The following is a 46,964-nucleotide window of genomic DNA, read 5'->3' on the forward strand; positions in this document are numbered from 1 at the left end:
GTGCTGTCGTAGAAGTAATAGCAGCGGGTGCGCTGCAGCAGGTTGCCGCCGGTGGTAGCCATGTTGCGCAGCTGCGGCGAGGCGCCGGCAAGTATCGCCTGGGACAGCAGCGGATAGCGCTGTTCCACCAGCGGATGCCAAGCCAGATCGGCATTGCTCACCAGCGCACCGATGCGCAGGCCGCCGTCGGCGGTTTCCTCGATGTCGGCCAATGGCAGGCGGGTAATGTCGATCAGCTGGGTCGGACGGGTGACGTTTTCCTTCATCAGGTCGAGCAGATTGGTGCCGCCGGCGATGTAGCGGCTGTCCGGGCGGAACTGGCCGATGGCTTCATCGACGCTGGCCGGGCGGGCATAGCTGAAGGGATTCATGGCGTCACCTCCTGCGCGCCGGCGAGGCGTTCGCGCGTCTCGGGCGTCGCCTCTTCGATGGCCGCGAGAATGTTCGGGTAGGCACCGCAGCGGCAGATATTGCCGCTCATTTGTTCGCGCACCTCGTCGCGGGTCTGCGCACGGCCTTCAGCGACCAGCGCCACCGCGGAGCAGATCTGCCCCGGCGTGCAGTAGCCGCACTGGAAGGCATCGTGTTTGACGAAAGCGGCTTGCATGGGATGCAACGCCTCGCCCTGCGCCAGCCCTTCGATGGTGGTCAGCTCAGCGCCGTCGTGCATCACCGCCAGAGTCAGGCAACTGTTGATCCGCTTGCCATCGAGCAGCACCGTACAGGCGCCACATTGACCATGGTCACAGCCCTTTTTGGTGCCGGTCAGGGCCAGCTGTTCACGCAGCAGATCGAGCAGCGTGGTCCACGGGTAGACCTCGACCTGTCGACTCTGCCCATTGAGTTGAAGGGTGATCGAGCAGGCGGCGATGCCCCCTGCGTTGGAAGCGTTTTCGCTCATGACAGCCTCACGGTTTGAAGGGCATCCGGCACCTGTTCTAAGCAGATTCGCCGGAGACCTCAGGCATTTGGTGCGCTGTCCCTGCGTCTAGGGGTACGACTGCCAAGGGGAAAAAATCGTTCAGCCGGGTAGCGTGCGAAGCGCCGTATGGGAAGTGGGAATTAGCAGGCGTGGCGAGCGCAATATTCGATCGCTGATCCGCGTGACGGCGCTGATGGGTTACGTGCGTTCGGCCAAGGCGTTCTTTTTGTAGCAGCGCCGCTTCATTCATCCTACGAGACGGTGTACAGCCTGTTCGCTGGCTAGGGCGAAGTAAGTACTGACGCGACGATGAATCTGCCGCGCAATTCAACCCGCCGCGGCGCCAGTGTAAGATGCGCGGCTTTTGCGGGCAGCACCCGGATAGGCTTTGCTGTAGCGAACAAGCTGCTCACAGAAGCGGCAAACCCAACCGCCAGATCAACGACCGGCAACAAGAGGATTGACCATGCTGGAGAAGCTGTTTCAACTCAAGGCGCATAACACCAACGTGCGCACCGAGATGCTGGCCGGTCTCACCACCTTTCTGACCATGGCTTACATTCTGTTCGTCAATCCGAGCATCCTCGCTGAAACGGGCATGGACCATGGTGCGGTGTTCGTCGCTACCTGTCTGGCGGCCGCCATCGGTTCGGCCATCATGGGCCTGCTGGCCAACTATCCGATCGCGCTGGCGCCGGGCATGGGTCTGAATGCGTTCTTTACCTACACCGTGGTGCTGACCATGGGTTACACCTGGCAGACTGCGCTGGGCGCGGTATTTCTCTCCGGCGCGATTTTCTTCCTGCTGTCGATTTTCAAGATTCGCGAGTGGATCATTCACAGCATTCCGCTGGCACTGCGCTCAGGCATCGCCGCCGGTATCGGCTTATTTCTGGCAATCATTGCGCTGAAGAATGCGGGCATCGTTGTCGATAATCCTGCGACGCTCGTAGGCCTCGGCGACCTAACTGCGGGCGGACCGCTGCTGGCCTGCCTGGGCTTTTTCCTGATCGCCGCGCTGGCCTACCGTCAGGTCACCGGCGCGGTGATGATTGGCATTCTGGTCGTTACCGGCCTGTCGATATTGCTCGGTCTGTCCGAGCTGAGCGGCGTGGTCTCGATGCCGCCGTCGCTTATGCCGACGCTGCTTCAACTCGACATTGCCGGCGCGCTGGACATCGGCCTGCTCAGCGTCATCTTCGCCTTCCTTTTCGTCGATCTGTTCGACACTTCCGGTACCTTGATCGGCGTGGCGCAGAAGGCCAATCTACTGGACAAAGACGGTAAGATGCCGCGCCTGGGCCGCGCGCTACTGGCCGACAGCACCGCGACCATGGCTGGCGCTGCGCTGGGTACCTCAACCACCACCAGCTATATTGAATCCGCAGCTGGCATCAGTGCCGGCGGGCGCACCGGCCTGACCGCCTGCGTGGTCGCCCTGCTGTTCCTGCTCAGCCTGTTCTTCGCGCCGCTGGCCGGCGCAGTACCGGCCTATGCGACCGCGCCGGCGCTGTTGTTCGTCGCGGTGCTGATGATGAGCAGCCTGGCCAATATCGACTGGGATGACCTCACCGTCGCCGCGCCGGTGGTCATCGCCGCGCTGGCTATGCCGCTGACCTTCTCCATCGCCAACGGTATCGCTTTCGGCTTCATCGCCTGGACCGCGATCAAGCTGCTCGCAGGCCGCTGGCGTGACCTGAGTCCGGCGATGTGGATTCTGTCGATCCTGTTCGTGATCAAGCTGGGCTTCTTTAACGGCTGAGGTCTTTTCTTAGCGGTGGGCTGAAGCCCACCCTACAGCGGTTCGGTGGGTTGAAGCGGAACGCCGCCCAGCCCAGGGTACTGAGTGCGGAAAATCGTAGGGTGGGCTTCAGCCCACCAGACCGGGCGAAAACACGAAGGCGCGGCCCCTGACAACTAGTGTTGGCGACCGTACAATCCGCGCCCACCATTTGCGTAGGGTAGACGACCCCTTCTTCATTCACTTTCCATGGGTAACGGTGGATGGATGAAGCGTCAGCCACCCTCCGATTTACCTATCACTCCAAGAGTTTCCATGAGCCGTCCGCAATTCGTCCCCGCCACCTACGACGCCCAACTCGCCGAGAAAGCCGCCCGGCTGGTCGAACTGCTGGCGCCCTTCGACGCGCCGGCTCCAGAGGTGTTCGACTCGCCGCGTGAGCACTACCGGCTGCGCACCGAATTTCGCCTGTGGCGCGAGGACGGCCAGCGCCATTACGCGATGTTCGAGCAGGGCGACAAGCACACGCCGATCCTGATCGACGAGTTCCCCATCGCCAGCCGCCGCATCAATGAGCTAATGCCGCAACTGAAAGCCGCCTGGCAGGCCAGCGAAACACTGAGCTTTAAGCTGTTCCAGGTCGAGTTCCTGACCACCTTGTCCGGCGATGCGCTGATCACCCTCGCCTACCATCGCCCGCTGAACGACGCGTGGCAGGCCGAAGCCGAGCAGCTCGCTGCCAACCTGGGAGTTAGCATCGTCGGACGCTCGAAGGGCAAACGCATCGTCATTGGTCGCGATTATGTCGAAGAAGAGCTGGTCGTAGCCGGTCGCAGCTTCCGCTATCGCCAGCCGGAAGGCGCCTTTACCCAGCCCAACGGCGAGGTTTGCCAGAAGATGCTCAACTGGGCACACGAGGTGCTCGGCGAGCGCGACGACGACCTGTTGGAACTCTACTGCGGCAACGGCAACTTCACCCTGCCGCTGGCGACCCGCGTATCCAAGGTGCTGGCAACCGAGATCAGCAAATCCTCGGTGAACGCAGCGCTGGCCAACCTCGACGACAACGGCATCGACAACGTGAGCCTGGTGCGGCTGTCTGCAGAAGAACTGACCCAGGCGTTGAACGAGGTGCGCCCGTTCCGCCGTCTGGCCGGCATCGACCTGAAAAGCTATGCCTTCGGCAGCGTTTTCGTTGACCCGCCGCGCGCCGGCATGGACCCGGACACTTGCGAGCTGACCCGCCGCTTCGAGCGCATCCTTTACATTTCCTGCAATCCGGAAACTCTGGCGGCGAATATCGCCCAGCTGCACGACACTCATCGCATCGAGCGCTGTGCAATGTTCGACCAGTTTCCCTATACCCACCACATGGAGTCGGGCGTATTGCTGACTCGCAGATAAAAAGTGATTCAGATTGCAGCTCGTCGCATGTTTCGAGCGGTTGCAGGAGCTGCTCAGGGACATGCGTTGTCCCACCAATAGGTAGTTGTGGTTAAGCCTAATTGCGGGTGTTGCCTATGCAAATTGATGTACCGCCCTCGCCAGATAGCCGCGAGGAGCTGATCGCTGATCGGCAAGCCCTGGAAATTCTCAACCGCATCGGCGGTCGTCTGGCCGCCGAGCTCAACCTCGAAACAATGGTGCAAATGGTGACTGACGCCGGGGTCGAGCTGACCGGCGCCCAGTTCGGCGCTTTCTTCTACAACATACAGAACGAAGAAGGCGTCACCCATACCCTCTATGCGCTAGCCGGTGTACCTCGCGAAGCGTTCTCACGTTTTCCCCAGCCACGTGCGACGGCAGTCTTTGCGCCGAGCTTCGCCGGCACGGAAATCATCCGGTCCGATGACATCACCCAGGACCCGCGCTACGGCAAGAGCGGGCCGCACTTTGGCATGCCACACGGCCATCTGCCGGTCACCAGCTACCTTGCGATCCCGGTGGTGTCGCGCACGGGTGAGGTGCTCGGGGCATTGTTGTTCGGGCACGAAAAGTCTGCTGTTTTCACCGCCCGCCATGAATGGCTGATGGCCGGTGTGGCCGGGCATGCAGCGGTGGCCTTCGATAACGCACGACTGCTCGAATCGGCGCAGCGCGAAATCACCGAACGTCGGCGGGCCGAAGAGGCCCTGCGCCAGTTCAACGAAACCCTGGAAGCGCGTGTTAAAGCACGCACCGCAGAGCTCGAACACATTCACGAAGTATTGCGCCAGGCACAGAAGATGGAGGCTATCGGCCAGCTGACAGGCGGCATCGCCCATGACTTCAATAACCTGCTGCAAGGCATCGTGGGTTCGCTGGAAATGGCCAGGCGACGACTTGACCAGGGCCGCGCGGCCGAGCTGCCGCGCCATGTCGATGCCGCTATCGACTCGGCTCAACGCGCGGCCGGCCTGACGCATCGGCTTTTAGCCTATTCGCGTCGACAACCGCTCGCCCCGAAAACCATCGACCTCAATCGACTGGTGGCTTCGCTGGACGACCTGCTGCAGCGCACACTCGGCGAGACCATCCGTATCCGTAAGTTGCTTGCTGATGACCTCTGGCTGACCCAATGCGATCTGCACCAGATCGAAAGCTCGATCCTCAATCTGGCGATCAATGCCCGCGACGCCATGCCCGACGGCGGAACCTTGACCATCGAGACCCGCAACGTGCATCTCGCCGCCCAGGAAGCGGCCGACGAGCTACAGGTCGCTGGCGGTGACTACGTCTGCCTGACCGTCACCGATACCGGCTGCGGAATGCCGCCGGAGGTGATCGCGCGCGCGTTCGACCCCTTCTTCACGACCAAACCCATCGGCCAGGGCACCGGCCTCGGGCTGTCCATGGTTTACGGTTTCGCCCGCCAATCCGAAGGGCACACACAAATCAAGAGTGCGCCCGACGTTGGCACCTCGGTGTCGGTATTCCTCCCGCGCCAGCATGCGGTGCAACTGCCTGAGGGCGTCGTCGAGCTGACGCAGCAAACGCCCCAACCGCTACGTGGCGGCAGCGTATTGCTGGTGGAGGACGAGCCGACTGTACGTTCAGTCGTGGCGAACGTGCTGCAGGACATGGGCTACAACGTTCTGCAGGCCCACGATGGCCCGACCGGGCTGGCGGTTCTGGAAACCGACGTGCAGCTGGATCTACTGGTCACCGACGTCGGCCTGCCTGGCCTGAATGGCAGGCAGTTGGCGGATCTCGCCCGGACCCGTCAGCCCGAGCTGAAGGTGTTGTTCATGACCGGCTACGCCGAGCATGCGCTGATGAAGGGCAACTTCATCGGTGAAGGCCTGGAGCTGATCACCAAGCCATTCTCCATCGAAGCCTTTGCCCGGCAAGTCGCCGCGCTGGTCAGTGGCGGCCGTATCCGCGCCGCCAAGTGACACAGCATCGAGCACATCGGACGTATCAGCGTGCATCCGCTACCGCACCGTCGGTCAAGCCCTTGCGCGGCCGGCTGCTTGTTCATGCAAAAGGTCCTTGTCGGCCGGGCGGGCTACAGCAGGATTACCGCCCAGATCAGGCCAATCAGGCACAGCGTTAGCAGTTGCGCCGCGCTGCCCATGTCCTTGGCCTGTTTGGATAGCGGGTGCAGTTCCAGGGAGATGCGATCGACAGTGGCCTCGATGGCCGAATTGACCAGTTCGATGATCGGCGCCAGCAACGCAACGGCAATCAGGATTGCCCGCTCGGCCCGGCTGACATCGACGACGAAAGCCAACGGGATCAGCAGCACTGCGAGCAGCACCAGTTGGCGGAAAGCCGCTTCGCCTACGTAGGCTGCCTTCAGGCCGGCCAGCGAATAGCCGCCAGCAAGCATGATTCGCCGCATGCCCCGACGGCCTTTCAGGGCCACGGCATCGGTGACCACCGGCACCAAACCTTCAGTGCTCATCGGGCCCTCCACCATTGGCGAAGGCAGCGTCATAGGCTTCTCTGAATAGGTGCAGATCCGTAAGCGGTATCTCGTCGCGGTGGCGGTAAAGCTGGCGCAGGTCGTGCCGGGAGGCCGCGCTGCGGCGCAAGCGACGACGGCTCTTTTCCAGATCCAGCAATGCGATCTCGACGCTTGTGCCGCCATCGCTCGGCCGAATGAAGATGTGTTTGGGGTAGCAGCAACCGTGCTGCCAGCGGCCACGGTGCACACGACTAAGCGTAACGCCGAGCTGCTGCAACATCTGCCGGTGCACGACATCGCCGTATCGCCGCTGCGCGCCGTCGCGGTACCAGGCATCGAGACTGACGAAGCCCTGCAATGCTTCGGTAACCAGTAGCGCCTGCCAGCGGCCGCCCTCTCGGCTAGCGCCGCAGTAGACCCGTTCCGGCACGCGCACCCCGAGTCGCTCGAATGCGCTCAGCGCAACCTGCTCGCGCAACACGGTCGGCCGGCCGAAAGGATGACGCAGCGAGCGGTACAGATGCCCAACCTGACGTTTGCAGTAGAGCGCTGGCCTCGAACGGTCGCGAGGCTGGAGGAGCTGCACGCCACTTTCGCCGTCGCGACGCACATTGGGTGGCTCGACCCATTCACCCTGAGCATTCCACCAGCGCTGAAACACGCTACTGACTGGGCTGGGGCTCGATAGAACAATCTGTCCGACCATGCTCAGCCCCTTTTGCGTAACACGTAGACCCGCCACATGGCGTAACCGGGCAGGAAGTCGTTGTGTCCGACAATGTCGAAGCCGGCCTGGCGGAACTCGGCCTCGACCACCGAACGTTGCACCACGAAGCGATTCTGGTTGGCCTTGGCCGGGCGACGGCGCTCCAGGCGCTTGCGTTTCCAGGCTTTGTAGTTGCCATCTACCCATAGCGACAGAATCACCGTGTCGCGGCTGACCCGATGAAATTCACGCAGCATCGCCAGTCGATGAGCCGGATCGGCAATGTGGTGCAGCAGGCGCATACAGAAGATGCTGTCGACAGCGTTATTGCCCATGTCGATGGCGAACGCCGAGGTTTGGAAGGTTTCCACCCGCTTGACCACTTCCAGCGGCTGCGCGGCCTGGGCGATCGCCAGCATGTCGGCGGAATTGTCCGCGGCAAGGATCATCCGGCTTGGGTGCTCGGCCAGCAGCGGCCAGAAACGCCCGGCGCCGCAGGGCAGGTCGAGTACCAGATCGGGGTCGCCGGCAAGTTTCAGCGCGCGCCGCGCTAGTTGCTCGTCACGCCAGTGCGACAGGCGTCGAGCCAGGCCGTCCTGGTGTTTTTGCAGGTACTGATGGGCGTGCTCGCGGTCGTATTTGCGCGAGAAGTCCAGTTCGATGGGGCTCGGTCTCGTCATGGCGGGCGTTCCGGTTAGAAGCAGAACGCCAAATTAGCGAGGCCGGGATCAAGGCTCTGTCAAAAGGATGTGAAAAAAATGTCAAGCGTCGCCGTCCAGCCGTACCCGGAAGCAGCTGCCTTGGGGTTGACGCTGCTGTACGCCGACTTGCCAGCCCTGATGCGCGCAGATCCGCTTGACCAGTGACAGGCCCAGCCCGAGCCCCTCACCGCGCGCCTCGGCGCCGCGCACGAATGGTTGGAACATGAGTTGTTGCTGATCCAGTGGAATGCCGACGCCGGTGTCTTCGACGCGAAACCCGGTGCGCTCGAGAATCAGGCATACCGTGCCGGTTTCGGTGTAGTGCAGGGCATTGCGCAACAGGTTGGACATCACCGTGCTCAACAGCGTGTGGTTGTATTCGCCCGCACTGTGGCTTTCGGCGATCACCTCGAAACTCAGCCCCTTGTCGCGCATCAGCGGCCCCCAGCGTTCGGCCTGTTCCTCGGTGACGCTGGTCAAGCTGGCGCTGCCGCCCAGCGCTGTCTGCTCCGGCCGCGCGCGCGCCAGCATCAGAAAGGTCTGCACCAATTCGTGCATCTCCTTTGCTGCGCGTTCAATGCGCTGCGCCTGGGTACCGGCCTTGCCCGGCAACTCGGCCTGATCGAGCAACTCACAAGCGCCGAGAATGACCATCAGCGGCGTGCGCAGCTCGTGGCTGACATCGGCAGTGAACAGCCGCTCGCGCTCCAGAGTCTGACGCAGCTGGCCGAGGGTACTGTCGAAGGCCGCAGCCAGATGGCCCACTTCGTCGTCGGGATATTGCAGCGCCAGCGGTGGCGCCAGCGGATGCAATTGATCGCGATGGCGCACCTGCTGAGCCAGGCGCGTCACGGGTGCCATTACCGTGCGCGCCATTAGTAGGCCAAGTAACCACGCGCCGGCAACGCTGAGCAGAAACCCCCCGAGCACCACATTGAACAGCACATTTTCACGGGCCTCGAATTCATGTTGCTCCTGGACCAGGAGATAGCGCTCGCCCGCGCTTTCACGGACATAGACGTAATACGCCTCATCGCCCCTGACCAACTCGGTGAAACCCTCAGCCAACCCTGCCAACTCATCAGGCACAGCGTACTGGGGCATGTTCGAGGCATAGAACGAGGTACTTGAATCCAGACGCGGCGCAACGCCCTGGCGCAGATCCTCGTTAAGCACGATATCCAGCTCGCGGCCCAACTCCTCGGTTACCAGATGCTCCTCGATGGAATGCACCACCGCGACGATACCGAGCGAGAAGATGCCGCTGACCGCCAGGGTCGTCAACGTAAAGGCAATGACGATGCGACGCGCGAATGGCTGTTTAGCCAGCATGGGGCATCTCCGCCAGGCGGAAGCCGACTCCATGCACGGTGTGCAGCAGCGGCGCGGCGAAGGGTTTGTCGAGTACTTGGCGCAACTGGTGAATATGGCTGCGCAGGCTGTCACTGTCGGGGATATCGTCGCCCCATAGCGCTTCTTCCAGCTGCTCGCGGCGCACCACCGCCGGGCTCTTCTTCATCAGGATCGTCAGCAGCTTGTGGCCGATGGGGTTCAGCCGCAACGGCTGGCCGCCACGAGTGGCCTGCAACGTATCGAGGTTGTAATGCAGATCGCCGACCTGTAGCTCATTTTTACGCGAGCCCTGGCTGCGCCGCAGCACAGCTTCGATGCGCGCGACCAGCTCCGACAGCGCGAACGGCTTGATCAAATAATCGTCGGCGCCGACGCCGAGCCCCTGCAGGCGATCATCGAGCGCATCGCGCGCCGTCAGCATGATGATCGGTGTATCGCGCCGGGCGTCTTCGCGAAGGCGTTTGCACACCTGCAAGCCGTCGATACCCGGCAGCATGATGTCCAGCACGATCAAATCGTAGTGGCTGGTCGCCGCCAGGTGCAGCCCGCTCAGCCCATCCTGCGCGCAGTCGACCACGTAGCCCTTGAGTTCGAGGAAATCCAGCACGTTGGCAAGAATGTCTCGGTTGTCTTCGATGACCAGAATGCGCATGGCGGCTCGCTCGCAGGAATACATGACGTTTTTTTCACAGCTTCTTGACGAAGGGCTCACGGGTACGTCGACAGACTTCGGCACGTTTTCCCATTTCGGAATCATACGATGCCAACTCTCCGCCATGCTCAGCTCCGTTACCTCTCATTGCTGCTCGGCCTTTGGCTGGTGGCCTTTGTGCTCACCCGCACGGCATTGCTGGCCAGTCACTGGCAAGAAGCCGGAACCGGCGCCAGCGGGCTGTTGACCGTTTATGGCGTGGGGCTGCTCTACGACCTCGCCTACCTCGCGTTTGCCGCCGTGCCACTTGGCGTGTATCTCCTGCTCTGTCCCGAGCGCATCTGGACTAGCCGTTGGCATCGCGCCTGGCTGCAGCTGTTATTGGCTGTCAGCCTCTACGCCATGCTGTTCACGGCGGTGGCCGAGTGGTTGTTCTGGGACGAGTTCGGGGTGCGCTTCAACTTCATCGCCGTGGATTACCTGGTCTATTCCGACGAGGTCGTGAACAACATTCTGGAGTCCTACCCGGTCTACCCATTGCTGGCGTTGTTGGCGCTTCTGGCGCTGGTCGTCGCCGCGGCGTTGCAGCGACCACTGCGACAAGCCCTCGACGCGCCCCTGCTGCCATGGCGCGGGCGCTTGGCCGCAATTGCCAGCCTGACGGGCCTGGCGCTTGGCATAGCGCTGACCGTAGGCCAGGACTTTCCGCGCAGCTCCGGCGGCAATGCCTATCAGCGTGAACTAGCGAGCAATGGCCCGTTTCAATTCTTCGCGGCCTTTCGCAACAATGAACTCGACTACCAACAGTTCTACGCGACGCTGCCGGAGGCCGAAGTCGCCGTCCAGTTGCGTCGTGAGATCAGCGAACCCAACGCACGCTTCATCGTCGGCAGCGATCCTTTGGACATTCGCCGTGTGATCGACAATCCGGGGCAGCCGAAGGCGCTCAACGTCGTGCTCGTCACCATCGAAAGCCTTAGCGCCAAATATTTGGGCAGCTTTGGCGACACGCGCGGTCTGACGCCGAACCTCGACGAATTGCGCCGCCAGAGCCTGTTCTTCAACAACTTCTACGCCACCGGGACACGCACCGACCGTGGTCTGGAAGCCATCACTTTGTCCGTCCCACCCACTCCAGGGCGCTCGATCGTCAAGCGAATCGGCCGTGAAAGCGGCTTCGCCAGTCTCGGCCAACAGCTCTCAGCACAGGGGTACGACAGCGCGTTCCTGTACGGCGGACGGGGCTACTTCGACAACATGAGCGCTTTTTTCAGTGGCAACGGCTACCGCGTCGTCGACCAGAGCAGCGCTAACGAGGCGGACATTCATTTCAAAAATGCCTGGGGCATGGCCGATGAGGACCTTTACCGCCTGGCGATCAAGGAGGCGGACACTGACTATGCAGCCGGCAAGCCGTTCTTCCTGCAACTGATGACCACGTCCAACCATCGGCCGTATACCTATCCCGAGGGCCGCATCGATATTCCATCGGGCGATGGCCGGGAAGGCGCGGTGAAGTACACCGATCATGCGATCGGCGAGTTCCTGCGCGACGCTCGCGGCAAGCCCTGGTTCGACAACACCCTGTTCGTCTTCGTCGCCGACCATACGGCCGGCAGCGCAGGCTCGCAGGACCTGCCGGTGGCCAACTATCACATACCGTTGTTCGTCTATGCGCCGACGCTTATCGCGCCGCGCGAAGTGTCGATGGTCGCCAGTCAGATCGACATAGCACCGACGCTACTCGGCTTGCTCAACCTGGACTACGTCTCGACCTTCTTCGGTCGCAACCTCCTGCGCGACGATGCCAAGCCAGGCCGTGCGCTGATTGGCAACTACCAGCATCTGGGACTTTTCGACGGTAAAGACCTGGCGATTCTCAGCCCCCGCCGGGTGGTGCGTCGCCACGACGATGCGCTTCAGATCAGCCGAGAATCCCGGGCGACGCCGGACGATAGCTTGGTGGCGCGCGACATCGCTTATTACCAGGGCGCCAGCCATGACTACACCCACACGCTGCTGGGCTGGCTGCCCAAGCCGCCTGCAGGCACTCGCCTCAGCCAGCGCTGAGCCCTTTCCGCCCCGTGTAAGCGGGGCCATCGATTGAGCCGAACATGACCACAACACGGTATGCAATGCCCTCCCGCCCCTTCAGCTTCCGCCTATGGTTCGGCCTTCCATTGCTGATCATGGGGCTGTTGCTCGCCACTGACCCGAGCCGCCTCGATTTCGCCATTTCCAACTGGTTCTACAGCACGCAGGACGGCTTCGCGGGCAAACACAGCTGGCTGCTCGAAGACCTGTTGCACGATCGTGCGAAACAGGTGGTGATCGCCATTGGCCTGGCGGCGATTGGCGGCTTCGTGCTCAGCCTGTTGCCGACCCGTCTTGCCGCCTGGCGACGACGGCTAGGCTATCTGGTGCTGGCGCTCGGGTTGTCGACCGCCATCGTGACGCCACTCAAGGCGCTGACCGGTGTGCACTGTCCCTGGAGCCTTACCGAATTCGGCGGCAGCGAAACCTATACGCCGCTGCTGAGCCCGCGCGCACCGACGCTCAAGCCAGGGCGCTGCTGGCCTGGCGGCCATGCCTCGGCAGGTTTTTCGCTGTTCGCGTTGTTCTTCTTTCTACGGGACCGGCATCCCCGTGCGGCGCGGTGTGGACTGGGTTTTGCGCTGGGATTGGGCCTGCTGTTTTCGGTCAGCCGAGTGATGCAAGGGGCGCACTTCCTGTCGCACAACGTTTGGACGATGCTTTTCGACTGGGTGATCTGCCTGCTCTGCTACCGCCTTGTACTGTATCGCGCACCCAGCGAAGCCGTTGCAAAGAATCTGGACGTGGTCAACGCCGCGTCATAACAGCCGGCCTCAAGGCTTCCGGCGGAACGCCTGGGCCTTGGCCTGATCGACGTGATGCCGCCACTCACGGTCGCGCTGGCGCTCCAGCGCACTGTCCTGCCAGGCAGAGAGCCCGCCACTGGCTTCTTGCGTCGCCTGGCATTGGCGATAGCCGTCGCTCCAGCCTTCGGCATACAGCGGCTGGCTCAGATAGCGCGGCACATCCTTGCTGAACTCCGCCGGCGCACCTGCAGCCTGACGTCCACTGCCACAGCCAGCGTCGAAGCCATCGACGTACTCCGGCGGGTAGCCTTCGGCGAGCAACCGTTGGCTGGCATTCTGACAGCCGGCCAGGGACAGACCGGCAAGCAGCACCGCCAGCAATACCGGGCGACGATGCGGCAGTTTATTGCATCGACTGGAGGCTTGGGCAGGAAGCGGGAAATTTGCAATCATCGGTTCACCTGAGCATAGAGACGGCCCCGCAGCGACGCGCTGTCGCCGGAGCGGTGCCATCAAGTCTGCGCGGCGTACTGTCGGGGTTTCGTCAAACCGATGTGAATGGAACGTGAAACGCCAATCTTGCTGGGACAAGAAGCTCTCTACGGACACGGGTTTGCGGATGGAGAACTGCCCGCAATCATTTCTATCGCAGAATCACGTCCGGCGCCCCTCGTTGGCCGTATTAAGCGGATCACCGCGACGGAAGGGCTCCGGCCCCTGCTCCGCTTCGGGCGTCGACAACGTCGCAGCGCCATCGCCCACGCGAAATGGCTTGGGTGGGCCATCGTCCATACGGGTCCGTTTGGGCTGAAGCTCAGTTCCTGGCTCAGCCGCTGGACGCTCACGAATCATCACCAGCGCAGCCGCCGCCAGCAACGCGGCGAGTACCCGGTAAATCAATGAAGCAAGATCGAAACCGATCAGTTCGCCGCCGTCGAGCCACAACGACCCGAGCCGTCCAGCAACCAGTGCAAGCATGGTGATCACCAACATCACCAGGGCCGTTTTGGCACGCTCAGGGACTTGCATCGCCCAGAGCAGAAACAGTGCCAGGCCCAGCTGCAACCCACCGTAATAGACGCGCATATGGCTGACCGAGGCGGTCTCCATCAGCAGCATCCCGTTCAGATTGGCCATCTCATAAGGGCGCAGCCAGTAGGCAAGGCTGAACCCGATCATGATCACGGCTTGGACAATCAGAACGAAACGGGCAAAACGCATCGAAAGCTCTCCTGATAGCGGCTCCGCACCACGATGGTTATCCGACCGAAACAGCTCGTTTTGGTTCGCTACCAAGCCGCAGCCGCACGCGCTTTGGACTGAGACATTCGCTCACACCTGATGCTTGGGCAGCGCCAGGGCCTGGCGGTACTCTGCGCACTATTTCGTCGGAGGGAATTCTCATGCGCCATCTGCTGCTCGCTACTACTCTTTTCGCCAGCCTCGCCCACGCCGCCGAACCCATCGCCATTGATGTCCACCGCGATGCCAATTGCGGCTGCTGCACCTCGTGGATCAAGCATCTGGAAGAGAACGGCTTCGCCGTAACCGATCACGTCGAAACCGACATGGCGGCGGTCAAGAACCGTCTTGGCGTACCGCATCGGCTGGGCTCCTGCCACACCGGCGTGATCGACGGAAAGTTCGTCGAAGGTCACGTTCCGGCCGCCGACATCCTCAAGCTGCGTGCACAACCGGATCTGATCGGCGCGGCCGTGCCGGGCATGCCCATGGGCTCGCCGGGCATGGAGATGGGCGATCGGAAAGACGCCTACAAGGTGATCGGCCTGAGCAAACAGGGCGAGGAATCGGTACTGGCCAATTACCCCGCGAACTGAAATCAAGTAGACGAAGCGTCGTCTTCTGGCTGAATTAGCTGGCGGCATGGCGGGTCTTAGCCACTGAGCAATGACTGGCAGAAGGCCCCGAACATGCGGTGGAAAAAGGCGCGTCGCAGTGACAACGTAGTGGATGCCCGCGGCCGTAGCGGCGGCATAGGCGGTGGACGTTTGAGCCTGGCCGGGGTCGCCATCGTGGTGGTGATCGGACTGCTCTCGGGCCAGGACCCGATGCAAATTCTCGGTCAGTTGGCCAATCAGACCGGCTCGACACCCACGTCACAAAGCAATACGCCAGCGAGCGGCGACGATCCGCAGGTCGCCTTCGTTCAGGCGATCCTGGGCGATACGGAAGACACTTGGCGCGCGCTGTTTCAACAGTCCGGCGAGCAGTATCGCGACCCTACGCTGGTGCTCTTTCGCGGTGGTGTCAGCTCGGCCTGCGGTTTCGCCAATTCGGCGGTCGGGCCGTTCTACTGCCCTGGCGACCGGCAGGTGTATCTCGATCTGCAGTTCTTCGATGAGATGGCCTCACGCTTTTCGGTCGCTGGCGATTTCGCCCAGGCCTATGTGATTGCCCATGAGGTTGGCCACCATGTCCAGACTCTGCTTGGCGTATCGCAGCAGATGCAGGCCGCACGTCAGCGCGGAGCCCAAATGGAGGGCGACAATGGCTTGCTGGTCCGGCAGGAATTACAGGCGGACTGCTTCGCTGGTGTCTGGGCCTACCACGCCCAGCAGCGTCATGACTGGCTTGAGGAAGGTGATCTGGAGGAGGCACTGAACGCCGCCAACGCCATCGGTGATGATCGTCTTCAGCAGCAGAGCCAGGGCCGCGTGGTACCGGACGCCTTCACCCACGGCACCTCGGCGCAGCGGGTGAAGTGGTTCCGCACCGGCTTCGACAGCGGTGAGCCCGCGCGCTGCAACACCTTCCAGGCGCAGCGCCTGTAACGTTTCTCAGAGTGTCTCGTTGATCCAGCTGTAGATCGGCGAGTCGGCGCCGCTCTGCACGCTAACCTGAGCACTGTGGCGCAGACGCACCAGCAAGCGCTTGCCGGCCTGTGCGCTACCGCTCAGGGCTTGCAGCTCAGCCAGCAGCTGTGGCCCCTCCATCCGCCCCGCTTCCCGCAGCAACTGCTGGGCGCCGAGCCAGAGACGATCGGAACCCGCCTCAGTCGATGCCTGCGCCGCTTGTGAGTTGGCGCTTAGCGGCAGCTGACGCGCCAGCTGTGCCCAATCCTGATCGTCCAGCTCCACGCTGAGATCCACCGGTAGCTCGCCGATGTGGCCACGAATTCGGATCATCTTTGTTCTCCAGAAAAACTCTCACCATGCTCCCACGGCTCGCGTCGGGCTGGCCAGCGCAGCCACTCTTTTGTTATAACGTAACTATTACTTAATCAGGAGATCGTCATGCGTCATCTGTTGCTCGCCCTGCCCTTTGTTCTTCTGCCCGGCCTCGCTCAGGCTGCCCAGCATCACGAGCATGACCATCATGATCAGCACGCCAGTCTCGGCGCCCATGAGCACGGCGCCGCCGAACTGGACGTCGCGCTGGATGGTTCGACATTGGAAATCGAACTTCGCAGTCCGGCGATGAATCTGGTGGGCTTCGAACACGCGCCGGGCAGCGATGCGGACAAACGCAAGATCGCCGACGCACGCAAGCGGCTAGAGCAGCCCGATACCCTGTTCGGCCTGCCAGCGACAGCAGGCTGCACCCTGGCTGAAACCGAGCTGGAAAGCCCACTGTTCGAAGACGCCGCTCATGACGGCGAGCACGAGCACGATCATGAAGGCCAGCACAGCGAGATCCACGCCCACTATCACTACGATTGCGCCACCCCTCAGGCGCTGCACGCCCTCGATCTGCAGGCGTTGTTCAAGGCATTCCCCGGCACCGAGAAAATCCAGGCACAACTGATCGGCCCGAACGGCCAACGTGGCGCACAACTCGACGCCGACCAGTCACGCGCTGAGTTCTGAACACCCGTTGTCTGCCGCTGCCCGGCCCGACGCAGTAAACTCACCGGCTCGCCTGACACGGATCATCGCGAATGACCGCACCGTTGCTCGAACTCCACCAACTGGGTTTTGCCTGGCCCGGCCAGGCAGAACTGCTCGACATCCCCAACTTCAAGCTGGAGCGCAACCAGAGCCTGTTTCTAAAGGGGCCGTCAGGTAGCGGCAAGACCACCTTGCTGGGCCTGATCGGCGGCGTACAAAAAGCGCAGCGCGGAACGGTTCGACTGCTCGGCAGCGACCTCGCGGCGCTTTCCGCAGGCGCGCGGGATCGTTTTCGCGTCGATCACACCGGCTATATCTTCCAGCAGTTCAACCTGTTGCCCTTTCTCTCGGTAGCCGAAAACGTCGGCTTGCCCTGTCATTTCTCGAAAGCTCGGGCCGAACGCGCCCGTCAGCGGCACGGCAGCGTTGCGCAGGCAACGGCAAGCCTGCTTTCGCACCTCGGCCTATCCAAGGAGCTCTTCGGGCGACGTGCCGAAGCGCTATCGATCGGCCAACAACAGCGCGTTGCCGCTGCGCGCGCGTTGATCGGTCAGCCGGAACTGGTGATTGCCGACGAGCCCACCTCGGCGCTCGACGCCGACAGCCGGGAAGCTTTTCTGCAATTGTTGTTCGCCGAGTGCAGGGAGGCTGGCTCGAGCTTGCTGTTCGTCAGCCACGACCAGAGTCTGGCTCCGCTATTCGACCGTAGCCTGTCACTGGCGGAGCTCAACCACGCCGCCTACGTACCGGAGATATAGGCCATGTACCTGTTGCGCCTGGCCTTGGCGAGCCTGAACAACCGCCGCTTCACCGCCTTGCTTACGGTCTTCGCCATCGCCCTGTCGGTGTGTCTGTTGCTAGCTGTCGAGCGTGTACGCACCGAAGCCCGCGCCAGCTTCGCCAGCACCATCAGCGGCACCGACCTGATCGTTGGCGCCCGCTCCGGCTCTGTGAATCTGCTTCTGTATTCGGTGTTCCGTATCGGCAACGCCACCAACAACATCCGCTGGGAAAGCTTCGAGCACTTCGCGCAGCATCCACGGGTTAGCTGGGCGATCCCCATCTCATTGGGTGACTCCCACCGCGGCTATAGAGTGATGGGCACCAGCACTGCCTATTTCGAACATTACCGCTACGGCCGCAAGCAGCCCTTGCAACTCGCTGAAGGCCGCCCTTTCGCCGAGGATCCGTTCGAAGTGGTGCTCGGCGCCGAGGTGGCACGGGCGTTGAACTACAGACTGGACGACCAGTTGGTGCTGGCCCACGGGGTCGCCACGGTCAGCCTGGTCAAACATGACGACAAGCCGTTCCGCGTGGTCGGCATCCTGCAGCGCACCGGCACGCCGGTCGACCGTACGCTGCATATCAATCTTGCCGGAATGGAAGCGCTACATATCGACTGGCAGAACGGCATGCCTGCTCGCGGAGCGGCGCGCATCGATGCGGAACAGGCGCGCCAGATGGATCTGCAGCCGAAGCAGATTACTGCCGTCATGCTTGGTCTCAACAGCAAGATCGCTACCTTCACCCTGCAGCGCGAAATAAACCAGTATCGCGGCGAACCGCTATTGGCGATCCTGCCCGGCGTTGCGTTGCAAGAGCTCTGGAGCCTGATGGGGACGGCGGAACAGGCACTGTTCGTCGTCTCGCTGTTCGTCGTGATCACCGGGTTGATTGGCATGCTCACGGCGATTCTGACCAGCCTCAACGAACGTCGCCGGGAAATGGCCATCCTGCGCTCGGTGGGCGCCAGGCCCTGGCATATCGCCGGTCTGCTGATCGTCGAGGCGTTCAGTCTGGCACTGGCTGGCGTGATGCTCGGATCGCTGTTGTTATACATAGCAATTGCCGCCGCCCAGGCACCGCTGCAAAGCCATTATGGGCTTTACTTGCCGCTGGCCTGGCCGAGTGCTTATGAGTGGTCGCTGCTTGCCGGCATACTATTGGCCGGCCTACTGATGGGCAGCGTGCCTGCCTGGCGCGCTTACCGGCAGTCCCTGGCCGATGGCCTGTCGATCAAATTATGAGGACTGTCATGCCACGCCTGCTGCTCGCCACGCTGCTCGCCCTTGCGGTTCCGTTCGCCGCCGCCGAGGTGCGTGAACTGCAATGGTCAGATCTGATTCCCGCGGACGCGCCGCCACCACCGCCACCCATGGCGATCCATGACATGTCGCAGCTGGCCGATGCGCTCGCCGCCGAAACGGGCCCCGCTGCTGCTCAGCAATCTCCTGCCGCACCGGTAGTCGAGTCGCTGGACGGCGCCCAGGTAAAGCTGCCTGGCTATATCGTGCCGCTGGACATGGGCGAGGATGGGCGTGTCACTGAATTTCTGCTGGTGCCCTACTTCGGCGCCTGCATTCACGTTCCGCCACCTCCGTCGAACCAGATCGTGCATGCCACCAGCGAACTGGGGGTAAAGGTCGACGAGTTGTACCAGCCCTTCTGGATCGAGGGTCCGCTGCGGGTTGAGCACGCCAGCAGCGAGTTGGCCGAGGCCGGCTATCGCATGGATGCGCAGAAGATTTACTTCTACGAATTGGAGTGAGGAACGGCAAGGTTCCCTATGCCAGAGCGTTGGGAATCAGATCGCTCAACTACTTAATCGGCGAGGGCTGGGTCAGTGGGCACTCGCGACCTGGCGTTCACGCTCGAAACTCAGCTCACCTTCAGCCCATTCCCGCCAGGCGCGTACCTTGCGCCGCTCGGCACCGGCCCGCTCGGCCTGTTTCAGCGCATCGAGTCCCGCTTGCCAGCGGGCCTGCTCTAACTCCAGCTGAGCGACATTCAGCCAGAACTTGGCGCTGCCGGACTGCACGGCCAGCTCGCGGTAGATCTTCGCGGCTGCGGAGCGCTCCCGCGCCTGCCACCAGAGCATGCCCAGCCGTTCACGGCGCTTGGCGTCGCTGGGTAGTAGGCGCGACTCGAGCATGCCTTGTAGCAGCTTCGCCCCTTGCCATGGTTGACCGGCTGCGCCCGCCAACAGCACCAGATTGTCCAGCTCCGACTCGCTGAAACGCAGTCCCTTGGCATGTGCTGCGCGCAGCGTTGCGAGCGCCTTGTCTTCAGCGCCAGCCATCTGCTGCAAACCTGCCAACTGACGCCAGCTCTTGGCTTGATTCGGATGGCGGGCAAGCAAACGCCGCTGCCAGCGCTCGGCAGTCTCGTAACGCTTCAGTTCGGCATTGCCGGCCACCAGAAACTGCAGCCAGGTATCGGCCGCATCGGGGTTGGCCTGGACGTAACGTTCTGCCAGCGGTAGCGCCTTGGCGTGTTGGCCGAGCCCCTGATAGGCCTGCACCAACATCTGCAGTACCTCTTCGCTCGCCTGAGCGGGCGGGCCCAACAGGCTGATCACCTTGGCATAGCGGCGCTCGATCAGATTGAGTTTGGCCAGGTTGAGTTGCTCGTTCGGCAGCAGCGTCTCGTCCAGCTTGCCACTGGCGACCGCCTTTTCGAGCAACTCCAGCGCTTGTCGGTTGTTGCCTTCGGCCCAGGCCAGGTACGCCTGACTGCGCCATAAAAGCGCTTCTTCAGCACTGCCTGACTTGGCCTCGGCCTGAATGAGGGCCTTGCGCGCAGCGCTGTAGTCGCCCTTCTGCTGAGCGCTTTGCGCACGCTCCAGCGCCTTGAACACGACCGGGTCGATGCCTTGAGCGGCGTGAGTCGAAGCTGCGAACAACAACGAGATCAACAGCAGCAAACGTGGCATGTCAGCGTTCTCCTTGCAGGCGGAAGTGCAGAGTCTTGACGGCTTCGCGCGATACCGCGGCGCCATTCTGGGTACGTGGTGCAAAGCGCCAGCGAGCGGCAGCACGGCGCGCTTCGCGATCGAACACATTGCGCGGCGAGGCTTCCAGCACCCGGATGTTTTCGACCTTGCCGGCAGCCGTAATGGTGAAGGCGAGCTTGATATGCCCTTCGATGCGACGGTCAATTGCTCGTTGCGGATACTCGGGACGGACGTCGTTCAGCGGCATGACTTCCTGCTCGGGGCCACCGGACTGCGCCGCAGTGTCAGCCGCCGACGGGGCCGGCGCCGGAGCTGCGGGCGGCGCAGCGGCAGTTAAGCCGGACAGGCTGGGCGCCGGCGCGCTGGCAACCGACATTCCACTGTCGATATTCGGCAGTTGCAAATCCAGTTTCGGCAGGCTGGCATCTGGCGTGGCCATGCTCGGCGTGGGTGGCGTCGGCGGTTGCGGTGTCTTTGGCTGAGGCGGCTGAGGCGCTTGCTGCCGCGAACGCGTCGCGGTGCTTTCGTTGCGGTTGTCCATGCGCACGAAGTTGGCAATGGCCACCGGCTCGTCCGTCACTTCGCTACGCGGCGGGTTGACCATGCTCAGCATCAAAACGAACAGCAGCAACGCCACCACGCAGGCGGCGATAAAGGACAACCCGACACGGGTCAGCCCGCGAGCCATTACTGCGCTCCCGAAATGGCAGCGAGCGCCACATCCCGGACCCCAGCCTGGCGCGCCTGATCCATTACCTGAACCACCAGCCCGGTGCGCGCGTCCTGATCCGCCTGGACCACCACAGCGCCTTCAGGCTGGTCGACGCGCATGCGCTCGACATGGGCGCGTACGCTGCGCACGTCGACCGGCTGCTTGTCGATCCAGACCTGGCCGTCGGCAGTGACTGCAATCAGGATGTTGCCTTTGTCCTGCGCACTGGCAGTATCGGCCTGCGGGCGCTGGACTTCGACGCCGGACTCCTTGATGAAGGAGCTGGTGACGATGAAAAAGATCAGCATGATGAAGACCACGTCGAGCATCGGCGTCAGATCGATGCCGGTGTCCTCTTCCTGCTGGTAATGATGGCGACGCATACGCATCCGGTAATCCTCAATCGTGACGCAGCTGGTCGGCCAGCCGGTCGAGAGCCTGTCGCGAAATACGTTCGAGACGCGCCAGGCTGAACAGTCCAGTAATAGCCAGCACCATGCCGGCCATGGTCGGCAGGGTCGCCTGCCAGACGCCCGCGGCCATGCCACGGGGATTGCCGGTGCCGTTGAGTGCCAGCACATCGAATACGGCAATCATGCCGCTGACGGTGCCGAGCAGGCCCAGCAGCGGATACATCGCGACCAAGGTCTTGCTCATCCGCAGCGGGCCGGCGAGTTGCTGCTGCGCCTGGGCCAGCCAGGCGCTACGCACCGCGCGCTGCCAGTTGCCAGGCTCACGATCCAACTGCGCCCAGGCCTCGCGGCGGGCTTCGACCCAGCGCGGAAACACTCGGCGCATAAACCACAGGCGCTCGAACACCAGCGTCCAATAGAGCACGCACAAGGCAGCCAGCGCCCACATCACCGCGCCGCCGGCCGCCATGAAATCGAGCAGCGAGTAAGCGCTATCGATCAGGCGCAGCCAGTGCCCGTGCAGATCAGTCACGACGTGGCGCCCCCGACAGATGCAGTGCAATCAGGCCAGCGCTCTGTTGCTCGAGCAACTGAATCAGCGCCTTGCTACGACTGGCGAGCAGGCTGTGCAGAAACAGCAGCGGAATCGCTACCACCAGTCCCAGCACGGTGGTTACCAGCGCCTGAGAGATACCGTCGGCCATCAGTCGCGAATCACCACCACCGCTCTGGGTAATCGCCTGGAAGGTCACGATCATGCCAGTCACTGTGCCCAGCAGGCCGAGCAATGGCGCCACCGCACTAAGCAATTTGAGCAACGGCTGACCGCGCTCCAGTGGCGGCGTTTCCTGGAGAATCGCCTCGTCAAGCTTCAATTCCAGGGTTTCCAGATCCGACAGTTGTGGCTTGGGACCAAGCACACCAATGATTCGACCCAGCGGGTTATCGTCACGCGGCTGGCTGAGTGCACGCATCTGCCGGCCAACGGCGCGGCCGACACCGGTCAGATAGACCATGCGCCAAATTGCAAGCAACAGGCCGACAACGCCCAGCACGATAATCACCCAACCGACCAGACCGCCCTGTTGAACACGATCCCACAGCTGTGGCTGGCGCTGCAGCTGCGCCAGCAAAGAGCCGCGGCTCGGGTCGATCGGCAAGGTGGCCAACGCATCATTGCTGCTCAGATAGTCGTCGACCATATTAATGCCGGCTGGCTGGCGGCTCGGCATCAGCAACTCGCCCGCATCGCTGTCATAACGCAGGAAGTTCTCATTGGTGAACGCAGAGAAATTGCCAACACGCAGCACCGACTGCTCGCTTCGCTGGCCATCGGCGCCCACCACGGGGAGTTCAACGCGCTCGACCTGACCGCTGGCGGTGAGGTCTTCGAGCAGCGTCATCCAGAAACTGTCGAGGTCGTCCGCTGAGGGCAGCGTGCGGCTTTCAGCCAGCGCGTTGAGACGATCGAGCCGATCGGGGTATTGCGCGTTGAGCAGACTGTCCTGCCATTGGCCAGCAACGTCGCCTGCGCTCTGACGGACCACGCCGAACAGCTCACCGAGATGGCCGACCCGCTGTGCCAGGAGCTTTTCCTGCTCGGCCAGTTCAGTTTCCTGACGGTCGAATTCAGCTTTCAGACGCTCGGCTTCGGCCTTCTGCTTTTCAAGCGCGGCATTAGCGCTAGCCAGTAGCTGCGCCTGTTCGCTGCGATTCTGAATGAAGGATTGTTCGCGCGCCTGCATGGCATCGACTTCCGCGGCGCGCTCGCTGCGAATGCGTTGCAGCAACTGGTCCGGACTTAGAGGCTCGGCCGCCTGCGCCAGAGCGGGTAACAGGCCGATGAAAAATAGCGTGAACATACGGCTCATTGCGCAGCCTCCTTGGCCAAGGTCTTGATAGGCAATTCGAGCCAAGTAGGCGCCTGTTGCTGACGGGCAATGGCGATGGCCTTGGTGAGCGGCCGGCGCGCGCTGCCGTCGAGCACTTCCCAGGCGTGGGTTTGCGAATTCCACCACCCACTCTCATGGGCATCGAGCGTCTGGTAATAAAGCATCGTCCGCCCCAATCGCAAGAATTCGACGCTGCGAGTTCCGCCCTCTACGGGCAGCTCGCCGCGCCAGGCTTCCAGGGTTCGGCCGTAGTCACTCTCGATCTGATAGGCCTCGAGGATGCGGCGATATTTCTCGGCCAGGCTGACGTCGGCACGCACTTGCATGTCCTGCAGACTGGCCAAGCGATCGGCGCGCTCGTCGGGAAGAAACGGCAGATCAGCCTCAATGAACTCACCAAGCACATCGATCATCCGCCCCATCTGCGGCGCGACGGCTTCCTGGGTACGTTCGATGCTATCCAGTTGACGTTGGAACCCTTCGAGTTCCTTGCGCTGCGCCACGGTGAGCTCGGTCAGTTGCGCGTTGTAGGCCTTCAGGGCCTCGGCCTGCTGCACAGCATTGCGGTACTCGTTGAGCATTTGCCGCGTGGCATCGTCGAGCTGCTCGATGCGCGCTTGCGACGCTTTGGCCTCAGCGGCCAGGCGCTGACTTTCCTCCAACGCTGCATCCAACGGAGCGGCCTGTAGCGGCAGGCATAACAACAACAGCACGCCTGCGAACAAGCGAGTCGGGTACTGATTCATGCGGGGTGGATCCTCGGTTCACGGCAATCTCAGAGCGTTACTTTATAACACTTCCGGCATGCGCCGCAGCCAATTCATCATGGCGACGCCCGATCTGATATTACGGCGGATTCAGAAAGAGAAACATTATCATCCGCAACCAGAGGACAAAGCAACCTGATCAATGTTGCCAAGGGCTGGCTGTGGGATTATGTGCAGAAGAAGAACGAACTAGAGGCACGGCAGCGCCAGCGCCCAAAAATTTTACGAATCCGTCAATTGCTGACTTGCAAAAACAATAAAGGCGCCCTCGGCGCCTTTATTGTTTCTACCGCTCCACTAGCGACCTAGCAGCTTTGCCAAACCGCTGCGCATGTCAGTTATCGGCTCCGGCAGCTGGAAGTGTTGTAGCAGTCGCGCATTGTTCGCACGCGAATGACGAATGTCGCCGCTCCGCGCGTCTTTGTAACTGACCGACGGCAACTCGCCCAAAACATCGCCGATCGCTGCCAGTAACTGGCTCAGGCTAGTGGCGCGATTCAACCCAACGTTGACCGCACCAGCTTCAACACTTGGTTTTTCCAGTGCCTGCACCAGTAACTCGACCAGATCGCCGACATAGACGAAATCGCGAGTCTGCTCACCATCACCAAACACAGTGATCGGCAGTCCCTGCTGCGCGCGCTCGGTGAAGATGCTGATCACGCCCGAGTATGGCGAGGACGGATCCTGACGCGGCCCGTAGATGTTGAAGAAGCGAAACACCACCGGCTCCAGACCATGCTGGCGGCGATAAAAATCGAGATAGTGCTCACTGGCGAGCTTGTCCGCCGCGTATGGGGTCAGCGGTGCTTTTGGCGTTTGTTCGTCAATCGGCTGCCCTTCACCATTGTTGCCGTAGACAGCTGCACTCGAGGCGAAGACAACTCGCCTTACGCCCTCCTCGCGCATCGCTTCGCACAGGTTCAGGGTGCCGACCAGATTGCTCTGATGCGTCCCGACCGGGTCATCGACCGATGCTTGTACCGATGCAACAGCAGCCAGATGCACCACGGCTTGGCATCCCTGAATCGTACGGCGAACAAGCTGCGCATCGGCCACGTCGCCCTCGATGAGCTCGACGCGGGCGTCGTCCGGCAAATTGCTGCGCTTGCCAGTGGAAAGATTGTCCAGCACTCGGACCGAGTAGCCGCGAGCGACAAGCGCATCAATCAGATTCGAACCGATGAAGCCGGCTCCGCCTGTAACCAGAATAGGTGATTCAGCCATGACGGTAGTAACGCTCCAGCAGGCTCGGCAGTCCGGCGCGCCAGGCACGCGGCTTGATGCCGAAGGTATTGAAGATTTTCTTGCAGGCCAGTACGCCATGCTGCGGCTCGTCCGCAGCATCGGGACAAGCGGCGTGAGCGACGGGGGTCAGGCTGCTGATTTTCAGCTGGCGATGCTGAGCGGCCTCAGCGAGCAGCGCCTGGCCGACAACCAGCGGGGTCGATGCCTCGTGCCCACCATAGTGATAGGTTCCCCAGAGCGGCACCTGACAATCCAGCTGCTTCAATACGGCCAGGATGACCCTCGCCGCATCTTCAACAGGCGTAGGGTTGCCACGGCGGTCATCGGCCAGACACAGCTCATCGCCCTGCTCGAGACGTTGGAGAAAGCGCCCTAGCAAGCCGTCCTGACTGTCATCCAGCAACCAGCCGAACCGCAGCAGAACGTGTCGCGGGCAGAGCGCACGAACACTCTGTTCGATACGCCAAAGTGCGTGGCTGCGCGCATCCAGAGGCGCGACTTCATCCTTTTCGCTGTAAGCGGTGGTGCGAGCCCCGTCGAATACGCGGTAGCTGGACGGCTGCATCAGCACGAACTGATGGTGCTGGCCTAGCTCCGCCAGCCGCTCTACTGCTCGTTCCTGATTAACAAGTACGGCCTCATCGACATGGCCACTCTGAAACCAGTCGAAGTAGTAGGCAAGGTTGATTACGACATCCGGACGGTTGTCGTCGAGCAGTTCGGTCAGACTAGGCGCGTCCCATCCCTGATCGGGTGGGCGCGGTGCGAGGAAGCCGATGTCTTCCTCGGCACCGAGGCGGATAAGCGCCTGACCCAGGGCATTGCCGCCGCCCAACAGCATCAGGCGCATTCGCATTGAGTGGACTCTAGAACGGGATATCGTCGTCGAAACTGTCGTAGTCCGGTGCTGGCTGCTGAGCCGGCTGCGGCTGGGACTGCGGACGCGATTGCTGCTGCGGTTGCGAGTCACGCTGCGGACGCGGCTGGGATTGGCGAGGGGCATCGTCGGAGTTGCCACCGCGGCCGCCGAGCAGCTGCATGGTGCCGCCCATGTCGACTACCACTTCCGTGGTGTAGCGCTTGACACCGTCTTTTTCCCACTCGCGAGTCTGCAGGCGTCCCTCGATGTAGCACTGAGAGCCCTTGCGCAGATACTCACCGGCGATTTCGGCAACCTTGCCGAACAGTACGACACGGTGCCATTCGGTGCGTTCCTGCTGCTGACCGGTCTGCTTGTCTTTCCAGCTGTCGGTGGTGGCCAGCGTGATGTTGGTCACCGCATTGCCATTGGGCATGTAGCGGGTTTCCGGGTCGCCGCCGACATTGCCGATCAAGATGACTTTATTCACCCCTCTGGCCATGGGTAACTCCTTTGCTCAAACATGAATTAGGTTGGCTCACTGGAGAGAATCCCTGCAAACAGGAAAAAGCCAATGACCGCGAATCTTACCTCACCGCCCCATGCCGGCCAACCGGCGCGACTTCACGATATGGGAATCTGGACAGCTTGATGGTGGCTGATGCTCACAATGCAGCCAGACTAATCAGGCAACCAGACGATCAAGCGCAGCCCGATCCAGCGCCCGCATGTCGACCTTGACATAGGCAGCCGCTTCCTCGGTAATCACCACGGCATCCGACACGCCCGGAACCGCCAACATTTGCTCAGCGAGAGCAGGATTAATCGCGGCGTCAGCCGACAATGGCAGGCGCAGGCCGGTAACGTACGGTGGCTCGCGCATGCCCCAGGCAACCATCAACCACAGCGCGCAAAGCGCCGCGCAACCGATAAAAACCAGCCCTAGACCACCCTGCTGATAGAACCAACCACCAAAAATGCCGCCAATGCCAGCACCAAGAAACTGACTGGTGGAGTAAACCCCCATCGCCGTGCCCTTGCCACCAGCTGGCGCGACCTTGCTGATCAGCGAGGGCAGCGATGCCTCCAGCAGATTGAAAGCGATGAAGAACACGATCATGCCACCGACTAGCGACCAGAGACGATCACCGAACCACCAGAAGAACACCTCGGCCAACAGCAGCACGCTAACGGCTCCTAACAGGACGCGCTTCATCTGACGCTTCTTCTCGCCATAAATGATGAAGGGCACCATGCCGAAGAAACCAACCACCAGGGCCGTGAGGTAGACCCACCAGTGTTCGTCCTTGGGTAACGCCGCTTCCTCTACCAGCGCCAACGGCAGTGCAACGAAACTGGCCATGAGGATGGCATGCAGGATAAAAATGCTGAAGTCCAGTCGCAACAGATCTGAATGGCGCAGCGTTGCACCAAGAGCCTGCTTGGCGACACCTGATTCCCGATGGCGCAGATGCTGGTGAGCGCGCGGCAATGTGGCGACAACCAGCGCCCCCATCAGAGCCATCCCGGCAGTCGTCCAGAATAATCCGGACAGACCGAAAGCGCGGGTCAGCAGAGGACCGACGACCATCGCCACCGCGAACGAAATGCCGATGCTCATGCCAATCATCGCCATCGCCTTGGTGCGATGCTGCTCGCGTGTGAGATCCGACAACAGCGCCATCACCGCGGCCGAGATCGCCCCGGCACCCTGCAGGATGCGGCCAGCAATTACGCCCCAGATAGAATCGGCCGTCGCCGCCAATACTGCCCCCGCGGCGAAGATCAGCAAGCCGAAATAGATCACCGGCAGGCGGCCGATCCGATCAGAGAGCATGCCGAACGGAATTTGCAGCATCGCCTGGGTCAAACCATAAGCACCAATAGCGAGACCAATCAGCGCCGGTGTAGCACCCTGCAGATCCATGCCGTAGGTCGCCAGCACTGGCAGCACCATGAACATGCCGAGCATGCGAAACGCGAAAACCAGGGCCAGCCCGGATGCTGCGCGGGTTTCGCTGGAGCTCATTCGCTCGCTGTAAGGATCCTGCATGGAGGGTCTCGCTTCAATGAACCGGCGGCGATTCTAACAGTCATCCCCTGCGCGGCACAGGCGCGCTATTTTGCCGCGACGTCGCCTTCGGCCGTATAATTTCGGGTTTTCGCCCGCCAAGCGAGGCTGCTTTGGACAAGATTCTGATTCGTGGGGCTCGTACCCATAACCTGAAGAACATCGACCTGACCCTGCCGCGCGACAAGCTGATCGTGATTACCGGCCTGTCCGGTTCCGGTAAGTCCTCTCTGGCGTTCGATACGCTTTATGCCGAAGGACAGCGGCGCTACGTCGAGTCGCTTTCGGCATATGCCCGGCAATTCCTCTCGATGATGGAAAAGCCCGACGTAGATACCATCGAAGGGCTGTCCCCTGCGATCTCCATCGAGCAGAAGTCCACCTCACACAATCCGCGTTCCACGGTCGGCACCATCACCGAGATCTACGATTACCTGAGACTGCTCTATGCCCGAGTAGGCACCCCGCGCTGTCCCGACCACGACGCCCCGCTGGAGGCGCAGACCGTCAGCCAGATGGTCGATCAAGTATTGGCACTACCGGAGGGCCGCAAGCTGATGCTGCTGGCGCCGGTGATTCGCGAGCGCAAAGGCGAACACCTGGCGGTATTCGACGAACTGCGCGCTCAGGGTTTCGTCCGCGCGCGGGTCAATGGCCGGCTATACGAGCTCGATGAGCTGCCAAAACTGGATAAGCAGAAGAAGCATTCCATCGACGTGGTGGTAGATCGCTTCAAGGTACGCAGCGATTTGCAACAGCGTCTCGCCGAATCCTTCGAAACAGCACTCAAGCTGGCCGACGGCATCGCGTTGGTCGCCTCGATGGAAGAGGAAGACGACAGCGAGGAAATGATCTTTTCCGCACGCTTCGCCTGCCCGATCTGCGGTCATTCGATCAGCGAACTCGAGCCCAAGCTGTTCTCGTTCAACAATCCGGCCGGGGCCTGTCCGACCTGTGACGGCCTCGGGGTCAAACAGTTCTTCGACGCCAAGCGCCTGGTCAATGGCGAACTGACGCTGGCCGAGGGCGCGATTCGCGGCTGGGATCGGCGCAACGTCTATTACTTCCAGATGCTGGGCTCACTCGCCACGCATTACGGTTTCAGTCTCGAGGAGCCTTTTGATTCTCTCCCGGCGGAGCAGCAGAAAGCCGTTTTGCGCGGCAGCGGGAAGGAGAACGTGGACTTCCGCTACTTGAATGATCGCGGCGACATCGTCAAACGTTCACACCCCTTCGAGGGAATCATCCCCAACCTCGAGCGCCGCTATCGGGAAACCGAGTCCAACTCGGTGCGCGAAGAGTTGGCCAAATACCTCAGCACCCAGCCCTGCCCAGAATGCCGAGGCACCCGCCTACGCCGCGAAGCGCGCCATGTATGGGTAGGCGACAAGACTCTGCCGGCAGTGACCGGACTGCCGATAGGCGATGCTACCGAATACTTTGGCGGTCTCTCTCTGTCGGGCCGTCGCGGCGAAATTGCCGACAAGATTCTCAAGGAAATCCGCGAGCGTCTGCAGTTTCTGGTCAACGTCGGTCTCGACTACCTAACCCTGGACCGCAGCGCCGATACCTTATCTGGTGGCGAGGCGCAGCGTATCCGTTTGGCCAGCCAGATCGGAGCGGGTCTGGTCGGAGTGATGTACATCCTTGACGAACCCTCGATCGGCCTGCACCAACGCGACAACGAACGCCTGCTCGGCACCCTGCGCCACCTGCGGGACATCGGCAATACCGTGATCGTCGTCGAGCACGACGAAGACGCCATAAGGCTTGCCGATTATGTAGTCGACATCGGCCCCGGTGCCGGCGTGCACGGCGGGCAAATTGTCGCCGAGGGCACACCCGACGAGGTGATGAACAATCCTGCCTCGCTTACTGGCGGCTATCTGTCCGGACGGGTGAAGATTCTCTATCCTGCCGAGCGCACCCCACGCGACGCCAGCAAACTACTCAAACTCAAAGGCGCGCGTGGCAACAATCTACGCAACGTCGATCTGGAAATTCCAGTCGGGCTGCTCACCTGTATCACCGGTGTCTCCGGCTCGGGCAAGTCGACGCTGATCAACAACACGCTGTTCCCCATAACCGCCACAGCCTTGAACGGCGCAACGACACTTGAAGTCGCGCCCCATGACTCGTTTGACGGCCTGCAACATCTGGATAAGGTGGTGGATATCGATCAGAGCCCGATCGGCCGCACACCACGTTCCAATCCTGCAACCTATACCGGCTTGTTTACGCCTATTCGCGAGCTGTTCGCCGGCGTACCCGAAGCACGCTCGCGCGGTTACGGACCCGGCCGTTTCTCGTTCAACGTTAAGGGCGGCCGCTGCGAAGCCTGCCAGGGCGATGGCGTGATCAAGGTGGAGATGCACTTCCTGCCGGACATTTATGTTCCTTGCGATGTGTGTAAGGGCAAGCGCTACAACCGCGAAACCTTGGAAGTGAAGTACAAGGGCAAGAGCATTACCGAAGTGCTGGACATGACGATCGAGGAGGCTCGGGAGTTTTTCGATCCGGTACCGGCCGTCGCGCGGAAGCTACAAACACTAATGGATGTGGGCTTGTCGTACATCAAGCTGGGGCAAAGCGCGACCACGCTTTCCGGCGGCGAGGCGCAGCGGGTCAAGCTCTCTCGAGAGCTGTCCAAGCGCGATACAGGCAAGACGCTTTACATCCTTGATGAACCCACCACCGGCTTACACTTCGCCGATATCCAGCAACTGCTCGACGTGCTGCACCGGCTGCGCGACCACGGCAACACAGTCGTGGTGATCGAGCACAACCTGGACGTGATCAAGACCGCTGACTGGCTCGTCGATCTAGGCCCCGAAGGCGGATCGAAAGGCGGGCAGATTATAGCTACCGGCACGCCCGAGGAAGTTGCGCGAATGCCGCAATCACATACCGGTCACTTCCTCAAGCCGCTGCTGGAGCGAGATAAGGTCTAGGATTTGTAGCCGTTCACTGCGCACCGTGATGAAACGGCTACAGCTCTTAACACGGCCGCAAAGCCCCCGGATGAGCATCAGCGCTCACGTCCTGTATCGATAGATTAGCTCGCTCGAGCGTGTTCAACCCGCCCTTACCGCGCCCCGAAAACGAAGAAGCCCTTAGCAGTTGCCACGGGCTTCTTTATGCGGCGTGCTGATCAGGCCAGCGCTTCCTCGACCGGGAGATCAAGAGCGCTGGCGATGCCAGCACCATAGCCTGGGTCAGCCAGGTAGCAATGCTTGATGTGCCGCAGCTTGATATGGCGCGCCGCATCACCCATGGCCCGCGCCGTGTTCTCGAATAGACGTTGTTGCTCATCCGCATTCATCAGCCGGAACAGATCGCCCGGCTGGGTGAAATAGTCAGCATCATCTGCGCGATAATCGTAACGGGCAGCGGCACCTTCGAGCGCCAGCGGCGGCTCGCTAAAGTCAGGCTGTTCCCGCCATTCGCCGTAAGTGTTCGGCTCGTAGTGCAAGCGACCACCGTGATTGCCATCGACCCGCATCGCACCATCGCGATGATAGCTATGCACTGGACAACGCGGCGCATTGACCGGGATCTGGTGATGATTGACACCTAGCCGGTAGCGCTGTGCATCGCCGTAGGAGAACAGACGCCCCTGCAGCATGCGATCCGGCGAGAAGCTGATGCCCGGCACTACGTTCGCGGGCGTGAATGCTGCCTGCTCGACATCCTGGAAGTAGTTGTCGGCATTGCGGTTGAGCTCGTAGTAACCCACTTCGATCAGCGGGTAATCCTTCTTCGACCAGACCTTGGTCAGATCGAACGGATGGAAGCGATAGCTTGCCGCCTCGGCTTCGGGCATCACCTGCACATACATGGTCCAGCGTGGAAAATCGCCACGCTCAATAGCCTCGAACAGGTCGCGCTGAGAGCTTTCACGATCGCCCGCAACAATCGCGGCGGCTTCAGCATCGGTAAGGTTCTTGATGCCCTGCTGGGTCTTGAAATGGAACTTGACCCAGTAGCGCTGGTTATCGGCACTGATGAAGCTGTAGGTGTGCGAGCCGAAACCGTGCATGTGTCGGTAGGAAGCTGGGATCCCTCGATCACCCATCACATAGGTAATCTGGTGCAGCGCTTCGGGCAGGCTGGTCCAGAAGTCCCAATTATTGTTGGCGCTGCGCATGTTAGTGCGCGGGTCGCGCTTGACCGCGTGGTTCAGGTCGGGAAATTTCAGCGGATCGCGAAAAAAGAAGACCGGCGTGTTGTTGCCGACCATGTCCCAATTGCCCTGCTCGGTATAAAACTTCAGGGCATAACCACGGATATCCCGCTCGGCATCGGCGGCGCCACGCTCGCCTGCCACAGTAGAGAAACGCGCGAACATCGACGTCTTTTTTCCAATTTTGGAGAATATTGTCGCCTTGGTGTAGCGGGTGATGTCGTGGGTAACCACGAACTCGCCAAAGGCGCCAGAGCCCTTGGCATGCATGCGCCGCTCGGGAATCACTTCACGATCAAAGTGTGCAAGCTTCTCCAGAAACCAAACATCTTGCAGCAGCATCGGGCCACGTGAGCCGGCGGTCATGGAATTCTGGTTTTCAGCCACCGGCGCGCCGGCGACGGTCGTCAATCTGGGCTTGTCAGTCATGTTGGCTCCTTGAACGGCAGTCCATAAATACAGCGAAACCGGTGATACCGGCGGTACGGGGAGCATCATAGGAAGCCAGGCGAACCGGGGCCAATGCGTTGAATCAAAACCCTCGATAGAAAAAATCCAGATATAAAAAAACCGAGCCTGGAGGCTCGGTTTTTTGTTCCGAAAAGCTGGAGCTTATTCGGATGCTTCCACTTCACCGGTAACCGGACGGTCGACCAGTTCGACGTAAGCCATCGGTGCATTGTCCCCGGCACGGAAGCCGCACTTGAGGATGCGCAGATAACCACCCTGACGGGTGGCATAACGCGGGCCTAGATCACTGAACAATTTACCGACGATAGCCTTCGAACGGGTACGGTCGAAAGCCAGACGACGATTGGCAACGCTGTCTTCCTTGGCCAAGGTGATCAGCGGCTCTGCAACACGACGCAGCTCCTTGGCCTTGGGCAGAGTAGTCTTGATCAGTTCGTGCTCGAACAGCGACACCGCCATGTTCTGAAACATAGCCTTGCGATGTGCGCTTGTGCGGCTGAGATGACGGCCACTTTTACGATGACGCATGATTGAAATTCCTTACCAAACGATCAGTTCGGTGACTAGGGACGATCAGGCCGTAGCCTTATCGTCCTTCTTGAGACTTGCCGGCGGCCAATTGTCGAGGCGCATACCGAGGGACAGACCACGGGAAGCCAGAACGTCTTTGATTTCGGTCAGAGACTTCTTGCCCAAATTCGGCGTTTTTAACAGCTCTACTTCAGTGCGCTGAATCAGGTCACCGATGTAGTAGATGTTTTCTGCCTTGAGGCAGTTTGCCGACCGCACGGTCAGTTCCAAGTCATCAACTGGACGCAACAGGATCGGATCGATCTCGTCTTCCTGTTCGACCACGACCGGCTCGCTGTCACCCTTGAGGTCGACGAACGCGGCCAACTGCTGCTGCAGAATGGTCGCGGCACGACGGATCGCTTCTTCAGGATCCAGGGTTCCGTTGGTTTCCAGATCGATGACCAGCTTGTCCAAGTTAGTACGCTGCTCAACACGAGCGTTTTCGACAACATAAGCTACGCGACGAACCGGGCTGAAAGTTGCGTCGAGCTGAAGACGGCCAATACTGCGGCTTTCATCTTCATCGCTCTGGCGCGCGTCTGCTGGCTCGTAACCACGGCCGCGAGCGACCTTGAGCTTCATGTTGATCGACCCATTAGCCGCCAGGTTGGCGATCAGGTGATCACCATTGACGATTTCGACATCGTGATCCAGCTGGATATCGGCAGCGGTAACAGCGCCCGCGCCCTTCTTCACCAGGCTCAAGGTCACTTCATCACGGCCATGCAGCTTGATGGCGATACCTTTGAGATTCAGCAGGATTTCGATTACATCTTCCTGCACGCCCTCGATGGCGCTGTACTCGTGGAGCACACCGTCGATCTCAGCCTCGACCACAGCGCAGCCGGGCATGGAGGACAACAGAATGCGACGCAGCGCGTTGCCCAGAGTATGGCCGAAACCACGCTCGAGAGGCTCGAGCGTAATCTTGGCACGGGTCGGACTGACCACCTGCACATCGATATGGCGGGGGGTCAGGAACTCATTTACCGAAATCTGCATGGATACACCTATTTTCTAGCCCTTACTTGGAGTAGAGCTCGACAATCAGGTTTTCGTTGATGTCGGCGGACAGATCACTGCGAGCCGGAACATTCTTGAAAACACCGGATTTCTTGTCGGTATCTACTTCGACCCACTCAACGCGACCGCGCTGTACGCACAGTTCCAGGGCTTGGGCGATACGCAGCTGGTTACGGCACTTCTCACGGACGGCGACAACATCACCCGCCTTCACTTGGAAGGACGGAACATTAACGGTCTTGCCGTTAACACTGATTGCCTTGTGGGAAACTAGCTGACGCGATTCGGCACGAGTAGAGCCGAAGCCCATGCGGTAAACCACGTTGTCCAGACGGCATTCCAACAGTTGCAGCAGGTTTTCACCGGTAGCGCCCTTACGACTGGCCGCTTCCTTGTAATAACCGCTGAACTGGCGCTCAAGCACGCCATAGATACGGCGGACTTTCTGCTTTTCACGCAGCTGAGTACCGTAGTCAGACAGGCGACCACGACGCTGACCATGAACACCCGGCGGGGTTTCGATGTTGCACTTTGATTCGAGCGCGCGCGCACCACTCTTCAGAAAGAGATCGGTGCCTTCACGACGAGACAGTTTGCACTTGGGACCAATATAACGAGCCATTTCTCACTGTCTCCTGATTACACGCGGCGCTTCTTCGGCGGACGGCACCCGTTGTGCGGGATCGGCGTCACGTCGGTGATGCTGGCGATTTTATAACCACAGCCGTTCAATGCACGAACAGCAGATTCACGACCCGGACCTGGCCCCTTGACGTTGACGTCGAGGTTCTTCAGACCATATTCCAGTGCAGCCTGACCGGCACGCTCTGCGGCTACCTGAGCAGCGAACGGGGTGCTTTTACGCGAACCGCGGAAGCCCGAGCCACCGGACGTCGCCCAGGACAACGCGTTACCCTGGCGATCGGTGATCGTGATGATGGTGTTATTGAAAGACGCATGGATGTGGGCGATGCCATCAACCACTGTCTTTTTGACTTTTTTACGAGGACGAGCAGCAGGTTTTGCCATTACTTAAATTCCTACGCGATTACTTGCGGATCGGCTTGCGCGGGCCCTTACGGGTGCGAGCGTTGGTCTTGGTACGCTGACCGCGCACCGGCAGACCACGACGATGGCGCAGGCCGCGGTAGCAACCCAGGTCCATCAAGCGCTTGATCTTCATGTTGACTTCGCGACGCAGATCACCTTCAACGATGAACTTGGCCACTTCGCCGCGCAGCAGTTCGACCTGCTCGTCGGAGAGATCCTTGATTTTTGCTGCCGGATTTACGCCGGTAGCGGCGCAGATAGACTGCGCACGGGTGCGACCAACACCATAGATGTAGGTCAGCGAGATAACAGTGTGCTTGTTATCCGGAATGTTTACGCCTGCAATACGGGCCATTCAGTGAAACTCCAATTGACAGCTACCCAACGCCCCGGAAGCCAAGAAAAGGGCGCGAGATACTAACGCTGTAATAACAAATAATCAACCCGGCAGCGCACTAGCTGCCGGGCTCGAGCCTTAGCTCACAATCAGCCTTGGCGCTGTTTGTGACGCGGTTCTGCGCTGCAGATCACCCGAACGACGCCTTCGCGACGGACGATTTTGCAGTTGCGGCACAGTTTTTTGACCGATGCACGAACTTTCATGACCAACTCCTAGAACCTTACGGACAAGTCAGCGAAGCATTCCGCTGCCATAACCCTTCAGGTTGGCTTTTTTCATCAGGGAATCATACTGGTGAGACATGAGGTGCGATTGCACTTGGGACATGAAGTCCATTACAACCACAACCACGATCAGCAACGATGTCCCGCCAAGGTAGAACGGAACGTTTGCTGCCACCACAAGGAACTGAGGTAGCAGACATACGGCCGTCATGTAGAGGGCACCGAACATGGTCAAGCGAGTCAGTACGCCATCGATATAGCGCGCCGACTGCTCACCAGGACGAATCCCTGGGATAAACGCACCGGACTTCTTCAGGTTCTCCGCAACGTCTTTAGGATTGAACATCAATGCCGTGTAGAAGAAGCAGAAAAAGATGATACCGGCGCTGAACAACAAGATATTCAACGGCTGACCAGGCGCGATCGATTGAGACACATCAGCCAGCCAGCCCATGCTTTCCGACTGGCCAAACCATTGCCCCAGCGAAGCGGGGAATAACAGAATACTGCTAGCAAAGATCGCAGGAATGACACCGGCCATGTTCACTTTCAGCGGCAAGTGGCTGGTCTGCGCAGCAAAAACCTTCCGACCTTGCTGACGCTTGGCGTAGTGCACGGCTATACGCCGCTGACCACGCTCAATGAACACCACAAAACCAATGATCGCAACGGCCAGGAGCCCGACAGCCAGCAGCGCGATGATATTGACATCACCTTGCCGCGCAGACTCGAACGACTGCCCTAAAGCACCGGGCAGACCAGCGACGATACCAGCAAAAATCAGCATCGAGATACCGTTACCAACACCTCGCTCGGTAATCTGCTCACCCAACCACATCATGAACATCGCACCAGCCACGAAGGTGGTGATAGCCACGAAGTAGAAGCCGAAGTCGTTACTGAAAGCGACACCCTGGCCAGCTAGACCGACCGACATACCTATAGCCTGCACAATAGCCAGCACCAGCGTACCGTAACGCGTGTACTGGCTTATCTTGCGACGGCCCGCCTCGCCTTCTTTCTTCAACTGTTCCAGTTGAGGACTAACAGCGGTCATGAGCTGCATGATGATCGATGCCGAAATGTACGGCATGATCCCCAAGGCAAAAATACTCATGCGCTCTAGCGCACCACCGGAAAACATGTTGAACAAGCTAAGGATGGTCCCTTCGTTCTGACGGAACAGCTCGGCCAACCTGTCGGGATTGATCCCCGGCACCGGGATGTGCGCGCCGACTCGATAGACGATGATCGCCATCAGCAGAAAACGCAGACGAGCCCAGAGTTCAGACAGCCCGCCATTACTCAGCGCGGAGAGAGCACCTTGCTTAGCCATTTATTCCTCGAACTTGCCGCCAGCTGCTTCGATAGCCGCACGCGCACCTTTGGTGGCGGCGATACCCTTCAGAGTTACCGCACGACCAACCTCACCGGACAGCATGATCTTCACACGCTGGACGTTCTGATTGATGACGTTGGCATCCTTGAGGCTCTGCACGGTTACGACATCGCCTTGCACTTTGGCCAGCTCGGAGGTGCGCACTTCAGCACGATCCATGGCTTTCAGGGAGACGAAGCCGAACTTCGGCAGACGGCGATGCAAAGGCTGCTGGCCGCCTTCGAAACCGGGAGCGATCTTACCGCCGGAGCGGGAAGTCTGACCCTTGTGACCACGGCCGCCAGTCTTACCGAGGCCGCTACCAATGCCACGACCCGGACGCAGCTTCTCGCGACGGGCACCTGGCGCAGAACGCAGATCGTTCAGTTGCATGGCTTAGCCCTCCACACGGAGCATGTAATAAGCCTTGTTGATCATGCCGCGATTTTCAGGGGTATCCTGAACCTCGACGGTGTGACCGATGCGACGTAGGCCGAGGCCCTTGACGCAAAGCTTGTGATTGGGGATACGACCGCTGACGCTTTTGATCAGCGTGACCTTAACGGTGTTAGCCATGATCAGGAAATCTCCTCGACGCTCTTGCCACGCTTCGCAGCAATCGACTCAGGCGACTGCATGGCCTTCAAGCCCTTGAAGGTGGCATGAACTACGTTCACCGGATTGGTGGAGCCGTAGCACTTGGCCAAGACGTTCTGCACGCCAGCAACTTCCAGAATGGCACGCATCGCGCCACCGGCAATAACACCGGTACCTTCGGAAGCAGGCTGCATGTACACCTTCGACGCGCCATGCGCGGCCTTGGTGGCGTACTGCAGCGTCGTGCCGTTCAGGTCAACCTGGATCATGTTGCGGCGAGCCGCCTCCATGGCCTTCTGAATGGCAGCCGGCACTTCGCGGGACTTGCCGCGACCGAAACCTACACGACCCTTACCATCACCCACCACCGTCAATGCAGTGAAAGTGAAGATACGACCACCTTTTACAGTCTTGGCGACGCGGTTAACTTGAACCAGCTTCTCAATGTAGCCTTCGTCGCGCTTTTGCTCGTTATATGCCATAACTTAGAACTCCAGCCCGCCTTCACGAGCAGCATCAGCCAGTGCCTTAACACGACCGTGGTACTTGAAGCCAGAACGGTCGAACGCCACCTGGGTGACACCTGCGGCCTTAGCGCGCTCAGCGACCAGCTGACCAACTTTCTTAGCAGCGTCGACGTTGCCTGTGGCACCGCTACGCAATTCTTTGTCCAGAGTCGAGGCGCTGGCCAGGACCTTGCCGCCGTCGGCCGAAAGCACCTGGGCGTAGATGTGCTGGGAAGAGCGGTACACACAAAGGCGTACGGTTTCCAGCTCGCGCATCTTCAGGCGTGCCTTGCGAGCGCGACGCAGACGAGTAACTTTCTTTACGCTCATTTGCTATGCCCTACTTCTTCTTAGCTTCTTTACGACGGACCACTTCGTCCGAGTAACGCACGCCTTTGCCCTTGTAAGGCTCTGGGCGACGGAAGTCACGGATTTCAGCAGCCACCTGACCGACAAGTTGCTTATCGACACCCTTGATCAAGATATCGGTCTGGCTTGGGGTCTCAGCGGTAACGCCTTGCGGTAGTTCATATTCCACCGGGTGCGAGAAGCCGAGAGCCAGGGACAGCACTTGACCTTTGGCTTGCGCCTTGTAACCAACACCAACCAGCTGGAGCTTACGCTCGAAGCCCTGGCTGACGCCGATCACCATGTTGTTAACCAGCGCACGGGTGGTACCGGCCATGGCACGGTTCTGCTGATCGCCATTACGCGCAGCAAAACGGAGCTCACCGGCCTCGTGGATCACTTCCACAGACGAGTGCACATTCAGTTCGAGAGTGCCCTTGGCACCCTTCACCGAAAGCTGCTGGCCGGCCATGTTGAATTCAACACCAGCGGGCAGCTTGACGGGGTTCTTAGCAACGCGAGACATGCTTATCCCCCCTTAGAACACTGTGCAAAGCACTTCGCCGCCAACGCCAGCAGCGCGAGCAGCCCGATCAGTCATCACACCTTTGTTGGTGGACACGATCGAAACACCCAGACCGCCGCGAACCTTCGGCAACTGGTCAACGGATTTGTACTGGCGAAGGCCAGGACGACTTACGCGCTTGAGCTCCTCGATGACCGGACGGCCTTCGAAATACTTAAGCTCGATGGACAGCTGCGGCTTGGCGTCGCTGCTGACGTTGTATCCTGCGATATAGCCTTCACCTTGAAGAACGTCGGCTACAGCCACCTTCAGAGTGGAAGACGGCATGCTTACGACGGACTTTTCGGCCATCTGGGCATTACGGATACGAGTTAGCATGTCCGCTAACGGGTCCTGCATACTCATGGGCACTTGGCTCCTAATACGAAAAAATAAGCCCGCAAGGGCTCGTGTCGCCCGCTAGATAGAGCCAACGCCATAGACGTGGCTCGGGCGAGCCGGACATTCTAGAGACACTTCAGAAACGAATCAAGCCCCGTAAGGGGCTTGATAGAAAACAGCGCCAGCGGCGATGAAGCCGCCGGTCACTTGTTTTTACCAGCTGGCTTTGACCAGACCTGGAACGTCACCACGCATCGCAGCCTGACGCAGCATGTTACGCGCAAGACCAAACTTGCGATAAACACCATGCGGACGACCGGTCAGACGACACCGGTTACGCAAGCGGGAAGCGCTTGCATCACGCGGTTGCTTCTGCAGAGCTACCTGAGCCTCCCAGCGCGCTTCCGGAGAGGACTCTGGATTAGCGATGGTTGCCTTCAGTGCGGCACGCTTCTGAGCGTATTTGGCAACCGTTTGCTGACGCTTCAGCTCGCGGTTCTTCATGCTTTGCTTAGCCATGCGCCTACTCCAATCAGTTACGGAACGGAAAATTGAAAGCACGCAGCAGTGCGCGACCTTCTTCATCCGTCCGAGCGGTGGTAGTCAGCGTGATGTCCAGACCACGCAGGGCATCGATCTTGTCGTAATCGATTTCCGGGAAGATGATCTGCTCCTTCACACCCATGCTGTAGTTGCCACGGCCGTCGAACGACTTGGCATTCAAGCCGCGAAAATCGCGAACCCGAGGCAGGGAGATGGACAGCAGACGGTCCAGGAATTCGTACATACGATCGCTGCGCAATGTCACCTTGACGCCGATCGGCCATCCTTCGCGGACTTTGAAGCCTGCGATGGACTTACGAGCGTGAGTCACGACGACCTTCTGGCCGGTGATCTTTTCCAGGTCGGCAACTGCGTTGTCGATGATCTTCTTGTCACCGATCGCTTCGCCGATACCCATGTTCAGGGTGATCTTGGTGATGCGCGGAACTTCCATCACATTACCCAGCTGAAGCTCTTCCTTCAGCTTGGGAGCGATTTGCTTCCGATAAACTTCTTTTAGTCGTGCCATGGTTATCTACCTAGCAGTCTCAAGCTTCAACCGGCTTTTGGGTCGACTTGAAGACACGAATTTTCTTGCCGTCTTCTACTTTGAAACCAACGCGGTCAGCCTTGTTGGTTTCGCCGTTGAAAATAGCGACGTTAGAGGCGTGCAGAGGCGCCTCTTTTTCGACGATACCGCCCTGGACGCCCGACATCGGGTTCGGCTTGGTATGACGCTTCACGAGATTGATACCACCGACGACCAGACGGTCGTCAGCGAGAACTCGGAGCACCTTACCGCGCTTGCCCTTGTCTTTGCCGGCGATGACGATGATCTCGTCGTTGCGACGAATCTTTTGCATGCGGCTTCTCCTTACAGCACTTCAGGCGCGAGCGAGACGATTTTCATGAACTTCTCGGAACGAAGTTCACGCGTCACTGGCCCGAAAATACGGGTGCCAATAGGCTCCTGCTTGTTGTTCAACAGAACAGCAGCGTTGCCATCGAAGCGAATGATGGAGCCGTCCGGACGGCGAACACCGTGACGGGTACGGACCACGACAGCAGTCATTACCTGGCCTTTTTTGACCTTGCCACGCGGAATCGCTTCCTTGACGGTAACCTTGATGATGTCGCCGATGCCGGCGTAACGGCGGTGTGAACCGCCGAGAACCTTGATACACATGACGCGACGAGCGCCACTGTTATCCGCCACATCGAGCATTGATTGAGTCTGAATCATATTATTTCTCCGACCCTTAGCCCTTAGACTTCGACGGCACGTTCGACGACATCAACCAACATCCAGCACTTGGTCTTCGCCAGAGGACGAGTCTCGCGAATCGTGACCTTGTCACCGATACGGCACTGGTTGGTTTCGTCGTGAGCGTGCAGTTTGGTCGAACGCTTCACGTATTTACCGTAGATCGGGTGCTTGACGCGACGCTCGATCAGAACGGTGATGCTTTTGTCCATCTTGTCGCTGACGACGCGGCCAGTCAGCGTGCGGACAGTTTTTTCAACTTCAGCCATGATCACTTACCTGCCTGCTGGTTGAGCACAGTCTTGACACGAGCGATGTCGCGCTTGACTTGCGAGAGCAGGTGAGACTGCCCCAACTGGCCAGTTGCTTTCTGCATGCGCAGATTGAACTGGTCGCGCAGCAGCTCGAGCAGTTGCTCGTTTAGCTGCTGAGCGGATTTTTCACGAAGTTCATTCGCTTTCATCACATCACCGTCCGCTTAACAAAGGAGGTGGCGAGCGGCAGCTTTGCAGCAGCCAGGGCGAATGCCTCACGCGCCAGCTCTTCGGAAACACCCTCGATTTCGTAGAGCACCTTGCCCGGTTGAATCTGAGCTACCCAGTACTCGACGTTACCCTTACCTTTACCCATCCGAACTTCCAGAGGTTTTTTGGTAACAGGCTTGTCGGGGAATACGCGGATCCAGATTTTGCCGCCACGCTTTACGTGACGGGTCAACGCACGACGTGCGGACTCGATCTGGCGCGCGGTGAGACGACCACGAGCGACAGACTTCAGAGCGAACTCGCCGAAGCTGACTTTGCTACCGCGCTGAGCCAGGCCACGGTTGTGACCAGTCATCTGCTTGCGGAATTTTGTACGCTTTGGTTGCAACATTTGGCGTACTCCTTACTTGGCAGCTTTTTTACGAGGCGCAGGCGCTTGCGGCTTGAGCTCTTCATGGCGACCACCAATCACTTCGCCTTTGAAGATCCAGACCTTGACGCCGATCACACCGTATGTGGTGTGCGCTTCGTAGGTGTTGTAGTCGATATCGGCACGCAGGGTGTGCAGCGGCACACGACCTTCCCGATACCATTCCGTACGGGCGATTTCAGCCCCACCCAGACGACCGCTCACCTGGATCTTGATGCCTTTGGCACCAATGCGGATCGCGTTCTGTACGGCGCGCTTCATGGCGCGACGGAACATCACACGACGTTCCAGCTGCTGAGCGACGTTCTGTGCTACCAGCATTGCATCGAGTTCCGGCTTGCGGATTTCTTCGATGTTGATGTGCACAGGCACACCCATTTTCTTGGTCAGGTCCTGACGCAGCTTCTCAACATCTTCACCTTTCTTGCCGATCACGATGCCGGGACGAGCGGTGTGGATGGTGATACGTGCTGTCTGAGCCGGACGATGGATATCGATACGGCTTACGGACGCGCTTTTTAATTTGTCTTGGAGGTACTCACGTACGTTCAGATCTGCAAGCAGATAATCGGCGTACGTACGACCATCTGCATACCAGACGGAAGTGTGCTCCTTGACGATTCCCAGGCGAATGCCAGTGGGATGTACTTTCTGACCCATCTGATCGACTCCGTTACTTGTCCGCAACCTTGACAGTGATATGGCAAGACCGCTTGACGATGCGATCAGCGCGGCCTTTGGCACGCGGCATGATGCGCTTAAGCGAACGCCCTTCGTTGACGAAGACGGTGGAGACCTTCAGGTCATCCACGTCGGCGCCTTCGTTGTGCTCGGCGTTGGCTACAGCCGACTCCAGCACTTTCTTCATGATCTCGGCGGCTTTCTTACTGCTGAAAGCCAGCAGGTTGAGCGCTTCGCCCACCTTCTTCCCGCGGATCTGGTCGGCGACCAGGCGGGCTTTCTGGGCGGAGATGCGAGCGCCCGACAACTTAGCGGCTACTTCCATCTTTCCTTACCCCTTAGCGCTTGCCTTTCTTGTCCGCTACGTGCCCGCGATAAGTGCGGGTACCAGCGAACTCGCCGAGTTTGTGGCCGACCATGTCTTCGCTCACGAGAACGGGAACATGTTGACGACCGTTATGCACAGCGATGGTCAAACCGACCATTTGCGGCAGGATCATCGAACGGCGCGACCAGGTTTTAACCGGCTTGCGATCGTTCTTTTCCATCGCCACTTCGACCTTCTTCAATAGGTGAAGATCGATAAAAGGACCTTTTTTCAGAGAACGCGGCACTGTCGTATCCCTCTAGTTACTTGCGACGACGGACGATCATGTTATCGGTGCGCTTGTTAGAGCGAGTCTTCGCGCCCTTGGTCGGGAAGCCCCATGGCGACACCGGATGACGACCACCGGAGGTACGACCCTCACCACCACCGTGGGGGTGATCGACCGGGTTCATTGCCACACCGCGAACGGTCGGGCGAACACCACGCCAGCGCTTGGCACCAGCTTTACCCAGCGAACGCAGGCTGTGCTCGGAATTCGAGACTTCGCCCAGAGTCGCACGGCATTCAGCCAGCACTTTACGCATCTCGCCGGAGCGAAGACGCAGAGTCACGTAGGCACCTTCACGAGCGACCAACTGAGCCGAAGCACCAGCGGAACGAGCAATTTGAGCACCCTTGCCCGGCTTGAGCTCAACACCGTGAACGGTAGAACCCAGCGGAATGTTACGCAGCGGCAGACTGTTGCCAGCCTTGATCGGCGCGTTAACGCCGGAGAGCAGCTGATCGCCAGCAGTTACGCCCTTAGGCGCGATGATGTAGCGACGCTCACCGTCCGCGTACTTCAGCAGCGCGATGTGCGCAGTACGGTTCGGATCGTATTCAACGCGCTCGACGACGGCAGGAATGCCATCCTTGTTGCGCCGGAAATCGACCAGACGATAATGCTGCTTGTGTCCACCACCGATATGACGGGTAGTAATACGACCGTTGTTGTTACGACCGCCAGACTTCGACTTCTTCTCGAGCAGCGGAGCATAAGGAGCGCCTTTATGCAGCTCCTGATTGACCACCTTGACCACGAAACGGCGGCCCGCGGAAGTCGGTTTGCATTTAACGATTGCCATGATGCCCCCCTTCCTTACTCAGCGTTGCCGGAGAAATCGAGATCCTGGCCCGGCTGAAGCGCGATGTACGCCTTCTTCCAGTCGTTACGCTTGCCCAGACCGCGAGCGGTGCGCTTGGTCTTGCCCTGAACATTCAGGGTACTGACCTTGGCCACCTTCACGTTGAACAGGCTTTCGACGGCCTTCTTGATTTCCAGCTTGGTTGCATCAGTAGCAACCTTGAAAACGAACTGGCTCTTGCTGTCGGCCAGCATGGTTGCCTTCTCGGAGACGTGCGGGCCAAGCAGGACTTTGAATACGCGTTCCTGGTTCATCCCAGCAGCTCCTCGAATTTCTTCACAGCCGACACGGTGATCAACACCTTGTCATAGGCGATCAGGCTGACAGGATCCGAACCTTGCACATCGCGTACATCGACGTGAGGCAGGTTGCGAGCCGCCAGATAAAGATTCTGATCAACAGCATCGGAAACGATCAGCACATCGTTCAGACCCATGTCAGTCAGCTTGTTAGCAAGCAGCTTGGTCTTGGGGCTGTCGACAGCGAAGTCTTCCACAACGACCAGACGCTCAGAGCGCACTAGCTCGGAGAGGATGGAGCGCAGCGCTGCGCGATACATCTTCTTGTTGAGCTTCTGATCATGGTTCTGCGGACGGGCTGCGAAAGTCACACCACCGCCACGCCAGATCGGACCACGTGAAGTACCGGCACGAGCGCGACCAGTACCCTTCTGACGCCAGGGACGCTTGCCGCCACCGGACACATCGGAGCGAGTCTTCTGCTGCTTGCTACCCTGACGACCGCCAGCCATGTAGGCGACGACTGCCTGGTGCACCAGCGTCTCATTGAACTCACCACCAAAGGTTTGCTCGGAGACTTCGATGGCTTGTGCGCCATTAACATTCAATTGCATGTGAACTCCCCCTTACCCGCGAGCCTTGGCAGCCGGACGCACAACAACGTCACCACCAGTGGCGCCGGGCACTGCACCCTTGACCAACAGCAGATTACGCTCAGCATCGACACGCACGATTTCCAGGGACTGCACGGTTACGCGCTCGGCGCCCATGTGCCCGGACATCTTCTTGCCCTTGAAAACGCGGCCTGGAGTCTGGCACTGGCCAATCGAACCCGGAACGCGGTGGGATACGGAGTTACCGTGAGTATTGTCCTGACCACGAAAATTCCAGCGCTTAATGGTACCGGCAAAGCCTTTACCTTTGGACTGACCGGTGACATCCACCATCTGTCCAGCCTGGAAGATTTCAGCGTTGATCTGGTCACCAGCCTGGAATTCCTCGCCATCAAGACGGAACTCCCAAACGCCACGACCGGCAGCTACGTTCGCCTTCGCGAAGTGACCAGCCTGAGCTTTGGTAACACGGGACGCGCGACGCTCGCCGACAGTGACCTGTACGGCGCGATAGCCATCGCTCTCTTCATTCTTGAACTGAGTGACGCGATTCGGCTCGATCTCGATGACCGTAACCGGAATAGAGACACCATCTTCGGTGAAAACGCGGGTCATACCGCATTTACGACCGACTACACCAATAGTCATGTTGTAACCTCTTGAGTGTACGGGGCTTTCACCCGCTATGGCCGCCCATTTCAGAGCGTTACACGACTAAAACTCTAGGTTTTAGCCGAGGCTGATCTGCACTTCCACACCAGCCGCAAGATCAAGCTTCATCAGCGCATCGACGGTCTTATCAGTCGGCTGAACGATGTCCAGCACACGCTTATGAGTACGGATCTCATACTGGTCGCGCGCATCTTTGTTGACGTGCGGAGAAACCAGAACAGTGAACCGCTCTTTGCGGGTTGGCAGTGGAATCGGACCACGCACCTGAGCACCAGTACGCTTCGCGGTTTCCACGATTTCCTGGGTTGATTGATCGATCAGGCGATGGTCAAAAGCCTTCAACCGAATACGGATTTGTTGGTTTTGCATTTTGACCTCAGACTCCAATTAGCCATCCCTACCAGGCGCAATACGCCCGGTAAAAGGAGGCGCAATTGTACGGATGCGTCCAGGGGGTGTCAATAAATGATCAATAATAGAAAAAGGGCCCCGAAGGACCCTTTCCGACATCGAAAAT

Annotated in this window: 61 protein-coding genes (1 of these 61 cut by a window edge); 12 read left to right on the top strand and 49 right to left on the bottom strand. The window is 59.9% G+C overall.

Translation table 11 applies throughout. The features are described from left to right. Window positions 1–371, bottom strand: partial view of an FAD binding domain-containing protein gene (locus tag NAV33_RS17865; RefSeq protein WP_255982538.1) — the start only. The gene continues 616 nt to the left of window position 1, outside the view; 371 of the gene's 987 nt are visible here — the first part of the coding sequence; its start codon is at window positions 369–371; the stop codon falls past the left edge of the window. After that, on the bottom strand, window positions 368–901 hold the full coding sequence (locus tag NAV33_RS17870) for a (2Fe-2S)-binding protein (protein WP_255982540.1): 534 nt from the start codon (window positions 899–901) through the stop codon (window positions 368–370). Before NAV33_RS17870 ends, NAV33_RS17865 begins: the two co-directional genes overlap by 4 nt. A gap of 487 nt (window positions 902–1,388) precedes the next feature. On the opposite strand from NAV33_RS17870, the gene NAV33_RS17875 reads away from it, so the two are divergent. The 3 genes from NAV33_RS17875 (at window position 1,389) to NAV33_RS17885 (ending at window position 6,037) form a co-directional block, all read left to right on the top strand. Then, on the top strand, window positions 1,389–2,684 hold the full coding sequence (locus tag NAV33_RS17875) for an NCS2 family permease (protein WP_255982542.1): 1,296 nt from the start codon (window positions 1,389–1,391) through the stop codon (window positions 2,682–2,684). A 294-nt stretch (window positions 2,685–2,978) separates the two neighbouring features. Next, window positions 2,979–4,067, top strand: a complete 1,089-nt coding sequence (gene trmA, locus NAV33_RS17880; RefSeq protein WP_255982544.1) for a tRNA (uridine(54)-C5)-methyltransferase TrmA — start codon at window positions 2,979–2,981, stop codon at window positions 4,065–4,067. Window positions 4,068–4,183: 116 nt separating this feature from the next. Then, window positions 4,184–6,037: a GAF domain-containing hybrid sensor histidine kinase/response regulator gene (locus tag NAV33_RS17885; RefSeq protein WP_255982547.1), complete on the top strand. Its 1,854-nt coding sequence runs from the start codon at window positions 4,184–4,186 to the stop codon at window positions 6,035–6,037. Window positions 6,038–6,150: 113 nt separating this feature from the next. Here NAV33_RS17885 and NAV33_RS17890 read toward each other — a convergent pair whose 3' ends face one another. From NAV33_RS17890 to NAV33_RS17910, 5 genes are all read right to left on the bottom strand, one after another. Then, on the bottom strand, window positions 6,151–6,549 hold the full coding sequence (locus tag NAV33_RS17890) for a diacylglycerol kinase (protein WP_255982549.1): 399 nt from the start codon (window positions 6,547–6,549) through the stop codon (window positions 6,151–6,153). Continuing rightward, on the bottom strand, window positions 6,539–7,258 hold the full coding sequence (locus NAV33_RS17895) for a lipopolysaccharide kinase InaA family protein (protein WP_255982550.1): 720 nt from the start codon (window positions 7,256–7,258) through the stop codon (window positions 6,539–6,541). Before NAV33_RS17895 ends, NAV33_RS17890 begins: the two co-directional genes overlap by 11 nt. A 2-nt stretch (window positions 7,259–7,260) precedes the next feature. Next, window positions 7,261–7,938, bottom strand: a complete 678-nt coding sequence (locus NAV33_RS17900) for a class I SAM-dependent methyltransferase (protein WP_255982551.1) — start codon at window positions 7,936–7,938, stop codon at window positions 7,261–7,263. An 81-nt stretch (window positions 7,939–8,019) separates the two neighbouring features. Beyond that, window positions 8,020–9,291: a sensor histidine kinase gene (locus NAV33_RS17905; protein WP_255982552.1), complete on the bottom strand. Its 1,272-nt coding sequence runs from the start codon at window positions 9,289–9,291 to the stop codon at window positions 8,020–8,022. After that, window positions 9,281–9,964 (bottom strand): response regulator transcription factor, encoded by a 684-nt coding sequence (locus tag NAV33_RS17910; protein ID WP_255982554.1) that lies wholly within the window; start codon window positions 9,962–9,964, stop codon window positions 9,281–9,283. The genes NAV33_RS17905 and NAV33_RS17910 overlap by 11 nt, the downstream gene beginning before the upstream one ends. A 108-nt stretch (window positions 9,965–10,072) precedes the next feature. Between NAV33_RS17910 and NAV33_RS17915 the strand changes: the two genes are divergently transcribed. Together NAV33_RS17915 and NAV33_RS17920 are read left to right on the top strand one after the other, a co-directional pair. Continuing rightward, window positions 10,073–12,034: an LTA synthase family protein gene (locus tag NAV33_RS17915; protein ID WP_255982556.1), complete on the top strand. Its 1,962-nt coding sequence runs from the start codon at window positions 10,073–10,075 to the stop codon at window positions 12,032–12,034. A 65-nt stretch (window positions 12,035–12,099) separates the two neighbouring features. Next, the gene (locus NAV33_RS17920) at window positions 12,100–12,822 is read left to right on the top strand and encodes a phosphatase PAP2 family protein (RefSeq protein ID WP_255982626.1); all 723 of its coding nucleotides are present in this window, start codon (window positions 12,100–12,102) and stop codon (window positions 12,820–12,822) included. A 9-nt stretch (window positions 12,823–12,831) separates the two neighbouring features. Here NAV33_RS17920 and NAV33_RS17925 read toward each other — a convergent pair whose 3' ends face one another. Both NAV33_RS17925 and NAV33_RS17930 read right to left on the bottom strand, forming a co-directional pair. Beyond that, the gene (locus NAV33_RS17925; protein WP_336605403.1) at window positions 12,832–13,257 is read right to left on the bottom strand and encodes a hypothetical protein; all 426 of its coding nucleotides are present in this window, start codon (window positions 13,255–13,257) and stop codon (window positions 12,832–12,834) included. Between the two features lie 201 nt (window positions 13,258–13,458). Then, window positions 13,459–14,025, bottom strand: coding sequence for a DUF4345 domain-containing protein (locus NAV33_RS17930; RefSeq protein WP_255982558.1), 567 nt, complete (start codon window positions 14,023–14,025; stop codon window positions 13,459–13,461). A gap of 182 nt (window positions 14,026–14,207) precedes the next feature. On the opposite strand from NAV33_RS17930, the gene NAV33_RS17935 reads away from it, so the two are divergent. Together NAV33_RS17935 and ypfJ are read left to right on the top strand one after the other, a co-directional pair. Then, complete coding sequence (locus tag NAV33_RS17935) at window positions 14,208–14,642, top strand: DUF411 domain-containing protein (RefSeq protein ID WP_255982560.1); 435 nt, start codon at window positions 14,208–14,210, stop codon at window positions 14,640–14,642. A 93-nt stretch (window positions 14,643–14,735) separates the two neighbouring features. Continuing rightward, window positions 14,736–15,596, top strand: a complete 861-nt coding sequence (ypfJ, locus tag NAV33_RS17940) for a KPN_02809 family neutral zinc metallopeptidase (RefSeq protein ID WP_255982562.1) — start codon at window positions 14,736–14,738, stop codon at window positions 15,594–15,596. A gap of 6 nt (window positions 15,597–15,602) precedes the next feature. On the opposite strand, the gene NAV33_RS17945 is transcribed toward ypfJ, so the two are convergent. Then, window positions 15,603–15,950: a hypothetical protein gene (locus NAV33_RS17945; protein ID WP_255982564.1), complete on the bottom strand. Its 348-nt coding sequence runs from the start codon at window positions 15,948–15,950 to the stop codon at window positions 15,603–15,605. Window positions 15,951–16,058: 108 nt separating this feature from the next. On the opposite strand from NAV33_RS17945, the gene NAV33_RS17950 reads away from it, so the two are divergent. The 4 genes from NAV33_RS17950 to NAV33_RS17965 all read left to right on the top strand — a co-directional run bounded on the left by NAV33_RS17950 (window position 16,059) and on the right by NAV33_RS17965 (window position 19,200). Next, window positions 16,059–16,631 (top strand): DUF2796 domain-containing protein, encoded by a 573-nt coding sequence (locus NAV33_RS17950; protein ID WP_255982566.1) that lies wholly within the window; start codon window positions 16,059–16,061, stop codon window positions 16,629–16,631. Window positions 16,632–16,702: 71 nt separating this feature from the next. Then, window positions 16,703–17,410 (top strand): ABC transporter ATP-binding protein, encoded by a 708-nt coding sequence (locus NAV33_RS17955; RefSeq protein WP_255982567.1) that lies wholly within the window; start codon window positions 16,703–16,705, stop codon window positions 17,408–17,410. Window positions 17,411–17,413: 3 nt separating this feature from the next. Next, window positions 17,414–18,679, top strand: coding sequence for an ABC transporter permease (locus NAV33_RS17960; RefSeq protein WP_255982569.1), 1,266 nt, complete (start codon window positions 17,414–17,416; stop codon window positions 18,677–18,679). Window positions 18,680–18,687: 8 nt separating this feature from the next. After that, window positions 18,688–19,200, top strand: a complete 513-nt coding sequence (locus NAV33_RS17965; RefSeq protein WP_255982571.1) for a DUF3299 domain-containing protein — start codon at window positions 18,688–18,690, stop codon at window positions 19,198–19,200. A gap of 72 nt (window positions 19,201–19,272) precedes the next feature. Here the strand turns inward: NAV33_RS17965 and NAV33_RS17970 are convergent, their stop codons facing one another. The 10 genes from NAV33_RS17970 to NAV33_RS18015 all read right to left on the bottom strand — a co-directional run bounded on the left by NAV33_RS17970 (window position 19,273) and on the right by NAV33_RS18015 (window position 28,329). Further along, window positions 19,273–20,364: a tetratricopeptide repeat protein gene (locus NAV33_RS17970; protein ID WP_255982573.1), complete on the bottom strand. Its 1,092-nt coding sequence runs from the start codon at window positions 20,362–20,364 to the stop codon at window positions 19,273–19,275. A 1-nt stretch (window position 20,365) separates the two neighbouring features. Continuing rightward, a complete protein-coding gene (locus NAV33_RS17975) occupies window positions 20,366–21,073 on the bottom strand; it encodes an energy transducer TonB (RefSeq protein WP_255982575.1) in 708 nt (235 codons plus the stop codon). Continuing rightward, entirely contained in the window at window positions 21,073–21,486 is a 414-nt protein-coding gene (locus NAV33_RS17980) for an ExbD/TolR family protein (protein ID WP_255982577.1), read from the bottom strand. Before NAV33_RS17980 ends, NAV33_RS17975 begins: the two co-directional genes overlap by 1 nt. Before the next feature lie 10 nt (window positions 21,487–21,496). Continuing rightward, window positions 21,497–22,042 carry a MotA/TolQ/ExbB proton channel family protein gene (locus NAV33_RS17985; protein WP_255982579.1) on the bottom strand — a complete coding sequence of 182 codons (546 nt, stop codon included), beginning with the start codon at window positions 22,040–22,042 and terminating at the stop codon, window positions 21,497–21,499. Then, window positions 22,035–23,381, bottom strand: coding sequence for a MotA/TolQ/ExbB proton channel family protein (locus NAV33_RS17990; protein WP_255982581.1), 1,347 nt, complete (start codon window positions 23,379–23,381; stop codon window positions 22,035–22,037). Before NAV33_RS17990 ends, NAV33_RS17985 begins: the two co-directional genes overlap by 8 nt. Continuing rightward, window positions 23,378–24,148: a DUF3450 domain-containing protein gene (locus NAV33_RS17995; protein WP_255982583.1), complete on the bottom strand. Its 771-nt coding sequence runs from the start codon at window positions 24,146–24,148 to the stop codon at window positions 23,378–23,380. The genes NAV33_RS17990 and NAV33_RS17995 overlap by 4 nt, the downstream gene beginning before the upstream one ends. Before the next feature lie 318 nt (window positions 24,149–24,466). Beyond that, window positions 24,467–25,396 (bottom strand): NAD-dependent epimerase/dehydratase family protein, encoded by a 930-nt coding sequence (locus NAV33_RS18000; protein WP_255982585.1) that lies wholly within the window; start codon window positions 25,394–25,396, stop codon window positions 24,467–24,469. After that, window positions 25,389–26,273, bottom strand: a complete 885-nt coding sequence (locus NAV33_RS18005) for a sugar nucleotide-binding protein (protein WP_255982587.1) — start codon at window positions 26,271–26,273, stop codon at window positions 25,389–25,391. Before NAV33_RS18005 ends, NAV33_RS18000 begins: the two co-directional genes overlap by 8 nt. A gap of 10 nt (window positions 26,274–26,283) precedes the next feature. Next, window positions 26,284–26,778, bottom strand: coding sequence for a single-stranded DNA-binding protein (locus NAV33_RS18010; protein ID WP_255982589.1), 495 nt, complete (start codon window positions 26,776–26,778; stop codon window positions 26,284–26,286). A 183-nt stretch (window positions 26,779–26,961) separates the two neighbouring features. Beyond that, on the bottom strand, window positions 26,962–28,329 hold the full coding sequence (locus tag NAV33_RS18015) for an MFS transporter (RefSeq protein ID WP_255982591.1): 1,368 nt from the start codon (window positions 28,327–28,329) through the stop codon (window positions 26,962–26,964). 131 nt (window positions 28,330–28,460) lie between these two features. Between NAV33_RS18015 and uvrA the strand changes: the two genes are divergently transcribed. Continuing rightward, complete coding sequence (gene uvrA, locus NAV33_RS18020; RefSeq protein ID WP_255982593.1) at window positions 28,461–31,298, top strand: excinuclease ABC subunit UvrA; 2,838 nt, start codon at window positions 28,461–28,463, stop codon at window positions 31,296–31,298. A 200-nt stretch (window positions 31,299–31,498) separates the two neighbouring features. Here uvrA and NAV33_RS18025 read toward each other — a convergent pair whose 3' ends face one another. The 29 genes from NAV33_RS18025 to rpsJ all read right to left on the bottom strand — a co-directional run bounded on the left by NAV33_RS18025 (window position 31,499) and on the right by rpsJ (window position 46,816). Beyond that, a complete protein-coding gene (locus tag NAV33_RS18025; protein ID WP_255982595.1) occupies window positions 31,499–32,959 on the bottom strand; it encodes a catalase in 1,461 nt (486 codons plus the stop codon). A 183-nt stretch (window positions 32,960–33,142) separates the two neighbouring features. Next, the gene (gene rplQ / locus NAV33_RS18030) at window positions 33,143–33,529 is read right to left on the bottom strand and encodes a 50S ribosomal protein L17 (protein ID WP_255982597.1); all 387 of its coding nucleotides are present in this window, start codon (window positions 33,527–33,529) and stop codon (window positions 33,143–33,145) included. Between the two features lie 45 nt (window positions 33,530–33,574). Continuing rightward, entirely contained in the window at window positions 33,575–34,576 is a 1,002-nt protein-coding gene (locus NAV33_RS18035) for a DNA-directed RNA polymerase subunit alpha (protein WP_019339960.1), read from the bottom strand. A gap of 22 nt (window positions 34,577–34,598) precedes the next feature. Beyond that, entirely contained in the window at window positions 34,599–35,219 is a 621-nt protein-coding gene (gene rpsD, locus NAV33_RS18040; RefSeq protein WP_255982599.1) for a 30S ribosomal protein S4, read from the bottom strand. 17 nt (window positions 35,220–35,236) lie between these two features. Then, window positions 35,237–35,626: a 30S ribosomal protein S11 gene (gene rpsK, locus NAV33_RS18045; protein WP_014854207.1), complete on the bottom strand. Its 390-nt coding sequence runs from the start codon at window positions 35,624–35,626 to the stop codon at window positions 35,237–35,239. Between the two features lie 19 nt (window positions 35,627–35,645). Further along, window positions 35,646–36,002, bottom strand: coding sequence for a 30S ribosomal protein S13 (gene rpsM / locus NAV33_RS18050; protein ID WP_037025764.1), 357 nt, complete (start codon window positions 36,000–36,002; stop codon window positions 35,646–35,648). Window positions 36,003–36,133: 131 nt separating this feature from the next. Beyond that, complete coding sequence (gene rpmJ / locus NAV33_RS18055; RefSeq protein ID WP_014854209.1) at window positions 36,134–36,250, bottom strand: 50S ribosomal protein L36; 117 nt, start codon at window positions 36,248–36,250, stop codon at window positions 36,134–36,136. Between the two features lie 28 nt (window positions 36,251–36,278). Next, window positions 36,279–37,607 (bottom strand): preprotein translocase subunit SecY, encoded by a 1,329-nt coding sequence (gene secY / locus NAV33_RS18060; RefSeq protein WP_255982602.1) that lies wholly within the window; start codon window positions 37,605–37,607, stop codon window positions 36,279–36,281. Continuing rightward, the gene (rplO, locus tag NAV33_RS18065; protein WP_102852780.1) at window positions 37,608–38,042 is read right to left on the bottom strand and encodes a 50S ribosomal protein L15; all 435 of its coding nucleotides are present in this window, start codon (window positions 38,040–38,042) and stop codon (window positions 37,608–37,610) included. A 3-nt stretch (window positions 38,043–38,045) separates the two neighbouring features. Further along, window positions 38,046–38,225, bottom strand: a complete 180-nt coding sequence (gene rpmD / locus NAV33_RS18070; protein WP_003281818.1) for a 50S ribosomal protein L30 — start codon at window positions 38,223–38,225, stop codon at window positions 38,046–38,048. Between the two features lie 2 nt (window positions 38,226–38,227). Continuing rightward, window positions 38,228–38,728, bottom strand: a complete 501-nt coding sequence (rpsE, locus tag NAV33_RS18075; protein ID WP_019339966.1) for a 30S ribosomal protein S5 — start codon at window positions 38,726–38,728, stop codon at window positions 38,228–38,230. A gap of 3 nt (window positions 38,729–38,731) precedes the next feature. Next, complete coding sequence (gene rplR, locus NAV33_RS18080; RefSeq protein ID WP_255982604.1) at window positions 38,732–39,082, bottom strand: 50S ribosomal protein L18; 351 nt, start codon at window positions 39,080–39,082, stop codon at window positions 38,732–38,734. Window positions 39,083–39,092: 10 nt separating this feature from the next. Beyond that, entirely contained in the window at window positions 39,093–39,626 is a 534-nt protein-coding gene (gene rplF / locus NAV33_RS18085; RefSeq protein WP_025240350.1) for a 50S ribosomal protein L6, read from the bottom strand. A gap of 12 nt (window positions 39,627–39,638) precedes the next feature. Next, window positions 39,639–40,031 (bottom strand): 30S ribosomal protein S8, encoded by a 393-nt coding sequence (gene rpsH / locus NAV33_RS18090; RefSeq protein WP_255982606.1) that lies wholly within the window; start codon window positions 40,029–40,031, stop codon window positions 39,639–39,641. 189 nt (window positions 40,032–40,220) lie between these two features. Further along, window positions 40,221–40,526: a 30S ribosomal protein S14 gene (rpsN, locus tag NAV33_RS18095; RefSeq protein ID WP_255982608.1), complete on the bottom strand. Its 306-nt coding sequence runs from the start codon at window positions 40,524–40,526 to the stop codon at window positions 40,221–40,223. A gap of 13 nt (window positions 40,527–40,539) precedes the next feature. Continuing rightward, entirely contained in the window at window positions 40,540–41,079 is a 540-nt protein-coding gene (gene rplE / locus NAV33_RS18100) for a 50S ribosomal protein L5 (protein ID WP_019339970.1), read from the bottom strand. Between the two features lie 19 nt (window positions 41,080–41,098). Further along, complete coding sequence (rplX, locus tag NAV33_RS18105) at window positions 41,099–41,413, bottom strand: 50S ribosomal protein L24 (RefSeq protein WP_019339971.1); 315 nt, start codon at window positions 41,411–41,413, stop codon at window positions 41,099–41,101. 11 nt (window positions 41,414–41,424) lie between these two features. Beyond that, entirely contained in the window at window positions 41,425–41,793 is a 369-nt protein-coding gene (gene rplN, locus NAV33_RS18110; protein ID WP_003289207.1) for a 50S ribosomal protein L14, read from the bottom strand. 23 nt (window positions 41,794–41,816) lie between these two features. Continuing rightward, window positions 41,817–42,083: a 30S ribosomal protein S17 gene (gene rpsQ / locus NAV33_RS18115; protein WP_029404618.1), complete on the bottom strand. Its 267-nt coding sequence runs from the start codon at window positions 42,081–42,083 to the stop codon at window positions 41,817–41,819. A 2-nt stretch (window positions 42,084–42,085) separates the two neighbouring features. Next, the gene (rpmC, locus tag NAV33_RS18120; RefSeq protein WP_003289209.1) at window positions 42,086–42,277 is read right to left on the bottom strand and encodes a 50S ribosomal protein L29; all 192 of its coding nucleotides are present in this window, start codon (window positions 42,275–42,277) and stop codon (window positions 42,086–42,088) included. Continuing rightward, a complete protein-coding gene (gene rplP / locus NAV33_RS18125; protein ID WP_021209374.1) occupies window positions 42,277–42,690 on the bottom strand; it encodes a 50S ribosomal protein L16 in 414 nt (137 codons plus the stop codon). The genes rpmC and rplP overlap by 1 nt, the downstream gene beginning before the upstream one ends. A 12-nt stretch (window positions 42,691–42,702) precedes the next feature. Next, window positions 42,703–43,389 (bottom strand): 30S ribosomal protein S3, encoded by a 687-nt coding sequence (gene rpsC / locus NAV33_RS18130; protein ID WP_021209375.1) that lies wholly within the window; start codon window positions 43,387–43,389, stop codon window positions 42,703–42,705. A gap of 13 nt (window positions 43,390–43,402) precedes the next feature. Beyond that, a complete protein-coding gene (gene rplV, locus NAV33_RS18135) occupies window positions 43,403–43,735 on the bottom strand; it encodes a 50S ribosomal protein L22 (RefSeq protein WP_003103908.1) in 333 nt (110 codons plus the stop codon). Between the two features lie 13 nt (window positions 43,736–43,748). Beyond that, the gene (gene rpsS / locus NAV33_RS18140; RefSeq protein ID WP_021209376.1) at window positions 43,749–44,024 is read right to left on the bottom strand and encodes a 30S ribosomal protein S19; all 276 of its coding nucleotides are present in this window, start codon (window positions 44,022–44,024) and stop codon (window positions 43,749–43,751) included. Window positions 44,025–44,040: 16 nt separating this feature from the next. Beyond that, window positions 44,041–44,862 (bottom strand): 50S ribosomal protein L2, encoded by an 822-nt coding sequence (gene rplB, locus NAV33_RS18145; RefSeq protein WP_045430586.1) that lies wholly within the window; start codon window positions 44,860–44,862, stop codon window positions 44,041–44,043. 14 nt (window positions 44,863–44,876) lie between these two features. Beyond that, a complete protein-coding gene (gene rplW, locus NAV33_RS18150) occupies window positions 44,877–45,176 on the bottom strand; it encodes a 50S ribosomal protein L23 (RefSeq protein WP_021209378.1) in 300 nt (99 codons plus the stop codon). Next, window positions 45,173–45,775 (bottom strand): 50S ribosomal protein L4, encoded by a 603-nt coding sequence (gene rplD, locus NAV33_RS18155; RefSeq protein ID WP_255982612.1) that lies wholly within the window; start codon window positions 45,773–45,775, stop codon window positions 45,173–45,175. Before rplD ends, rplW begins: the two co-directional genes overlap by 4 nt. Before the next feature lie 12 nt (window positions 45,776–45,787). Continuing rightward, a complete protein-coding gene (gene rplC, locus NAV33_RS18160) occupies window positions 45,788–46,423 on the bottom strand; it encodes a 50S ribosomal protein L3 (protein WP_255982614.1) in 636 nt (211 codons plus the stop codon). Window positions 46,424–46,504: 81 nt separating this feature from the next. Beyond that, window positions 46,505–46,816, bottom strand: coding sequence for a 30S ribosomal protein S10 (rpsJ, locus tag NAV33_RS18165; RefSeq protein WP_003186070.1), 312 nt, complete (start codon window positions 46,814–46,816; stop codon window positions 46,505–46,507). Window positions 46,817–46,964: the final 148 nt, after the last annotated feature.

It is taken from the genome of Stutzerimonas stutzeri, from assembly GCF_024448715.1.
In the GTDB taxonomy this organism is placed as follows: domain Bacteria; phylum Pseudomonadota; class Gammaproteobacteria; order Pseudomonadales; family Pseudomonadaceae; genus Stutzerimonas; species Stutzerimonas stutzeri_AR.

What these genes read in the sequence shown, in the direction of transcription:
- NAV33_RS17870 (WP_255982540.1), bottom strand. Translation starts at nt 901, where the DNA reads ATGAGCGAAAACGCTTCCAACGCAGGGGGCATCGCCGCCTGCTCGATC.
- NAV33_RS17875 (WP_255982542.1), top strand. Translation starts at nt 1,389, where the DNA reads ATGCTGGAGAAGCTGTTTCAACTCAAGGCGCATAACACCAACGTGCGC.
- trmA (WP_255982544.1), top strand. Translation starts at nt 2,979, where the DNA reads ATGAGCCGTCCGCAATTCGTCCCCGCCACCTACGACGCCCAACTCGCC.
- NAV33_RS17885 (WP_255982547.1), top strand. Translation starts at nt 4,184, where the DNA reads ATGCAAATTGATGTACCGCCCTCGCCAGATAGCCGCGAGGAGCTGATC.
- NAV33_RS17890 (WP_255982549.1), bottom strand. Translation starts at nt 6,549, where the DNA reads ATGAGCACTGAAGGTTTGGTGCCGGTGGTCACCGATGCCGTGGCCCTG.
- NAV33_RS17895 (WP_255982550.1), bottom strand. Translation starts at nt 7,258, where the DNA reads ATGGTCGGACAGATTGTTCTATCGAGCCCCAGCCCAGTCAGTAGCGTG.
- NAV33_RS17900 (WP_255982551.1), bottom strand. Translation starts at nt 7,938, where the DNA reads ATGACGAGACCGAGCCCCATCGAACTGGACTTCTCGCGCAAATACGAC.
- NAV33_RS17905 (WP_255982552.1), bottom strand. Translation starts at nt 9,291, where the DNA reads ATGCTGGCTAAACAGCCATTCGCGCGTCGCATCGTCATTGCCTTTACG.
- NAV33_RS17910 (WP_255982554.1), bottom strand. Translation starts at nt 9,964, where the DNA reads ATGCGCATTCTGGTCATCGAAGACAACCGAGACATTCTTGCCAACGTG.
- NAV33_RS17915 (WP_255982556.1), top strand. Translation starts at nt 10,073, where the DNA reads ATGCCAACTCTCCGCCATGCTCAGCTCCGTTACCTCTCATTGCTGCTC.
- NAV33_RS17920 (WP_255982626.1), top strand. Translation starts at nt 12,100, where the DNA reads ATGCCCTCCCGCCCCTTCAGCTTCCGCCTATGGTTCGGCCTTCCATTG.
- NAV33_RS17925 (WP_336605403.1), bottom strand. Translation starts at nt 13,257, where the DNA reads ATGATTGCAAATTTCCCGCTTCCTGCCCAAGCCTCCAGTCGATGCAAT.
- NAV33_RS17930 (WP_255982558.1), bottom strand. Translation starts at nt 14,025, where the DNA reads ATGCGTTTTGCCCGTTTCGTTCTGATTGTCCAAGCCGTGATCATGATC.
- NAV33_RS17935 (WP_255982560.1), top strand. Translation starts at nt 14,208, where the DNA reads ATGCGCCATCTGCTGCTCGCTACTACTCTTTTCGCCAGCCTCGCCCAC.
- ypfJ (WP_255982562.1), top strand. Translation starts at nt 14,736, where the DNA reads ATGCGGTGGAAAAAGGCGCGTCGCAGTGACAACGTAGTGGATGCCCGC.
- NAV33_RS17945 (WP_255982564.1), bottom strand. Translation starts at nt 15,950, where the DNA reads ATGATCCGAATTCGTGGCCACATCGGCGAGCTACCGGTGGATCTCAGC.
- NAV33_RS17950 (WP_255982566.1), top strand. Translation starts at nt 16,059, where the DNA reads ATGCGTCATCTGTTGCTCGCCCTGCCCTTTGTTCTTCTGCCCGGCCTC.
- NAV33_RS17955 (WP_255982567.1), top strand. Translation starts at nt 16,703, where the DNA reads ATGACCGCACCGTTGCTCGAACTCCACCAACTGGGTTTTGCCTGGCCC.
- NAV33_RS17960 (WP_255982569.1), top strand. Translation starts at nt 17,414, where the DNA reads ATGTACCTGTTGCGCCTGGCCTTGGCGAGCCTGAACAACCGCCGCTTC.
- NAV33_RS17965 (WP_255982571.1), top strand. Translation starts at nt 18,688, where the DNA reads ATGCCACGCCTGCTGCTCGCCACGCTGCTCGCCCTTGCGGTTCCGTTC.
- NAV33_RS17970 (WP_255982573.1), bottom strand. Translation starts at nt 20,364, where the DNA reads ATGCCACGTTTGCTGCTGTTGATCTCGTTGTTGTTCGCAGCTTCGACT.
- NAV33_RS17975 (WP_255982575.1), bottom strand. Translation starts at nt 21,073, where the DNA reads ATGGCTCGCGGGCTGACCCGTGTCGGGTTGTCCTTTATCGCCGCCTGC.
- NAV33_RS17980 (WP_255982577.1), bottom strand. Translation starts at nt 21,486, where the DNA reads ATGCGTATGCGTCGCCATCATTACCAGCAGGAAGAGGACACCGGCATC.
- NAV33_RS17990 (WP_255982581.1), bottom strand. Translation starts at nt 23,381, where the DNA reads ATGAGCCGTATGTTCACGCTATTTTTCATCGGCCTGTTACCCGCTCTG.
- NAV33_RS17995 (WP_255982583.1), bottom strand. Translation starts at nt 24,148, where the DNA reads ATGAATCAGTACCCGACTCGCTTGTTCGCAGGCGTGCTGTTGTTGTTA.
- NAV33_RS18000 (WP_255982585.1), bottom strand. Translation starts at nt 25,396, where the DNA reads ATGGCTGAATCACCTATTCTGGTTACAGGCGGAGCCGGCTTCATCGGT.
- NAV33_RS18005 (WP_255982587.1), bottom strand. Translation starts at nt 26,273, where the DNA reads ATGCGAATGCGCCTGATGCTGTTGGGCGGCGGCAATGCCCTGGGTCAG.
- NAV33_RS18010 (WP_255982589.1), bottom strand. Translation starts at nt 26,778, where the DNA reads ATGGCCAGAGGGGTGAATAAAGTCATCTTGATCGGCAATGTCGGCGGC.
- NAV33_RS18015 (WP_255982591.1), bottom strand. Translation starts at nt 28,329, where the DNA reads ATGCAGGATCCTTACAGCGAGCGAATGAGCTCCAGCGAAACCCGCGCA.
- NAV33_RS18025 (WP_255982595.1), bottom strand. Translation starts at nt 32,959, where the DNA reads ATGACTGACAAGCCCAGATTGACGACCGTCGCCGGCGCGCCGGTGGCT.
- rplQ (WP_255982597.1), bottom strand. Translation starts at nt 33,529, where the DNA reads ATGCGTCATCGTAAAAGTGGCCGTCATCTCAGCCGCACAAGCGCACAT.
- NAV33_RS18035 (WP_019339960.1), bottom strand. Translation starts at nt 34,576, where the DNA reads ATGCAGATTTCGGTAAATGAGTTCCTGACCCCCCGCCATATCGATGTG.
- rpsD (WP_255982599.1), bottom strand. Translation starts at nt 35,219, where the DNA reads ATGGCTCGTTATATTGGTCCCAAGTGCAAACTGTCTCGTCGTGAAGGC.
- rpsK (WP_014854207.1), bottom strand. Translation starts at nt 35,626, where the DNA reads ATGGCAAAACCTGCTGCTCGTCCTCGTAAAAAAGTCAAAAAGACAGTG.
- rpsM (WP_037025764.1), bottom strand. Translation starts at nt 36,002, where the DNA reads ATGGCCCGTATTGCAGGCGTAAACATTCCGGATAACAAGCACACTGTT.
- rpmJ (WP_014854209.1), bottom strand. Translation starts at nt 36,250, where the DNA reads ATGAAAGTTCGTGCATCGGTCAAAAAACTGTGCCGCAACTGCAAAATC.
- secY (WP_255982602.1), bottom strand. Translation starts at nt 37,607, where the DNA reads ATGGCTAAGCAAGGTGCTCTCTCCGCGCTGAGTAATGGCGGGCTGTCT.
- rplO (WP_102852780.1), bottom strand. Translation starts at nt 38,042, where the DNA reads ATGCAACTGAACGATCTGCGTTCTGCGCCAGGTGCCCGTCGCGAGAAG.
- rpmD (WP_003281818.1), bottom strand. Translation starts at nt 38,225, where the DNA reads ATGGCTAACACCGTTAAGGTCACGCTGATCAAAAGCGTCAGCGGTCGT.
- rpsE (WP_019339966.1), bottom strand. Translation starts at nt 38,728, where the DNA reads ATGGCATATAACGAGCAAAAGCGCGACGAAGGCTACATTGAGAAGCTG.
- rplR (WP_255982604.1), bottom strand. Translation starts at nt 39,082, where the DNA reads ATGAGCGTAAAGAAAGTTACTCGTCTGCGTCGCGCTCGCAAGGCACGC.
- rplF (WP_025240350.1), bottom strand. Translation starts at nt 39,626, where the DNA reads ATGTCTCGCGTTGCTAAGAACCCCGTCAAGCTGCCCGCTGGTGTTGAA.
- rpsH (WP_255982606.1), bottom strand. Translation starts at nt 40,031, where the DNA reads ATGAGTATGCAGGACCCGTTAGCGGACATGCTAACTCGTATCCGTAAT.
- rpsN (WP_255982608.1), bottom strand. Translation starts at nt 40,526, where the DNA reads ATGGCTAAGCAAAGCATGAAGAACCGCGAGCTGAAGCGTCAGCAAACG.
- rplE (WP_019339970.1), bottom strand. Translation starts at nt 41,079, where the DNA reads ATGGCACGACTAAAAGAAGTTTATCGGAAGCAAATCGCTCCCAAGCTG.
- rplX (WP_019339971.1), bottom strand. Translation starts at nt 41,413, where the DNA reads ATGCAAAAGATTCGTCGCAACGACGAGATCATCGTCATCGCCGGCAAA.
- rplN (WP_003289207.1), bottom strand. Translation starts at nt 41,793, where the DNA reads ATGATTCAGACTCAATCAATGCTCGATGTGGCGGATAACAGTGGCGCT.
- rpsQ (WP_029404618.1), bottom strand. Translation starts at nt 42,083, where the DNA reads ATGGCTGAAGTTGAAAAAACTGTCCGCACGCTGACTGGCCGCGTCGTC.
- rpmC (WP_003289209.1), bottom strand. Translation starts at nt 42,277, where the DNA reads ATGAAAGCGAATGAACTTCGTGAAAAATCCGCTCAGCAGCTAAACGAG.
- rplP (WP_021209374.1), bottom strand. Translation starts at nt 42,690, where the DNA reads ATGTTGCAACCAAAGCGTACAAAATTCCGCAAGCAGATGACTGGTCAC.
- rpsC (WP_021209375.1), bottom strand. Translation starts at nt 43,389, where the DNA reads ATGGGTCAGAAAGTACATCCCACTGGCATTCGCCTGGGAATCGTCAAG.
- rplV (WP_003103908.1), bottom strand. Translation starts at nt 43,735, where the DNA reads ATGGAAGTAGCCGCTAAGTTGTCGGGCGCTCGCATCTCCGCCCAGAAA.
- rplB (WP_045430586.1), bottom strand. Translation starts at nt 44,862, where the DNA reads ATGGCAATCGTTAAATGCAAACCGACTTCCGCGGGCCGCCGTTTCGTG.
- rplW (WP_021209378.1), bottom strand. Translation starts at nt 45,176, where the DNA reads ATGAACCAGGAACGCGTATTCAAAGTCCTGCTTGGCCCGCACGTCTCC.
- rplD (WP_255982612.1), bottom strand. Translation starts at nt 45,775, where the DNA reads ATGCAATTGAATGTTAATGGCGCACAAGCCATCGAAGTCTCCGAGCAA.
- rplC (WP_255982614.1), bottom strand. Translation starts at nt 46,423, where the DNA reads ATGACTATTGGTGTAGTCGGTCGTAAATGCGGTATGACCCGCGTTTTC.
- rpsJ (WP_003186070.1), bottom strand. Translation starts at nt 46,816, where the DNA reads ATGCAAAACCAACAAATCCGTATTCGGTTGAAGGCTTTTGACCATCGC.